Origin of the sequence: Microbacterium sp. LWS13-1.2, assembly GCF_040144835.1 — a bacterium.
Lineage (GTDB): Bacteria > Actinomycetota > Actinomycetes > Actinomycetales > Microbacteriaceae > Microbacterium.
The window spans coordinates 561,999-618,397 of the sequence record NZ_CP151632.1 but is presented as its reverse complement, the minus strand read 5'-3'; the positions used below and the strand labels follow the sequence as shown (position 1 = coordinate 618,397).

The 56,399-nt window shown below is 71.0% G+C and carries 55 protein-coding genes (2 of these 55 cut by a window edge); 5 read left to right on the top strand and 50 right to left on the bottom strand.

Annotated features, from left to right (window positions below; genetic code table 11):
• From lgt to rpe, 12 genes are all read right to left on the bottom strand, one after another.
• Window positions 1-447 carry the 5' portion of a prolipoprotein diacylglyceryl transferase gene (gene lgt, locus MRBLWS13_RS02985; protein ID WP_349427577.1) on the bottom strand. It extends 525 nt beyond the left edge of the window, so only the first 447 of its 972 coding nucleotides appear in the window; the start codon lies at window positions 445-447; the stop codon falls past the left edge of the window.
• Between the two features lie 64 nt (window positions 448-511).
• Window positions 512-1,306: a tryptophan synthase subunit alpha gene (gene trpA / locus MRBLWS13_RS02980; protein ID WP_349427576.1), complete on the bottom strand. Its 795-nt coding sequence runs from the start codon at window positions 1,304-1,306 to the stop codon at window positions 512-514.
• Window positions 1,303-2,577 carry a tryptophan synthase subunit beta gene (trpB, locus tag MRBLWS13_RS02975; protein ID WP_349427575.1) on the bottom strand — a complete coding sequence of 425 codons (1,275 nt, stop codon included), beginning with the start codon at window positions 2,575-2,577 and terminating at the stop codon, window positions 1,303-1,305. Before trpB ends, trpA begins: the two co-directional genes overlap by 4 nt.
• Window positions 2,574-3,383 carry an indole-3-glycerol phosphate synthase TrpC gene (gene trpC, locus MRBLWS13_RS02970; protein ID WP_349427574.1) on the bottom strand — a complete coding sequence of 270 codons (810 nt, stop codon included), beginning with the start codon at window positions 3,381-3,383 and terminating at the stop codon, window positions 2,574-2,576. The genes trpB and trpC overlap by 4 nt, the downstream gene beginning before the upstream one ends.
• Before the next feature lie 2 nt (window positions 3,384-3,385).
• Window positions 3,386-3,616, bottom strand: a complete 231-nt coding sequence (locus tag MRBLWS13_RS02965) for a DUF6704 family protein (protein ID WP_349427573.1) — start codon at window positions 3,614-3,616, stop codon at window positions 3,386-3,388.
• A 51-nt stretch (window positions 3,617-3,667) separates the two neighbouring features.
• Window positions 3,668-4,303, bottom strand: coding sequence for a Trp biosynthesis-associated membrane protein (locus tag MRBLWS13_RS02960; RefSeq protein WP_349427572.1), 636 nt, complete (start codon window positions 4,301-4,303; stop codon window positions 3,668-3,670).
• Entirely contained in the window at window positions 4,300-4,665 is a 366-nt protein-coding gene (gene hisI / locus MRBLWS13_RS02955) for a phosphoribosyl-AMP cyclohydrolase (RefSeq protein WP_349427571.1), read from the bottom strand. The genes MRBLWS13_RS02960 and hisI overlap by 4 nt, the downstream gene beginning before the upstream one ends.
• The gene (gene hisF / locus MRBLWS13_RS02950; protein ID WP_349427570.1) at window positions 4,662-5,450 is read right to left on the bottom strand and encodes an imidazole glycerol phosphate synthase subunit HisF; all 789 of its coding nucleotides are present in this window, start codon (window positions 5,448-5,450) and stop codon (window positions 4,662-4,664) included. Before hisF ends, hisI begins: the two co-directional genes overlap by 4 nt.
• Before the next feature lie 34 nt (window positions 5,451-5,484).
• The gene (gene hisG, locus MRBLWS13_RS02945) at window positions 5,485-6,327 is read right to left on the bottom strand and encodes an ATP phosphoribosyltransferase (protein ID WP_349427569.1); all 843 of its coding nucleotides are present in this window, start codon (window positions 6,325-6,327) and stop codon (window positions 5,485-5,487) included.
• A gap of 43 nt (window positions 6,328-6,370) precedes the next feature.
• A complete protein-coding gene (locus MRBLWS13_RS02940) occupies window positions 6,371-6,634 on the bottom strand; it encodes a phosphoribosyl-ATP diphosphatase (protein WP_045302883.1) in 264 nt (87 codons plus the stop codon).
• Between the two features lie 112 nt (window positions 6,635-6,746).
• A complete protein-coding gene (locus MRBLWS13_RS02935) occupies window positions 6,747-7,274 on the bottom strand; it encodes a hypothetical protein (protein WP_349427568.1) in 528 nt (175 codons plus the stop codon).
• A gap of 38 nt (window positions 7,275-7,312) precedes the next feature.
• Window positions 7,313-7,927 carry a ribulose-phosphate 3-epimerase gene (rpe, locus tag MRBLWS13_RS02930; RefSeq protein WP_349428968.1) on the bottom strand — a complete coding sequence of 205 codons (615 nt, stop codon included), beginning with the start codon at window positions 7,925-7,927 and terminating at the stop codon, window positions 7,313-7,315.
• A gap of 98 nt (window positions 7,928-8,025) precedes the next feature.
• Between rpe and glsA the strand changes: the two genes are divergently transcribed.
• Window positions 8,026-9,198 (top strand): glutaminase A, encoded by a 1,173-nt coding sequence (gene glsA / locus MRBLWS13_RS02925; RefSeq protein ID WP_349427567.1) that lies wholly within the window; start codon window positions 8,026-8,028, stop codon window positions 9,196-9,198.
• Window positions 9,199-9,217: 19 nt separating this feature from the next.
• Here glsA and MRBLWS13_RS02920 read toward each other — a convergent pair whose 3' ends face one another.
• The 17 genes from MRBLWS13_RS02920 to MRBLWS13_RS02840 form a co-directional block, all read right to left on the bottom strand.
• A complete protein-coding gene (locus tag MRBLWS13_RS02920; protein ID WP_349427566.1) occupies window positions 9,218-10,588 on the bottom strand; it encodes a transcription antitermination factor NusB in 1,371 nt (456 codons plus the stop codon).
• Window positions 10,585-11,508, bottom strand: coding sequence for a methionyl-tRNA formyltransferase (gene fmt / locus MRBLWS13_RS02915; RefSeq protein WP_349427565.1), 924 nt, complete (start codon window positions 11,506-11,508; stop codon window positions 10,585-10,587). The genes MRBLWS13_RS02920 and fmt overlap by 4 nt, the downstream gene beginning before the upstream one ends.
• A gap of 22 nt (window positions 11,509-11,530) precedes the next feature.
• On the bottom strand, window positions 11,531-13,552 hold the full coding sequence (locus MRBLWS13_RS02910; RefSeq protein ID WP_349427564.1) for a primosomal protein N': 2,022 nt from the start codon (window positions 13,550-13,552) through the stop codon (window positions 11,531-11,533).
• A 10-nt stretch (window positions 13,553-13,562) separates the two neighbouring features.
• Window positions 13,563-14,756: a methionine adenosyltransferase gene (metK, locus tag MRBLWS13_RS02905; RefSeq protein WP_349427563.1), complete on the bottom strand. Its 1,194-nt coding sequence runs from the start codon at window positions 14,754-14,756 to the stop codon at window positions 13,563-13,565.
• 117 nt (window positions 14,757-14,873) lie between these two features.
• Window positions 14,874-15,128: a DNA-directed RNA polymerase subunit omega gene (rpoZ, locus tag MRBLWS13_RS02900; protein ID WP_018170775.1), complete on the bottom strand. Its 255-nt coding sequence runs from the start codon at window positions 15,126-15,128 to the stop codon at window positions 14,874-14,876.
• A gap of 143 nt (window positions 15,129-15,271) precedes the next feature.
• The gene (gene gmk / locus MRBLWS13_RS02895) at window positions 15,272-16,213 is read right to left on the bottom strand and encodes a guanylate kinase (protein ID WP_349427562.1); all 942 of its coding nucleotides are present in this window, start codon (window positions 16,211-16,213) and stop codon (window positions 15,272-15,274) included.
• Between the two features lies 1 nt (window position 16,214).
• Window positions 16,215-17,048: an orotidine-5'-phosphate decarboxylase gene (gene pyrF, locus MRBLWS13_RS02890; protein WP_349427561.1), complete on the bottom strand. Its 834-nt coding sequence runs from the start codon at window positions 17,046-17,048 to the stop codon at window positions 16,215-16,217.
• Window positions 17,045-20,332 (bottom strand): carbamoyl-phosphate synthase large subunit, encoded by a 3,288-nt coding sequence (gene carB / locus MRBLWS13_RS02885; protein ID WP_349427560.1) that lies wholly within the window; start codon window positions 20,330-20,332, stop codon window positions 17,045-17,047. Before carB ends, pyrF begins: the two co-directional genes overlap by 4 nt.
• A complete protein-coding gene (gene carA, locus MRBLWS13_RS02880; protein WP_349427559.1) occupies window positions 20,332-21,489 on the bottom strand; it encodes a glutamine-hydrolyzing carbamoyl-phosphate synthase small subunit in 1,158 nt (385 codons plus the stop codon). The genes carB and carA overlap by 1 nt, the downstream gene beginning before the upstream one ends.
• Window positions 21,486-21,995: a hypothetical protein gene (locus MRBLWS13_RS02875; protein ID WP_349427558.1), complete on the bottom strand. Its 510-nt coding sequence runs from the start codon at window positions 21,993-21,995 to the stop codon at window positions 21,486-21,488. Before MRBLWS13_RS02875 ends, carA begins: the two co-directional genes overlap by 4 nt.
• Window positions 21,992-23,302: a dihydroorotase gene (locus MRBLWS13_RS02870; protein WP_349427557.1), complete on the bottom strand. Its 1,311-nt coding sequence runs from the start codon at window positions 23,300-23,302 to the stop codon at window positions 21,992-21,994. The genes MRBLWS13_RS02875 and MRBLWS13_RS02870 overlap by 4 nt, the downstream gene beginning before the upstream one ends.
• The gene (locus tag MRBLWS13_RS02865) at window positions 23,299-24,312 is read right to left on the bottom strand and encodes an aspartate carbamoyltransferase catalytic subunit (protein ID WP_349427556.1); all 1,014 of its coding nucleotides are present in this window, start codon (window positions 24,310-24,312) and stop codon (window positions 23,299-23,301) included. Before MRBLWS13_RS02865 ends, MRBLWS13_RS02870 begins: the two co-directional genes overlap by 4 nt.
• A gap of 10 nt (window positions 24,313-24,322) precedes the next feature.
• Window positions 24,323-24,871 carry a bifunctional pyr operon transcriptional regulator/uracil phosphoribosyltransferase PyrR gene (gene pyrR, locus MRBLWS13_RS02860; protein WP_349427555.1) on the bottom strand — a complete coding sequence of 183 codons (549 nt, stop codon included), beginning with the start codon at window positions 24,869-24,871 and terminating at the stop codon, window positions 24,323-24,325.
• A gap of 123 nt (window positions 24,872-24,994) precedes the next feature.
• Window positions 24,995-25,534: a DoxX family protein gene (locus MRBLWS13_RS02855; RefSeq protein ID WP_349427554.1), complete on the bottom strand. Its 540-nt coding sequence runs from the start codon at window positions 25,532-25,534 to the stop codon at window positions 24,995-24,997.
• 175 nt (window positions 25,535-25,709) lie between these two features.
• Entirely contained in the window at window positions 25,710-27,284 is a 1,575-nt protein-coding gene (locus tag MRBLWS13_RS02850) for a Rieske 2Fe-2S domain-containing protein (protein WP_349427553.1), read from the bottom strand.
• Window positions 27,285-27,404: 120 nt separating this feature from the next.
• Window positions 27,405-27,527 (bottom strand): hypothetical protein, encoded by a 123-nt coding sequence (locus MRBLWS13_RS02845; protein ID WP_349427552.1) that lies wholly within the window; start codon window positions 27,525-27,527, stop codon window positions 27,405-27,407.
• A complete protein-coding gene (locus MRBLWS13_RS02840) occupies window positions 27,521-28,312 on the bottom strand; it encodes a sigma-70 family RNA polymerase sigma factor (protein ID WP_349427551.1) in 792 nt (263 codons plus the stop codon). The genes MRBLWS13_RS02845 and MRBLWS13_RS02840 overlap by 7 nt, the downstream gene beginning before the upstream one ends.
• 64 nt (window positions 28,313-28,376) lie before the next feature.
• On the opposite strand from MRBLWS13_RS02840, the gene MRBLWS13_RS02835 reads away from it, so the two are divergent.
• Complete coding sequence (locus tag MRBLWS13_RS02835; protein ID WP_349427550.1) at window positions 28,377-29,336, top strand: NAD(P)-dependent oxidoreductase; 960 nt, start codon at window positions 28,377-28,379, stop codon at window positions 29,334-29,336.
• 37 nt (window positions 29,337-29,373) lie between these two features.
• Here the strand turns inward: MRBLWS13_RS02835 and MRBLWS13_RS02830 are convergent, their stop codons facing one another.
• The 15 genes from MRBLWS13_RS02830 to MRBLWS13_RS02760 all read right to left on the bottom strand — a co-directional run bounded on the left by MRBLWS13_RS02830 (window position 29,374) and on the right by MRBLWS13_RS02760 (window position 46,333).
• On the bottom strand, window positions 29,374-32,646 hold the full coding sequence (locus MRBLWS13_RS02830; RefSeq protein WP_349427549.1) for a DEAD/DEAH box helicase: 3,273 nt from the start codon (window positions 32,644-32,646) through the stop codon (window positions 29,374-29,376).
• Window positions 32,647-32,695: 49 nt separating this feature from the next.
• Entirely contained in the window at window positions 32,696-33,106 is a 411-nt protein-coding gene (gene nusB / locus MRBLWS13_RS02825) for a transcription antitermination factor NusB (protein WP_308867280.1), read from the bottom strand.
• Between the two features lie 19 nt (window positions 33,107-33,125).
• Window positions 33,126-33,686: an elongation factor P gene (efp, locus tag MRBLWS13_RS02820; protein ID WP_349427548.1), complete on the bottom strand. Its 561-nt coding sequence runs from the start codon at window positions 33,684-33,686 to the stop codon at window positions 33,126-33,128.
• Between the two features lie 129 nt (window positions 33,687-33,815).
• On the bottom strand, window positions 33,816-34,274 hold the full coding sequence (aroQ, locus tag MRBLWS13_RS02815) for a type II 3-dehydroquinate dehydratase (protein WP_349427547.1): 459 nt from the start codon (window positions 34,272-34,274) through the stop codon (window positions 33,816-33,818).
• A gap of 37 nt (window positions 34,275-34,311) precedes the next feature.
• Window positions 34,312-34,860 carry a GNAT family N-acetyltransferase gene (locus tag MRBLWS13_RS02810; protein WP_349427546.1) on the bottom strand — a complete coding sequence of 183 codons (549 nt, stop codon included), beginning with the start codon at window positions 34,858-34,860 and terminating at the stop codon, window positions 34,312-34,314.
• Window positions 34,861-34,892: 32 nt separating this feature from the next.
• On the bottom strand, window positions 34,893-35,969 hold the full coding sequence (gene aroB / locus MRBLWS13_RS02805) for a 3-dehydroquinate synthase (protein WP_349427545.1): 1,077 nt from the start codon (window positions 35,967-35,969) through the stop codon (window positions 34,893-34,895).
• Window positions 35,966-36,544: a shikimate kinase gene (locus tag MRBLWS13_RS02800; protein WP_349427544.1), complete on the bottom strand. Its 579-nt coding sequence runs from the start codon at window positions 36,542-36,544 to the stop codon at window positions 35,966-35,968. The genes aroB and MRBLWS13_RS02800 overlap by 4 nt, the downstream gene beginning before the upstream one ends.
• Window positions 36,528-37,757: a chorismate synthase gene (aroC, locus tag MRBLWS13_RS02795; RefSeq protein ID WP_349427543.1), complete on the bottom strand. Its 1,230-nt coding sequence runs from the start codon at window positions 37,755-37,757 to the stop codon at window positions 36,528-36,530. Before aroC ends, MRBLWS13_RS02800 begins: the two co-directional genes overlap by 17 nt.
• 30 nt (window positions 37,758-37,787) lie before the next feature.
• The gene (locus tag MRBLWS13_RS02790) at window positions 37,788-38,663 is read right to left on the bottom strand and encodes a shikimate dehydrogenase (RefSeq protein ID WP_349427542.1); all 876 of its coding nucleotides are present in this window, start codon (window positions 38,661-38,663) and stop codon (window positions 37,788-37,790) included.
• Window positions 38,633-40,366, bottom strand: coding sequence for an endolytic transglycosylase MltG (gene mltG, locus MRBLWS13_RS02785; RefSeq protein WP_349427541.1), 1,734 nt, complete (start codon window positions 40,364-40,366; stop codon window positions 38,633-38,635). Before mltG ends, MRBLWS13_RS02790 begins: the two co-directional genes overlap by 31 nt.
• On the bottom strand, window positions 40,366-40,833 hold the full coding sequence (gene ruvX, locus MRBLWS13_RS02780) for a Holliday junction resolvase RuvX (RefSeq protein WP_349427540.1): 468 nt from the start codon (window positions 40,831-40,833) through the stop codon (window positions 40,366-40,368). Before ruvX ends, mltG begins: the two co-directional genes overlap by 1 nt.
• Before the next feature lie 13 nt (window positions 40,834-40,846).
• The gene (gene alaS, locus MRBLWS13_RS02775; RefSeq protein WP_349427539.1) at window positions 40,847-43,504 is read right to left on the bottom strand and encodes an alanine--tRNA ligase; all 2,658 of its coding nucleotides are present in this window, start codon (window positions 43,502-43,504) and stop codon (window positions 40,847-40,849) included.
• 97 nt (window positions 43,505-43,601) lie between these two features.
• Complete coding sequence (locus tag MRBLWS13_RS02770) at window positions 43,602-43,898, bottom strand: ATPase (protein ID WP_349427538.1); 297 nt, start codon at window positions 43,896-43,898, stop codon at window positions 43,602-43,604.
• A gap of 169 nt (window positions 43,899-44,067) precedes the next feature.
• On the bottom strand, window positions 44,068-44,697 hold the full coding sequence (rpsD, locus tag MRBLWS13_RS02765) for a 30S ribosomal protein S4 (protein ID WP_141894533.1): 630 nt from the start codon (window positions 44,695-44,697) through the stop codon (window positions 44,068-44,070).
• A 253-nt stretch (window positions 44,698-44,950) separates the two neighbouring features.
• On the bottom strand, window positions 44,951-46,333 hold the full coding sequence (locus tag MRBLWS13_RS02760) for a replication-associated recombination protein A (RefSeq protein ID WP_349427537.1): 1,383 nt from the start codon (window positions 46,331-46,333) through the stop codon (window positions 44,951-44,953).
• Window positions 46,334-46,529: 196 nt separating this feature from the next.
• On the opposite strand from MRBLWS13_RS02760, the gene MRBLWS13_RS02755 reads away from it, so the two are divergent.
• From MRBLWS13_RS02755 to MRBLWS13_RS02745, 3 genes are all read left to right on the top strand, one after another.
• Entirely contained in the window at window positions 46,530-46,838 is a 309-nt protein-coding gene (locus tag MRBLWS13_RS02755; protein WP_349427536.1) for a dioxygenase, read from the top strand.
• Between the two features lie 436 nt (window positions 46,839-47,274).
• The gene (locus MRBLWS13_RS02750) at window positions 47,275-48,663 is read left to right on the top strand and encodes a DUF349 domain-containing protein (protein WP_349428967.1); all 1,389 of its coding nucleotides are present in this window, start codon (window positions 47,275-47,277) and stop codon (window positions 48,661-48,663) included.
• Between the two features lie 97 nt (window positions 48,664-48,760).
• Window positions 48,761-49,330 (top strand): hypothetical protein, encoded by a 570-nt coding sequence (locus MRBLWS13_RS02745; protein ID WP_349427535.1) that lies wholly within the window; start codon window positions 48,761-48,763, stop codon window positions 49,328-49,330.
• Here MRBLWS13_RS02745 and MRBLWS13_RS02740 read toward each other — a convergent pair.
• The 6 genes from MRBLWS13_RS02740 to ruvA form a co-directional block, all read right to left on the bottom strand.
• A complete protein-coding gene (locus MRBLWS13_RS02740; RefSeq protein ID WP_349427534.1) occupies window positions 49,300-51,549 on the bottom strand; it encodes a bifunctional (p)ppGpp synthetase/guanosine-3',5'-bis(diphosphate) 3'-pyrophosphohydrolase in 2,250 nt (749 codons plus the stop codon). The two genes, MRBLWS13_RS02745 and MRBLWS13_RS02740, sit on opposite strands and share 31 nt — an antisense overlap.
• A gap of 54 nt (window positions 51,550-51,603) precedes the next feature.
• A complete protein-coding gene (gene secF / locus MRBLWS13_RS02735) occupies window positions 51,604-52,596 on the bottom strand; it encodes a protein translocase subunit SecF (RefSeq protein ID WP_349427533.1) in 993 nt (330 codons plus the stop codon).
• Window positions 52,596-54,320, bottom strand: coding sequence for a protein translocase subunit SecD (secD, locus tag MRBLWS13_RS02730; protein WP_349427532.1), 1,725 nt, complete (start codon window positions 54,318-54,320; stop codon window positions 52,596-52,598). The genes secF and secD overlap by 1 nt, the downstream gene beginning before the upstream one ends.
• A 43-nt stretch (window positions 54,321-54,363) precedes the next feature.
• Window positions 54,364-54,825, bottom strand: coding sequence for a preprotein translocase subunit YajC (locus MRBLWS13_RS02725; RefSeq protein WP_349427531.1), 462 nt, complete (start codon window positions 54,823-54,825; stop codon window positions 54,364-54,366).
• An 84-nt stretch (window positions 54,826-54,909) separates the two neighbouring features.
• Window positions 54,910-55,935, bottom strand: a complete 1,026-nt coding sequence (gene ruvB, locus MRBLWS13_RS02720; RefSeq protein WP_349427530.1) for a Holliday junction branch migration DNA helicase RuvB — start codon at window positions 55,933-55,935, stop codon at window positions 54,910-54,912.
• Window positions 55,928-56,399 carry the 3' portion of a Holliday junction branch migration protein RuvA gene (ruvA, locus tag MRBLWS13_RS02715; protein ID WP_349427529.1) on the bottom strand. Its footprint extends 155 nt past the window's final position, so the window shows 472 of its 627 coding nt (coding positions 156-627); its start codon lies off the right edge, out of view — the gene reads right to left on this strand; the stop codon is at window positions 55,928-55,930. The genes ruvB and ruvA overlap by 8 nt, the downstream gene beginning before the upstream one ends.

The following is a 56,399-nucleotide window of genomic DNA, read 5'->3' as shown; positions in this document are numbered from 1 at the left end:
GCCGAAGCGGCCGATCGCCTGGGCGAGGAGGAGGCCGGGCGCGAGCGCGTCGGCGAAGGTCCAGAAGCGGATGCCGGTCCACCGGCAGCCGAGCCACGCGCCGACGGCGCCGCCGATGAGGGCGCCGTAGATCGCGATGCCGCCCTCCCAGATGTACAGCGCCGACAACGGGTTCGCACCCTCGCCGAAGTAGAAGCTCCAGTGCGTGAGGACGTGGTAGATCCGGGCGGTGATGATCGCGAGCGGCACGGCGAGCAGGGCGATGTCGATGACGACCCACGGCTCGGCCCCCCGCTTGGTGAGGCGGGCGTTCGTCCACAGCACGGCGACGATGATCCCCGTGATGATGCACAGCGCGTAGATGTGGATCCGCAGGGGGCCGATGTCGAAGTAGCTGATCGACGGGCTCGGGATGCTGGCGACGACGCTCGCGGCGGCGGTGATCATGGGAGAACCGTGTCCTTGCTGGATCCGTGCGGGAGGGGCCGGCGCACGCGCCGACCTGAGAAGTCTAGTTCGCGCTGCGCGCGGTGCCGGCGGCGAGGCTGCGCGCGGTCGCGGCGAGGCCGTCGATTCCCCCCTCGCGCAGCGCCCGGACGAGCGCGGTGCCGACGATCGCGCCGTCGGCGTACTCGAGGACGCCCGCCACCTGATCGGCGTTCGAGATGCCGATGCCGACACAGGCGTGCTCGACGCCGTGCTCGCGCAGCCGGGCGACGAGCGTGCGTGCGGCGGCATCCAGCTGCGCCCGTTCGCCGGTGATGCCCATGGTGGAGACCGTGTAGACGAACCCGGTGGACTGCCGGACGATCAGCTCGAGGCGCTCGTCGGTCGATGTCGGCGCGGCGAGGAACACGCGGTCCAGTCCCGTGCGCTCGCTGGCCGCGATCCACTCGGGCGCGGCTTCGGGCGTGATGTCCGGGGTGATGAGGCCCGCTCCCCCGGCGGCGAGGAGATCGTCGGCGTATCGGTCGACCCCGTACTGCAGCACGGGGTTCCAGTACGTCATCACGAGCACCGGAACGTCCACGCGGCGTGTGATCTCGCGCACCGCCGTGAACGTGTCGCGCAGCCGGAAGCCGCCGGCGAGGGCGGCCTGCGTGGCCTCCTGGATGACGGTGCCGTCCATCACCGGGTCGGAGTAGGGCGGGCCGAGCTCGAGGACGTCGGCGCCGTTCTCGGCGAGGGCGACGGCCGCGTCGATGCTCGTGCGCAGGTCGGGGTAGCCGATCGGCAGGTAGCCGACGAACGCGCCTCGACCGGCGGCGTTGGCGGCGTCGATCGCCGCGGCGACGCGGGAGCTCATAGCTTGGTGCCCTCTCCCTTGGCGGCGTCGTCGGACGGTGCGGTCTCGACTGGCCCGGCGCCCTCCGCCGCAGCGGCGGCAGCGTCGTACAGGTGGAAGTAGCGCGCGGCGGTGTCCATGTCCTTGTCGCCGCGGCCCGATAGGCAGACCGCGAGGATCGCGTCCGGGCCGAGCTCCCGCCCGATGCGCAGCGCGCCGGCGAGGGCGTGCGCCGACTCGATCGCCGGAATGATGCCCTCGGTCTCGGAGAGCAGCCGCAGCGCCTGCATCGCCTCGTCGTCGGTCGCGGGGATGTACTCGGCACGCCCGATCGAGGCGAGCCAGGCGTGCTCGGGTCCGACGCCCGGGTAGTCGAGTCCCGCCGAGATGGAGTGCGACTCGACCGTCTGGCCGTCCTCGTCCTGCAGTACGTAGGTCTTCGCGCCGTGCAGCACTCCCGGGCGTCCGCGCTCGATCGATGCGGCGTGGCGAGGAGTGTCCACGCCGTCGCCGGCGGCCTCCACCCCGTAGAGCTTCACGTCGTCGTCGAGGAAGGCGTCGAACATGCCGATGGCGTTCGAGCCGCCGCCGACGCAGGCGATGACGGCATCCGGAAGCCGCCCGGCCTCTTCGAGCAGCTGGGCGCGCGCCTCTTCGGAGATCACCTTCTGGAAGTCGCGCACCATCGCCGGGAACGGATGCGGTCCCGCGGCGGTGCCGAAGATGTAGTTCGTCGTCTCGACGCTGGCGACCCAGTCGCGGTAGGCGTCGTTGATGGCGTCCTTCAGCGTGCGCGAGCCGGTCTTCACCGGCACCACCTCGGCGCCCAAGAGGCGCATGCGGGCGACGTTGAGCGCCTGGCGCTCGGTGTCGACCTCGCCCATGTAGATCGTGCACTCGAAGCCGAACAGCGCCGCGGCGGTCGCGGTCGCGACGCCGTGCTGGCCGGCGCCCGTCTCGGCGATCACGCGGGTCTTGCCGAGGCGCTGGGTGAGCAGCGCCTGGCCGAGCACGTTGTTGATCTTGTGCGAGCCGGTGTGGTTCAGGTCCTCGCGCTTGAGGAACACGCGCGCTCCCCCGGCGTGCTCGGCGAACCGCGCCACCTCGGTGATCGGCGACGGGCGGCCCGCGTACGAGTGGAGCAGGCGGACGAACTCGGACTGGAACGCGGGATCGACCTTGGCGGCCTCGTACTCGGCCGCCAGCTCATCGATGGCGGCGATGAGGGATTCGGGCATGTAGCGCCCGCCGAACTCGCCGAACAGCGGCCCGGGGGCCTCGCGAAGACTCACTGCGTCGCCCTTCCTTCGCTCAGTGCATCGCCCGCGCCTGCCTGCAGGAAGGCGCGCAGGGTGGATACGGGATCGTTGGTGACCAGGGCCTCGCCGACGAGGACGACGTCCGCGCCCGCCGCCCGGTAGTGGGCGACGTCCTCGGGGACGAGCACAGCCGACTCGGCGATCCTCACCGCGCCGGCGGGGATGCGCTCCGCCAGCCGCCCGAACAGGTCGCGGTCGAGCTGGAACGTCGACAGGTCGCGTGCATTGACGCCGATGAGCTGCGCGTCGAGCTCTGCCGCACGGTCGACCTCTGCGGCCGAGTGCGTCTCGACGAGCGCGGTCATGCCCAGCTCGCGGGTGAACGCGTGCAGGCGGGCGAGCACATCCTGCTCGAGCGCGGCGACGATGAGCAGCACGAGGTCCGCACCGGCGGCCCGGGCCTCGAGCACCTGGTACTCGGTGGCGATGAAGTCCTTGCGCAGCACCGGCAGGGTGACCGCGGCCTTCACCGCCTCGAGGTCGGCGAGGCTTCCCTTGAAGCGCCGTCCCTCGGTGAGGACGGAGATCGCGGACGCGCCGCCCTCCTCGTAGCGACGGGCCTGCAACGCGGGGTCGGGGATCGCCGCGAGGTCGCCCCGCGAGGGGCTCGCCCGCTTGACCTCGGCGATGATCTTGACGCGGTCGGAGGGAGCGAGGGCGGCGACGGCGTCGATCGCGGGACGCTGCGCCAGCGCTGCGGCCTCGACTGCCGCCACTGGCCGCAACGAGGCGCGTGCCTCGGCATCCTCAACCGCGCCGGCCGTCAGGTCGGCGAGCACGATCAGTGCTCTTTCGCCACGTACTTCGACCCGTTCACGCCGTAACCGGCGCGCGACATCGCCCAGCCGACGATCGCGCCGACGACGAGGAGACCGGCGGATGCCCACACGAGGGCGGGCATGTCGAGGAAGTAGAAGAGGGTTCCGAGTGCGACCGCCACGAGCATGATCACGACGGCCGTCCAGGCGGCGGGCGAGTGTCCGTGGCCGGGGTCGCCGATGTTGTTGCTCATGGATATCTCCTCGTGAAGCCTGGGAAGCGCGGGATGACGCCAGTCTAGCGGTCAGGCGGTGGGATCCTCGCCACGCGACAGGTCGTCCCAGTCGTCGATGGCCCGGGATCCGGCGGCGTCGTGGGGGCGCGAACCGTCGCCGCCGGGACGGCGGGAACCGGCCCGCAGAGCCGGCTGTGCGGCGTCGTCCGTGCGGTACCGCCGCCCGGTGCGCGACCAGCCGTGTGCGGTGGCGAGGACGAATCCTCCGGCTGCGATGAGCACCACCCAGACGGCGAGGGTCACCCCCGGCCAGAGCGTCGCGTCGATCGACGCGACGAGCGTCGCGACGGACGACTCGCCCGCGATGCCGGTGGATTCGGTGACGACGGAGGCGACGGCCGAGACGGGATGCTCCAGCACGATGCGGGCGGTCAGCCAGGCCAGCACGCCACCGATGAGGACGGCAAGTGCGCCGAAGATGTACCGCAGCGCGAGCCCGACGATCGAGAGGGCCGCGCCGAGAGCGAGCACGGCGAGGCTGAGCGGGGCAAGTACCGGCAGAGCCGAGGCGCCCGGCACCTCGAGCACGTGGCGGGCAGCGTCCTCGAGCACGACGGTGAGCCACGTCTGCGTCGACGAGATCACCCCGATCGCCCCGCACAGCACCGTGACGACGACGGCGAGCAGTCGCGCCCTGTGGATCACGCGACGGCCTCCGGGCCGCGGACGGCCTCGAGGTCGTCCGCGTCGAAGCACGTGCGGGTGCCGGTGTGGCAGGCGGGCCCGATCTGCTCGACCTCGACCAGCACGGCGTCGCCATCGCAGTCCAGGCGCGCCTCGCGCACCAGCTGGATGTTGCCGGACGTGTCGCCCTTGCGCCAGTACTCCTGGCGGGAGCGCGACCAGAAGGTCACGCGGCCCTCGGTGAGGGTGCGGCGGAGGGCTTCGGCATCCATCCAGCCGAGCATGAGGACCTCGCGCGTGTCCCATTGCTGGATGATCGCCGCCACCAGGCCGTCGGGGGTGAACGTCACGCGTGCGATGCGCTCGTCGACACTCTCGCTCATGCCGCCACCTCCCGCACCGCGATGCCGTCGGCGGCCATCGCGGCCTTGACGTCGCCGATGGTGAGCTGGCCGGAGTGGAAGACGGATGCCGCGAGCACGGCGTCGGCGCCCGCGGCGATGGCGGGACCGAAGTCGGCGGCCGAGCCCGCGCCTCCCGAGGCGATCACCGGCACGCTGGCGACCTCGCGCATGAGGGCCACGAGCTCGAGGTCGAACCCCTGCTTCGTGCCGTCGGCGTCGATCGAGTTGACCAGCAGCTCGCCTGCGCCGCGCTCGACCGCTTCGCGCGCCCATTCCAGCGCGTCGAGCTCCGTCTCGGTGCGCCCGCCGTGCGTCGTGACGACGAAGCCGGACGGCACCCGGTCGAGCAGGTCGGGCGAGGCGCGCTTCACGTCGAGCGAGAGCACGAGCACCTGGGCGCCGAACCGGTCGGCGATCTCGTCGAGGAGCGCGGGGCGGGCGATGGCGGCGGAGTTCACGCCGATCTTGTCGGCGCCCACGGCCAGCAGCCGGCCGACGTCGTCGGCCGAGCGGACTCCGCCGCCGACGGTGAGCGGGATGAAGACCTCTTCGGCGGTGCGCCGGACGACGTCGTAGGTCGTGGACCGCTCGTCGACCGTCGCCGTCACGTCGAGGAAGGTGATCTCGTCGGCGCCCTGGTGGAAGTACTCCCGCGCGAGCTCGACGGGATCGCCCATGTCGCGCAGGTTCTGGAAGTTGACGCCCTTCACGACGCGACCCGCGGCGACGTCGAGGCACGGGATGACGCGGCAGACCAGGCTCATGACACGGCTCCGTTCGTCGGTGCTGTCCCGTCCATCAGAGCCTCGCGTTGTGGATCGCTGTCACGAGGATCGCGCGGGCGCCGATCGCGTACAGCGCGTCCATGACCTGGTTGACGCCCTTGCGGGCGACCATCACCCGCACCGCCACCCACGCCGCATCCCGCAGCGGGGAGATGGTCGGCGACTCGATGCCGGGAGCGATCTGGACGGCGGTGTCGACGAGATCCGCCGGCAGGTCGTAGTCGACCATGACGTAGCGCTGAGCCACCATGACGCCCCGCAGGCGCCGGAGCAGCGTCTCGACGCCCTCCGCCTCGGTCGGCGCGCCGATGAGCACGGCCTCGGACTTGAGGATCACCGGCCCGAAGACGTCCAGGCCCGCCTGGCGCAGCGTGGTGCCGGTCTCCACGACGTCGGCGATCGCGTCCGCGACGCCCAGCTCGACGGCCGACTCGACGGCGCCGTCGAGCGGCACGAGGTCCGCGGCGACGCCGTGCTCGTCGAGGAAGCCGTCGACGAGCCCCGGGTACGAGGTCGCGATGCGCGCGCCCTCGAGGTCGGTCACCTCGGAGAAGCGCCCGGCGGGCGCCGCGAAGCGGAAGGTGGAGGCCGCGAACCCGAGCTGCTCGATCTCGCGGGCGCCGGGCATCCGCGCGTCGAGCAGCAGGTCACGGCCGGTGATGCCGACGTCGAGCGCGCCCGAGCCGACGTAGGTGGCGATGTCCTTGGGGCGGAGATAGAAGAACTCGACCTCGTTCTGAGGGTCGATGACGTGGAGGTCCTTCGGGTCGCGGCGCCCGATGTAACCCGCCTCGTGGAGCATCTCGGAGGCGGTCTCGGCGAGCGATCCCTTGTTCGGCACGGCGATTCGCAGCATGGCAGCGTGGCTTTCGGGTTCGAGGACGGATGAGGATCGCGGCTCAGAGATGTCGGTAGACATCCTCGAGGCTCAGCCCCTTCGCGAGCATCAGCACCTGCAGGTGGTACAGCAGCTGAGAGATCTCCTCGGCTGCGGCATCCGTCGACTCGTACTCGGCCGCCATCCACACCTCGGCGGCCTCTTCCACGATCTTCTTGCCGATCGCGTGCACGCCCGCGTCCAGCTGTGCGACGGTTCCCGAACCCTCGGGGCGCTCGGCCGCTTTCGCGGCGAGCTCGGCGTACAGCGTGTCGAACGTCTTCACCATGCCAGGGTATCGCCCTTCGATACACGCGCAGCGCGCGTTACCCGGACCCACCGGACGGATGCCGCGGCGCCGCGTGACGCGAGCCGGGCGGCCCGGCCCGGCGTGGGCTTCAGTGCGCGAGGATGCTCAGCCCGATCACCAGCATGCCGAGCAGTGTCGTCGCCAGGAGGCCGGCGATCCGCCAGGGCCAGGAGCTCCCGTTGCGGGCGGCGTTCGCATAGCCGATCACCGCGAGCAGCACGATGCCGCTGCCGAGCGCTAGGAAGTACGCGGTGTACTCCTCGACCAGGCCGAGCGCGCCCAGCAGCAGCAGCGCAGCCGGAACGAGCATCGCGATCAGCATCCCCGAGGAGTGACGGGCGCCGTCGCCGATCGCCGTCATCAGCGGCTTCGCGGGGCGGACGGCGCGGCTGGCGACCACCGCGGCGTAGATGTGCGCGAGCCAGAAGATGACAACGGTGCCGAAGACGAACAGCAGCACTTCGAAGTCGGTGTCCTCCTCCCAGCCGACCGCGACGAGAGCCGTCACGAGGACGAGGCCGTAGACCGCGTGCTCGCCGCTGTAGGCGTCGAGGAGACGATGGAGGTGACGGCGATGCGCGGGCTGCGGAGGGGACGCCTCGTCGTCGGTGGCCATGCGCTTCCTCTCGAATCGATGACGCGCGGTCCGCGGCGTCAGTGGGCGTGGGCGCGGGCGGATGCCCGGAGCCCGGAGATGGCGTTCGCGGGATCGTCGGCACCGAAGACTGCGGATCCGGCGACGAACGTGTCGGCGCCCGCCTCCGCCGCCTGCGCGATGGTCGACTCGCCGATGCCGCCGTCGACCTGCAGCCAGACCGACGACCCGCGGCGGCGAGCCTCGTCCGCCAGGCGTCGCAGCTTCGGCATCGTCTCGGGCATGAACGACTGACCGCCGAAGCCGGGCTCCACGGTCATCACGAGGATCTGGTCGAAGTCGTCGAGGAGGTCGAAGAGACCCTCCACGGGCGTCGCAGGCTTCACCGCGACACCGGCGCGCGCGCCGATCGCGCGGAGGCGGCGCGCGAGAGCGACCGGCTCCTTCGCCGCCTCGAGATGGAACGTGACCGAGGCGGCGCCGAGTTCCGCATAGCCGGGTGCCCAGCGGTCGGGGTTCGTGATCATGAGGTGGACGTCCAGCGGCACGGGGCTCGTCGCCTGGATGCGCTCGACCATCTGCGGCCCGAACGTCAGGTTCGGCACGAAGTGGTTGTCCATGACGTCGACGTGGACGAAGTCCGCCGTGGCGATGCGCGCGAGCTCCGTCTGCATGTTGACGAAGTCGGCGGCCAGGACGCTGGGATTGATGCGGATGCCGACCTGGCGGCCGCTGTCGTCGATCGGAAGCACGCGTCCATTATGGTCGACCCGTGGATCCCATCACGGCGCTGCTGCACGAGGTTCTCGAAGACATCCGGCCCCACGACGACGGCGCCCCGGCGGGATACATCCCCGAACTCGCCGCCGCCGACCCGGAGCGGCTGGCGCTCGCGGTGGTGGGTCCGCGCGGGCGCGTGCGGGCGGTCGGTGACGTCACTCACGAGTTCACGATCCAGTCGATCTCGAAGCCGTTCGTGCTCGCCCTCGCACTGGCCGACCGGGGGCGCGACGCGGTGCTGCGCAAGGTCGGGGCCGAGCCGAGCGGCGAACCCTTCAACGCGATCAGTCTCGAACCCCTCACCGGGCGACCAGCCAATCCGATGGTCAACGCGGGGGCGATCGCGACCTCGTCGCTGATCCCCGGCGATGTCGTCGACGACCGCACGTCCCGCATCGTCGAGGGTCTCTCCGCCTTCGCGGGACGCTCGCTGTGGGTCGACGAGCAGGTCTACGCCTCGGAGTCGGCGACCGGCGACCGCAACCGCGCGCTGGCACACCTCCTGCACTCGTACGGCATCATCGACGGCTCGGTCGAGATCGCCGTCGAGACCTACTTCCGCCAGTGCTCGCTGCTCGTGACCGTTCGCGACCTCGCCGTGATGTCGGCGACCCTCGCCTTCGGCGGCCTCAATCCGGTCACCGGCGAACGGGTCGTCGCCGAGGCGGTGGCCCGTGACGTGCTGTCGATCATGACGAGCTGCGGCATGTACGACTATTCGGGCGAATGGCTGCTGCGCGTCGGCCTGCCGGCGAAGAGCGGGGTCAGCGGCGGTCTTCTCGCCGTCGCCCCGTCGCAGTTCGGCGTCGCCGCATTCAGTCCCCGCCTCGACGAGCACGGCAACTCCGTACGCGGCATCGCTCTCCTCGAGACGCTCGGCGAGCGGTTCGGCATGCACATGCTCGAGCCGCACGAGAGCGTCGCGGTTCCGGCCTTCACGGTCGAGGACACGGACACGGGACGCGTGCTCCGCCTGGCGGGCGAGCTCGGACTGGCGGGCACAGAGCGTGTCGTCGCCGTGCTGCGCGAGCTCGCCGAGGCGCTGCCGGAGGGCGCCGAAGTCACGGTCGACGCCCGCGACCTGGGCCGCACGCACAGCGCGGCGCTCGTCGCGCTGCGCACGGAGTTCGAGCAGATGCCCCACGGCATTCATCTGCGCGAGTGAGCGCGGCGCCTGAGGCAGCTCAGACGCGGCGCAGGAGCGTCACAGACATCGCATCGGTGTTGTGGCGGTGCGGCCAGAGCTGGGCGCGCCCGCTGCCGTCGGCCTGCGGCGGAAGGCCGGGGTCGGCATCCGACAGCGACGTGATGACGTCGCGCGCGGAGAGCTCTTCGATCGCCCCGTCCCATTCGCGGCGGATGTCGGCCACGACGCCCGCCGTCTCGGCGAGATGGGGCGAGCAGGTCACGTACGCCACCACGCCGCCGGGCTTGAGCGCGCTCACCGCCTCGGTGAGCAGCTCGCGCTGCAGCTGCGTGAGCGCCGGGACGTCGCTCGGCGCCTTGCGCCAGCGCGCTTCGGGCCGGCGGCGCAGCGCGCCGAGTCCGGTGCAGGGCGCGTCGACGAGGATGCGGTCGTAGGTCTCGGGGGCGTCCTGCGCACGCAGCCGGCCGTCCGCCTCCGACACCGGCACTTCGAGGGGCACGCCGGCGAGCGCCTGGCGCACGAGCCCCGCGCGCGCGGGCGAGATCTCGTTGGCCTCGAGGGACGCGCCGTGTGCGAGCGCCTCCGCCGCGAGCACCGCGGTCTTGCCTCCGGGGCCCGCACACAGGTCGAGCCACAGCTCCCCCGGCGTCACAGGAAGGGCGCGCGTCAGTGCCAGAGCCGCGAGCTGTGAACCCTCGTCCTGCACCCGGATGCGGCCGCCCGAACCGCGCACGGTCGAATCCGGGTCGCCGCCGCCGAGACGGAAGCCGATCGGCGAGAACGGGGTGCGGCGCGCGTCCTCGGGCACGTCGGCGAGGTCGGGAAGGGCCGCCATCGTGACGCGCGGCGACGCGTTGTCGGCGGTGAGCAGCGCCTCGAGCTCCTCGGCCCGGCCCTCGGCCGCCAGCGCACGGCGGAAGGCCCGCACCACCCACACCGGATGCGAGAACAGCAGCCCGAGCTGCTCGTCGTCGGAGCGCGCGCTCTCGGCGACGTGCGTCATCCAGTCCCCCGGGGTGTCGCGAGAGACCCGGCGCAGCACGGCGTTGGTGAATCCGGCCGCTCCCCGGCCGCCGGCCGCGCGGGCGAGCTCCACGGACTCGTTGACGGCCGCGTGCGAGGCGACCCGTGTCGACAGCAGCTGGTGGACGCCCAGCCGGAGCGCGTCGAGCACGGCGGGATCGATGTCGGCGACCGGCCGGTCGGCGGCGATCTCGATGACCGCGTCGTACGTGCCCTGGCGACGCAGGGTTCCGTAGGTGAGCTCGGTGGCCAGTGCCGCGTCCTGCGTCGCGAGACCGGCGCGTGCGATGGCGGTCGGCAGGAGCAGGTTCGCGTAGGCGTCCGACTCGTGCACCGCCCGCAGGGTCTCGTAGGCGACGCGTCGCGCCGCGATCGTGCGGCTCACGATCCCGCCACCGGGGTCGCATCGCGCAGACCCCGCCACCAGTCGGCGGCGCGCATGGCGCCCTTGCCCGCCGGCTGAACCGTGTCGAGCACGATCGGCGCGGACGCGGTGCCGGCGACGACCTTGCCGCCGTGCAGCGCGAGGGCGCCTGGCTGCAGGTGCGGAGCGTCCGCTGGCGCAGACGCGACGGCGAGCACCTTGAGCCGCACGCCCGAGATCGTCGTATGGGCGCCCGGTTCGGGTGTGACGCCGCGGATGCGCCCGAGCACGGCGTCCGCGGGCTCGTCCCAGCGCACGCGGCCGTCGTCGTCGCCGAGCTTCGAGGCGTAGGTCGGCTCGCCCACCTGCGGGCGGGAGACCGCGGAGCCGTCGGCGATCGCATCGACGACGTCGGCGAGCAGCCCGGCGCCGTCGTCGGCGAGCGCCGAGAGCAGCGACCCCGCGGTGGCGTCCGCGGGCACGTCGATGGCGAGCTCGCCGAAGACGTCGCCGGCGTCGAGCGCGGGGACCAGTTGGAACACGCTCGCGCCGGTGCGCGCATCGCCCGCGATGAGGGCGTGCTGCACGGGCGCCGCGCCGCGCCAGCGTGGGAGGAGTGAGAAGTGCAGGTTGATCCACCCGTGGACAGGGCTCGACAGCAGCGGCTCGCGTACCAGGCCGCCGTAGGCGACGATCACCCCGAGATCGGGCTGGAGGGCCGCGATCTCGGCCGTGACGGTCGCATCGAGCCGGTCGGCGCGGATCACGGGGATCCCGAGCTCCTCGGCGGCGGTGGCGACGGGAGACGGGGTGAGCACGCGCTTGCGCCCGAGCGGAGCATCCTGGCGGGTGACGACCGCGACGACGTCGTGAGCGGTGGCCGCGAGCCGCCGCAATGACGGCACGGCCGGCTCGGGCGTGCCGGCGAAGACGAGGCGCATGACGGTCCTGAACGATCGAGGGTCAGAGGTCGAGATCGGGCACGTCGACCCGAACCTTCAGTGTATTGGCGGCTCCCGGTGTGCGTCCCTTCGCAGGACGGCGGCCCTTCACGGCCTGGCTCACGACCGAGGCGCGCAGGCTCTCGGTCACGCGGGCGCCCAGGCCGTACTCGAACCTCACGAGCGCGCGGACCGACTCGCCGTGGGCGAGCGGCCCGAGGACCGCCTCGGCGTCGAGCTCGGGCACTGCCTGCCGGAGCTCCGCCAGAGCGGTGTCGACGGCCCGCCGCGGCCCCTCGACCGCCGCCACCCGCACGGTGGGCGGCATCCGCAGCGGCGCCCGGTCGGCGAGCTCCGCACGCGCGTAGGCGGCCTGCATCCACGTCGCGAGCGCCCGGGCGACCTCTCCCCCCACGCCGACCAGGTGCACCGGGGCGCCCGGAGCGGCCAGTGCGGCGGCGTTCGACCACCACCGCAGGCACGACTCGCCGATGCGCAGATCCTCGGCCATCAGCATCCGATCGCCGTCCAGCAGGATCACCGCCCGGTAGCCGCCGATCGCCAGCGGTTCGGCCCCCCGAGTCGCGACCACCAGCGCCGGACGCCCGTCGACCTCGGTGACCGGATGATCGCCGTCGGCGATGATCACGCGGGTGCCGGGAAAGGCCCGCCCGAGCTCGTCGGCGGTCCGCTCGCTGCCCGACGACGCCATGCGCAGCAGGGTCGACGAGCACTCGGGGCATGCCCAGGCATGGGCGGCGCGACCGCACCACGTGCACGTCGGCACCGCGCCCTGCCGAGCGGCGTGCAGCGGCCCACCGCAGTGCGGGCATCGGGCGGGGTGGCGGCACTTCGCGCAGACGAGGACGGGGGCATACCCCGGGCGCGCGACCTGGACGAGGACGGGCCCGTCGGCGAGAGCCTCGCGCGCGGCGGCGAACGCCGACGACGGCACCCGCGCCGCCCGTGACTCGCCCTCACGGTTCGCGCTGAGCACCACGCGAGGGCTCAGCCGGCGCGCGGCCGGAAGATCGCGCACCCAGCCCACGGCGACCAGCCGCTCCACATCGGTGGTGCGCGTGTGCCCCGCGAAGACGAGCGCGCCGCCGTGGAGCTCCTGGCGCAGCAGTGCCGCGTCGCGGGCGTGGACGCCCGGACTGAGCGGTTCGGCGAGGAGCGGATCGCCGTCGTCCCACAGCGCGACGAGCCCGAGGTCGCCGACCGGCGCGTACACGGTGGAGCGGTTGCCGATGACCACGCACGGTGCGTCCGCGAGGGTGCGCAGGAACGCCGCATACCGGGCGGGACCGCTCTGCTTGGCGTCGTCGCGGACGAACGCGTCGGCAGGGATGCGGCTCAGCAGGGCCGCCTCGAGCTGCGCGCGGTCGCGATGGTCGGGGACGGCGATGACGGCGCTGCGCCCGGCGGCGAGCACGCGGGTCGCCGCCGCGGCGAGGAGGATCGCCCATGAACCGACGACGGTGCCGTCCTCGAGCTGCGCAGGCACGGGCGGGGCGTCGAGCGCGAGGCGCTCGCCGCCGTCCAGCGCCTCGGCGAGGCCGGGATACACGGCGAGCACGTCGGCGGCCCACGCGGCGTCCGCCTCCTCCACGCGGGGAGGCGGAGGCGGCTCGGCCGCCAGCCATGCCTTCTCGGCGCGGACCATGCGCTTCGGAATGGCAAGCCGCAGGATGTCGCCGGCTGAGCCGGCCGCCCGATCGGCGGCACGGCGCGCGAGCGCGTAGAGCGCCGGCGTCAGCACCGCCACGGGCGAGACGACGGCCTCGAGCTGAGACAGCGGGCGGTCGGAGGCATCCGGCTCCCCCAACTCGACGAGGAGGCCGTCAACGACGCGTCCGGCGCTGCGCAGCGGCACGCGCACCCGCACGCCGGGCTGCGCGTCGGCCGCGAGCTCGGCGGGGATCTCGTAGTCGAACAGCCGGTCCAGCTGCGGCAGCGGGGAGTCGATGAGCACGCGCGCGACGCGGCGCGCGGGTCGCGCACCCTCGCCGGCGCCGTTCTCGTCGTCGTGCACCGCGGTCACGCGGCCGGCGTCAGAGCCCGGCGGCCGCGCGCAGCGCGTCGGCGCGGTCGGTGCGCTCCCACGTGAAATCGGGCAGCTCGCGACCGAAGTGACCGTATGCCGCGGTCTGCGCGTAGATCGGGCGCAGCAGATCCAGCTGGTCGATGATCGCCTTGGGACGCAGGTCGAAGACGTCGAGGATCGCGGCCGTGATGACATCGTCGGCGACGCGGCCGGTGCCGAAGGTCTCGACATAGAGTCCGACGGGCTTGGCCTTGCCGATCGCGTAGGCGACCTGCACCTCGAGGCGGTCGGCGAGCCCGGCCGCGACCGCGTTCTTGGCGACCCAGCGCATCGCGTACGCCGCCGAGCGGTCGACCTTCGAGGGGTCCTTCCCGCTGAAGGCGCCGCCGCCGTGGCGCGAGGCTCCGCCGTAGGTGTCGATGATGATCTTGCGGCCGGTCAGACCGGCGTCGCCCTTCGGGCCGCCCGTGACGAACGGGCCGGCGGGGTTGATGTAGAACTTCACGTCGGGAAGGTCGAGGCCCGTCGCCTCGAGGACCGGGTCGATGACCTCGGCGCGGACCGCGGCGCGCAGCGCCTTCTGCGAGATGTCGGGCTGGTGCTGCGTCGACAGCACGACAGACTCGATGGTCCGCGGGGTGTCGCCCTCGTAGCCGAGCGTGACCTGGGTCTTGCCGTCGGGTCGCAGGAACGGCAGCTCCCCCGACCGGCGCACCTCGGCGAGACGCTCCGCCATGCGGTGCGCCGTCCAGGCTGCCATCGGCATGAGCTGCGGCGTCTCGGTGGTCGCGTAGCCGAACATGATCCCCTGGTCGCCTGCGCCCTGCAGGTCGTGCGGGTCCTCGGAACCGTCTTCGCGCCGCTCGAACGCCTTGTCGACGCCGGCCGCGATGTCGGAGGACTGCGCCCCGATCGACACGCTGACGCCGCACGAGTCGCCGTCGAAGCCTGTCTCGCTGGAGGTGTACCCGATGCGGTTGACGACGCTGCGCACGATCGCGGGGATCTCGACGTAGGCAGAGGTCGACACCTCGCCCGCGACGTGGACCAGGCCGGTGGTGACGAGCGTCTCCACGGCCACCCGGCCGTTCGGGTCCGCCTCGAGGATCGCGTCGAGGATCGAGTCCGAGATCTGGTCGCAGATCTTGTCGGGATGGCCCTCGGTGACGGATTCGGACGTGAACAGACGCAGGTCGGTCATCGATACTCCAGTTGTCGTGGCGCCGGTCGCCCTGGTGTCCGACGCCGGGGGGCGGACACCAGTATGCCCCCGGAGACGGACATCACCGTCTTCGGGGGCACAGGGTTCGTAACGGGATTACTCCGCGCGGCGCAGGCGCAGCTTGTCCTCGTGGATCTCGTGCATCGCGATCGTGAGGGGCTTGTCCTCGACCGTCGAGTCGACGAGCGGGCCCACGTTGTCGAACAGGTTGCCCTCGTGGAGGTCGGAGTAGTAGTCGTTGATCTGACGCGCGCGCTTGGACGCGAAGATCACGAGCTGGTACTTCGAGTCGACCTTCTCGAGCAGGCTGTCGATGGGGGGCTCGATGATGCCCTGGTTCGTTCCGGCCATGGCGAAACCTCCTGGATCGGATGTCGGAATGGGAGTCTGCGGGCCTCGGGGTGCCGAGGCATCCCACCATTCTACGGGACGGCGGCCGCCGAGCGGACGTGCGGCGGCGCCGCGGCGGGGCGGATCGATCGAATGGGATGCCGTCAGTGCGCGAGGCGGGCGACCTCGTCGGCCGCGCGGGCGACGTCGTCGTTCACGACGCGGTAGTCGAACTCGCCCTGGGAGGCGAGCTCGGTCTTGGCCGTGCGCAGGCGCCGCGTGCGCTCGGCGGCGCCCTCGGTGCCGCGGCCGACGAGCCGCTGCACCAACTCGTCCCAGCTCGGCGGCAGCAGGAACACGAGCGTCGCCGACGTGTCGGCCTCCCGCACCTGGCGGGCGCCCTGGAGGTCGATCTCGAGCAGGACAGTGCGCCCCTCGGTGAGGGCCTTCTCGATCGGCTTGCGCGGGGTGCCGTAGCGATACGCATTGTGGACGGTCGCGTGCTCCAGCAGCTCTCCGTCTTCGATCATCCGGTCGAACTCGGCGTCGTCGACGAAGAAGTAGTGCTCGCCGTCGATCTCGCCGGGGCGCGGGGCGCGCGTGGTCGCCGACACGGAGAGCAGGATCTCGGGGTGGTGCGCCTTGATGTGGGCGGCGACCGTGCCCTTGCCGACCGCCGTGGGGCCCGCGAGCACGACGAGGCGGCTGCGGCCGCCGCGGGGCTCGATCTCGGGCCAGCGGGTGTCGAGGAAGCGGCGGAGGTCCTCGCGCTGGCGCGAGCCGAGTCCGCCGAGCCGCTTGACGGGTGAGATCTCGAGGTCGTGGAGGATGCGGTCGCGCTTGCCTTCGCCGATCGCGGGGATCGCGGTCAGGAACTCCGGCACGCGCATCGCGCCCGCGGGCGAAGTCGGGTCTGCGAGGGCACGCCGCAGCAGCTCCTGGGGCGTGATCACCCGCATCGCGACGTCCTTCTTGAGCGCTGCGCGCTCCCGTCGGGCGGCGACGGCGCGGCGCGAGGCCGCCACGCGGTCGACCTCGGGTGGCCGCGAATGCGCGCCAGAGGGGTGGGGCGGAGCCCCGTCGGGAAGGGTGCGCGAATCGGGCATGTCAATCACCACGGTAGAGAAGGGCGCGCTCGGATATGCGCGCGGCGAGCCGGTCGGGTCCGGCAGCCAGGATGCTGCGGCTCTCCGACGCTATCACCGCTTCCGCCAGCGCGCCGAAGCGCGCGCGGAGCTGATCCGGTTCCGCCCCCTGGTGACCGAAGCCCGGAGCGAGGATCGGGGCGACCGGTGAGAACGCCGCGAGGCCGGCATCCTCCCAGTCCACGGTCCCGCCGATGACCACGCCGAGGCTCCCCCACTGGCCGTCCGGAGTCGAACGGGCGTTGTGCTCCGAGATCTCGCGCATGATCGCGGCCGATACCGTCTCGCCGGTCGGGAGGACCGCCCGCTGCGCGGTGAAGCCATCGGGATTGCTCGTCGCGGCGAGCACGAGCACACCCTTGCCGTTGCGCTCCGCGACGTCGAACGTGCCCTCGAGAGTGCCTACGCCGAGGAAGGGGTTCGCCGTCATCGCGTCGGCCTCCAGCGGAGAGCCCGGCGTGAGCCAGGCCTCTCCGTAGGCATCCATGGTCGATCCGATGTCGCCGCGCTTGGCGTCGGCGATCACCAGCAGAGCGGCGGCGCGCGCGGCGGCGAGGACGTCCTCCAGGGCGGCGAAGCCCGCCGAGCCGTAGACCTCGAAGAACGAGACCTGGGGCTTGACGACGCCGACGCGGCCCGCGGCGGCCTCCACGACGCGCAGGCCGAACTCGCGCGCACCGGCGGCGGAGGCATCCAGTCCCCACTCGGCGAGGAGATGGACGTGCGGATCGATGCCGACGCACAGCTGACCGTGCGCGGCGAAGGCGGCGCGGACCCGCTCGCCGAACGAGATCATGCGCGCGCCCGCCGATCCTCTGCGTACTCCTGGAGACTCCTGACGTCGAAGCCCTCGCGCAGCACCGGCAGCGCGCTGACCGCGGCGCCGAGCACGGCCATCGTGGTGAACAGCGCCTTGTCGCCGGCCACCGCCGCGGCGCGGATCTCGTAGCCGTCGGCGCGGGCCGCGCCGCCGGACGGGGTGTTCACCACGATGTCGATCTCGCCGGCGTTGATCAGGTCCACGATGTTGGCGGCGCCCGACTCCTGGGTCTCGGAGTACTTGCTGACCACGCGCACCTTGATGCCGTTGCGGGCGAGGATCTCGGCGGTGCCCTCGGTCGCGACCAGGTCGAAGCCGAGCTCCTGCAGGCGGTGGGCGGGCAGGATCACGGCCCGCTTGTCACTGTCGGCGACCGAGATGAAGACCGTCCCGGACTGCGGCATGCCGCCGTACGCGGCCTCCTGCGACTTGGCGAAGGCCGTCGGGAAGTCCCGGTCGATGCCCATGACCTCGCCGGTGGAGCGCATCTCGGGGCCGAGGACCGAGTCGACGGTCTGACCGTCGGCCGTGCGGAACCGCTTGAAGGGCAGCACCGCCTCCTTCACCGCGACTGGCGCATCCAGCGGCACGCGCGAGCCGTCCTGCTCGGGCAGCAGCCCTTCCGCCTTGAGGTCGGCGATCGACGTGCCCGCCATGATGCGCGAGGCGGCCTTGGCGAGCGGGATGCCGAGCGCCTTCGAGACGAAGGGCACGGTGCGGCTCGCGCGCGGGTTCGCCTCGATCACGTAGAGCACGCCGGCCGAGATGGCGAACTGCACGTTGAGGAGTCCGCGCACACCGACGCCCTCGGCGATGGCGTGCGTCGCGATGCGGACGCGATCGATGTCGGTGCGGCCGAGGCTGACCGGCGGCAGGGTGCACGACGAGTCGCCGGAGTGGATGCCGGCCTCCTCGAGGTGCTCCATCACGCCGCCGATGTACAGCTCGGTGCCGTCGAACAGCGCGTCGACGTCGATCTCGATCGCGTCGTCGAGGAAGCGGTCCACCAGCAGCGGCAGACCGGGGCCGATGATCGCCGCGTCGGCGATGCGCACGAAGTAGTCGCGCAGCGCCTCGGTCGAGTACACGATCTCCATGCCGCGGCCGCCGAGCACGAAGCTCGGGCGCACGAGCACCGGGTAGCCGATCTCCTCGGCCACCGCGACGGCGCCTTCCACGTCGATCGCGGTGCCGTTGCGCGGCGCGACGAGTCCGGCTTCGTCGAGCAGGCGCGAGAACAGCTCACGCTCCTCGGCGAGGTCGATCGCGGCCGGCTTGGTGCCGAGGATCGTGTAGCCGGCGTCCTCGATGCCCTTGGCGAGGCCCAGGGGCGTCTGGCCGCCGAGCTGGCAGATGACGCCGAGGATCTCACCCGACTGCGCCTCGGCGTGCAGCACCTCGAGGACGTCCTCGAGGGTCAGCGGCTCGAAGTAGAGGCGGTCGGAGGTGTCGTAGTCGGTCGACACGGTCTCGGGGTTGCAGTTGACCATGACCGTCTCGTAGCCGGCGTCGGCCAGCGCGAACGACGCGTGCACGCACGAGTAGTCGAACTCGACCCCCTGGCCGATGCGGTTCGGCCCCGACCCGATGATGACGACCTTCGTGCGCTCCGACGGCGTGACCTCGGTCTCGGCGTCGTAGCTCGAGTAGTGGTACGGCGTGAGCGCGGGGAACTCCCCCGCGCAGGTGTCGACGGTCTTGTAGACCGGACGGATGCCGAGTCCGTGGCGGACGCCGCGCACCTGGGCCTCGGTGTCGGAGCGGAGTTCGGCGATCTGGGCGTCGCTGAGGCCGTGCTCCTTCGCGATGCGCAGGGTGGCGGCATCCAACTCCCCCGCCTGGCGCACGAACTCGGCGACCTCGTTGATGAGGACGATCTGGTCGATGAACCACGGGTCGATCTTGGTGGCCTCGAACGCCTGCTCGACCGTGGCGCCCTTGCGCAGCGCCTGCTGCAGCACGACGATCCTGCCGTCGGTCGGCCGCTTCGCGATCTCGAGCAGCTCGTCGACCGAGCGCGCCTCGTCGCCCCAGTGGAAGCTCGACCCGCGCTTCTCGAGCGAGCGCAGCGCCTTCTGCAGAGCGGTCGCGTAGTTGCGGCCGATCGCCATCGCCTCGCCGACCGACTTCATGGTCGTGGTCAGCGTGGTGTCGGCTGCCGGGAACTTCTCGAAATTGAAGCGGGGCACCTTCACGACCACGTAGTCGAGCGTCGGCTCGAAGCTCGCCGGCGTCACCTTGGTGATGTCGTTGGGGATCTCGTCCAGGCGGTAGCCGATCGCGAGCTTGGCCGCGATCTTGGCGATGGGGAAGCCGGTCGCCTTGGAGGCGAGCGCCGAGGACCGCGAGACGCGGGGGTTCATCTCGATCACGATGATGCGCCCGGTCGCAGGGTCCACGGCGAACTGGATATTGCAGCCGCCGGTGTCGACGCCCACCGCGCGGATGATGTCGATGCCGATGTCGCGCAGCTTCTGGTACTCGCGGTCGGTGAGGGTCAGCGCCGGGGCGACGGTGATCGAGTCGCCCGTGTGCACGCCGACGGGGTCGACGTTCTCGATCGAGCAGACGACGACCGTGTTGTCGGCGGTGTCGCGCATGAGCTCGAGCTCGTACTCTTTCCAGCCGAGGATGGACTCCTCGAGGAGCACCTCGTTGGTCGGCGAGTCGTGCAGGCCCGCACCGGCGATGCGCCGGAGGTCGGCCTCGTCGTACGCGAAGCCCGAGCCGAGGCCCCCCATCGTGAAGGACGGGCGGACGACGAGCGGGTAGCCCAGCTCGTCGGCGGCGGCGAGCACCTCGTCCATGGTGTGGGCGATCCGGGATGCCGCGACGTCGGCGCCCGCGTCGAGCACGAGCTGCTTGAAGATCTGCCGGTCCTCGCCTTTGTTGATCGCCTCGAAGTCGGCGCCGATGAGCTCGACGTCGTACTTCTCGAGGATCCCGTGCTTGTGGAGGTCGATCGCGGCGTTGAGCGCCGTCTGGCCGCCCAGTGTCGGCAGGATCGCGTCGGGCTTCTCCTTCGCGATGATCGTCTCGATCACACGCCAGTTGATCGGCTCGATGTAGGTCGCATCGGCGAAGTCGGGGTCGGTCATGATCGTGGCCGGGTTCGAGTTCACCAGGATGACGCGCACGCCCTCCTCGCGGAGGACGCGGCAGGCCTGTGTGCCCGAGTAGTCGAACTCGCACGCCTGCCCGATGACGATCGGGCCGGAGCCGATGACCAGGACGGAGTTGATGTCGTCGCGCTTGGGCATTACTTCGCGGCCTTCTTCTGGAGGTTCGCGACGACGAGGTCGCGGAAGCGGTCGAACAGGTAGTTGGCGTCGTGCGGGCCGGCGGCCGCCTCGGGGTGGTATTGCACGGAGAACGCGGGGATGTCGAGGGCGCGCAGGCCCTCGACCACCTGATCGTTCAGCCCGACGTGGCTGACCTCGATGCGCCCGTAGCCGTGGGGGCTGTCGAACTCGCCGTCCACCGGCGCGTCCACGGCGAACCCGTGGTTGTGGGCGGTGATCTCGACGCGACCGGTCGACTTGTCGAGCACCGGCTGGTTGATGCCGCGGTGGCCGAACGGCAGCTTGAAGGTGCCCAGGCCGAGCGCGCGGCCGAGCAGCTGGTTGCCGAAGCAGATGCCGAAGAACGGCAGGCCGTCGTCGAGCACGTCGCGCAGGAGGTCGACGTGGTCGCCCGACGCGGCCGGATCGCCGGGGCCGTTGGAGTAGAAGACCGCGACCGGGTCGATCGCGCGGATCTGGTCGATCGTGACGTCCTGCGGCAGCACGTGCACCTCGAACCCGCGGGCGGCGAGGTTGGAGACGGTGGCCTGCTTCACGCCGAGGTCGAGCACCGCGAGGTTGCCGATGCGCTCCCCCGTCGCCTCCGTGACCTCGGCGGCGGTCACCGACACCTGCGCCGAGAGGTTCTGGCCGGCCATCTCGGGCGCCTCGCGCACCAGTCGCAGCTGCTCCTCGGCGTCGATCGCCGCGGCCTCGCCGGAGAAGATCGCGCCGCGCATGCTGCCGGCCGAGCGGATGTGGCGGGTCACGGCGCGCGTGTCGATGCCGCTGATGCCGACGACGCCGTCCTCGACCAGCGCGTCGTCGAGCGACTCGTCGGCGCGCCAGTTGGAGACGACGCGCGAGGGGTCGCGCACGATGTAGCCCGACACCCAGATGCGGCGGGACTCCGGGTCCTCGTCGTTCATGCCGGTGTTGCCGATGTGGGGCGCCGTCTGCAGCACGATCTGGCCGGCGTACGAGGGATCGGTGAGCGTCTCCTGGTAGCCGGTCATGCCGGTGGCGAAGACGACCTCGCCGATCGTGGCGCCGAGGGCGCCGTACGCGCGTCCGACGTGGCGGGTCCCGTCCTCGAGCACGAGGACGGCAGGGTCAGTCTGGAAGAGGGAGGTCATGAATCGGTTCCCGTCTGGGTCGGGGGAAGGATGCCGGCCACAGCGTCCGCGAGGGCGCGGGCCGAGGCATCCTGGGGTCGGAAGTAGGTGTCGACGGTCGAGCCGGCATCGGTGCGCCAGGTCAGCCGGGTGAGGCCGCCGGCTTCGACGACGCGGTCGATCGCGACCGTGGACTGGCCGACGTCGACGATGCGGTCGGGAGTCAGCACGAACGGGTCCTGCCCGGTGAGACCCACGGCGACGCCCTCGTCGGCGACCGTCACGGTCGCCTTCGAGCGGAACGCCATGCCGGGGGCCGCGATACGCTCCAGCGGAGCGTCGCGAGCGGTCGTCGCGACGTACAGTGCGGCGAACGTCGCGCGCACGTGGGCGTCGGCGGGAAGTTCTCCCGGGTGGACCAGGGTCGTCGCATCGCGCCGCGTCCGTCGCCACCACGCCCACACCAGCAGGCCGAGCAGCGCGATCGTGACGAGCACGATGACGCCGAGCGCACCCTCGCGAGTCATGCGCGCACCCCCGGTGCGTCGAGCAGGGTGCCGTCGGCGACCGTGACCGTGCCCCGGTGGAGGGTCCAGCGCACGTCGCCCGGCAGCTCGCGCCCGAGGTACGGCGAGTTCACGCTCCGCCCGCGCAGATCGTCGGTCGTGAAGGTGCGGCGCGGGGCCGGGTCGTAGAAGGCGAGGGATGCCGGCTGCCCCTCGGTGAGGGGGGTGCCGTGACCGGTGAGGCGGCCGATCCGCGCGGGCTCGCGCGACATCACCCGGGCGACGTCGCCCCAGGTGAGCAGCCCGGTGTCGACCATCGCCTGCTGGACCACCCGCAGCGCGCTCTCGAGCCCCACCATGCCGTTGGCGGCAGCGTGCCACTCGCACGCCTTCGCCTCGGTCGGATGCGGGGCGTGATCGGTCGCGACGATGTCGATGGTGCCGTCGGCGAGGCCCTCGCGCACCGCGAGCACGTCCTCCTCGCGCCGCAGCGGCGGGTTCACCTTGAAGCGGGCATCGTAGTCGCGCACCAGCTCCTCGGTGAGCAGCAGGTGGTGCGGCGTCACCTCAGCGGTGACGTCGACGCCGCGGCGCTTGGCCCAGCGGATGATGTCGACCGAGCCTGCCGTCGAGAGGTGGCACACGTGCAGGCGTGAGCCGACGTGCTCCGCGAGCAGCACGTCGCGGGCGATGATCGACTCCTCTGCCACCGCCGGCCAGCCTGCGAGGCCCAGCTCGGCCGAGACCGCGCCCTCGTTCATCTGGGCGCCCTCGGTGAGCCGCAGATCCTGCGCGTGCTGGGCGATCACGCCGTCGAACGCCTTCACGTACTCGAGCGCTCGCCGCATGATGAGCGGGTCCCAGACGCAGAAGCCGTCGTCGCTGAAGACGCGCACGCGCGCCCGGGAATCGGCCATCGCGCCGAGCTCCGCCAGACGCTCGCCCTTCTGGCCGACGGTGACGGCGCCGATCGGCTGCACCGTGACGAAGCCGGCCGCCTCGCCGAGGGCGAGCTCCTGCTCGACGACGCCGGCGGTGTCGGCGACGGGCGAGGTGTTGGGCATTGCGAAGACGGCCGTGTAGCCGCCCGCAGCTGCTGCCCGCGAACCGGTGAGGATCGTCTCGGACGCCTCGTACCCGGGCTCGCGCAGGTGCGTGTGCAGGTCCACCAGGCCGGGCAGCATCACCAGACCGTCGACGTCGACGACGGTCGCCCCGGCGCGGCTGAGACCGGGGCCGATCTCGGCGATGACGCCGTCGTCGACGATCACGTCGGCAGCGGTGGATCCTTCGACGTGTGCCCCGCGGAAGAGAAGGGTCTCGCTCATCGGGTGTTCTCCTTCTCTTCGCCGCCGGTGACCGGGGCGTCCGTCGCGGGTGCGGTCTCGGCCGCTCCGTGCTCCGCTCCTGCCAGCAGCAGGTAGAGCGCGGCCATGCGCACCGAGACGCCGTTCGCGACCTGCTCGAGCACCGTCGAGCGCGGCGAGTCCGCGGCTTCTGCGGAGATCTCCAAACCCCGGTTCATGGGTCCGGGGTGCATGACAATGCTATCCGCTCCGAGTGCCTGAAGACGGCGTGCGTCGAGGCCCCAGCGGCGTGAATACTCCCGTTCAGTCGGGAAATACGCCGCATTCATGCGCTCGAGCTGGATGCGCAGCATCATGAGCGCGTCGGGGCCGGCGGAGATCGCCTCGTCCAGGTCGTACCGCACCTGCACGGGCCACCGCGACATGTCCTGCGGCACGAGGGTCGGCGGAGCGACCAGGGTCACCCGGGCGCCGAGGGTGGTGAGCAGCCACACGTTCGAGCGGGCGACCCGCGAGTGCAGGACGTCCCCGACGATGGTCACCTTCACCCCGGCGAGGTCGCGGCCGCGGCTGTCGTCGCCGAAGCGGCGCTTGCGGATCGTGAACGCGTCGAGGAGCGCCTGCGTGGGGTGCTCGTGGGTGCCGTCGCCGGCGTTGACCACCCCGGCGCTGATCCAGCCGCTGGTGGCGAGGGTGCGCGGCGCGCCGGACGCGCCGTGGCGGATGACGACGGCATCCGCTCCCATCGCCTGGAGGGTCTGCGCGGTGTCCTGCAGCGACTCGCCCTTCGAGACGCTGGAGCCCTTCGCGGAGAAGTTGATCACGTCGGCCGACAGGCGCTTCGCTGCCGCCTCGAACGAGATGCGCGTGCGCGTCGAATCCTCGAAGAAGAGGTTGACGACGGTCTTGCCGCGCAGTGTCGGCAGCTTCTTGACCTCGCGCCGCTGCGTGTCTGCCATGTCTTCGGCCACATCGAGGATGCGCAGAGCATCCGTGCGGGCGAGGGTCTGGGTGTCGAGGAGGTGCCTCATGAGCCGACCGTCACCGCCCCTCGATCGTGACGGACTCCGCGCCGTCGGTCTCTTCGAGGCGCACGTTGACCCGCTCGTCACGGGAGCTCGGCAGGTTCTTGCCGACGAAGTCGGGCCGGATGGGCAGTTCGCGGTGCCCGCGGTCGACGAGGGTCGCGAGTCGCACCGCGGCGGGGCGGCCGATGTCCTGCAGAGCGTCGAGGGCCGCGCGGATGCTGCGCCCGGAGAAGAGCACGTCGTCCACCAGGACGACGACCTTGCCGTCGACGCCGCCCGGCGGGATCTGGGTGCGCTGCGGGGCGCGGGTCGGATTGCGGTGCAGATCGTCACGGTACATCGTGACGTCGAGAGCGCCGATCGGGACCGGGACGCCGCCGAACTGCTCCACCAGCGCACCGATCCGCTGCGCGAGGGTGACGCCGCGAGTGGGGATGCCGAGAAGAACCAGATCGTCGGGGCCCTTGTTGGACTCGAGGATCTCGTGGGAGATCCGAGTCAGGGCCCGGGCGATGTCGGCGCCGGTCATGACGGTGCGAGGCTGCACGGTGGGCGTGCTCATCCGCCGCTCCCTTCTCCGCCTCACGGGACGGGGTTAAAGGTTGCTGTGATCGCCGCCCAGTCTATGTCACCGCGAGGGCCGGCCCCGAATCGGGACCGGCCCTCGCGGCGGAGGTGCCCGTGGTCAGCGTCGCGTCGACGAACCGCGGAGAACCTGGGAGGCGACGACCAGGGCGGCCGCGATCAGCACCACGTTCTTGAAGATGTACTGCCCCGTGAGTGTCGGGCCGACGGGGCTGAAGACCTCGCCGGGCAGCAGCGCGATCGGCGACAGGATGCCGACGAATGCGAGTGCGAGCACCACCAGACCGATGCGGGCGAATGCGCCGCCGGCGATGAGGAGGGCTCCTGCGGCGACCTCGATCACGGCGGTCGCGACGAGCGCGGCCTGTCCGCTCACGAGCCCGAAGGTGAGCTTCTCCCAGGTCTGGCTCACGAGAGCCTCGACCGGGCTGACGCCCGGGAACAGCTTGAGTGCGCCGAAGACGGCGAAGACGGCGCCGAGGGCGACGCGCAGAGCCGCGATGCTCCAGCGCTGCAGCGAGAACTTGACGGCGGCCTCAGCGCGCGACTCCCACGAGAGGAGGGAGCGGATCGGGTGGGGGCGACCGGTGGACGCGGGGGCGACGACGCGGCCGGCGCCGTGTGCGGGAACGGTGGTCATGGCGTGACTCCTTCGGGTTCTGATCGCCCGCGATCGCGGGCACGGTGATCAGGACTCGAGCGGGGGGCGCGATGATACGCGGCTGCACAGATTGACGTCCCGCCTACATGGCAACGGGCACGGAACGGCCGTCTCGTTGTAGATCATCCACAACGAGACGGCGCTTCGAAGTGGATCAGGCCGCGGAGGTCGCCGCTGCGCGGTACAGATCGTCCTCCACCTGGGACGCGCGGATGGGGTGTCCCTGGCTCGTCAGGCACTTGCCGCTGGCGAGATCCCACTTCCAGTCGTGGAGGGAGCAGGTCAGGACGCCGTCCTCGATCTTGCCCGTCTTGGTCAGGTCCGCGCGGAGGTGCGGGCAGCGACGCTGCACGAGCCAGTCGCCGAGCTGGGCGTCCTCGGTCTGATCCGTCTGCTCCGCGTACCAGTTCTCGACGTACTCGATGCGGTCGCGTGACAGGCACTTGAGGAACGTGGTCAGGAACTCGTTGAACTTGCCGCTGCGCCCCACCTCGAACTGCATCGAGAGGAAGATCGAGTTCGACCAGTCGATCTCGTGGTCGGCGATGTTGGTCGACACCAGGTCAGCGGGGATGGTGTACCAGTAGATGCACTCGTCGTCGGCGTACTCGCGGACCTTCGCCTTCGGGAAGTCCACCACCATGTCGAGGTCGCCGATGCGGAAGCGCACGACGCCGCCGACTCCGTTGCGGATCGTGCGGGCGCGCCGCAGCAGCGGCTCCCACCATTCTTTGATTGCGGAGAGCATCTCGTCGGGCGGCAGCACGGCGGCGCGCGACGCCTCTTCCGCGCGGATCTCTTCCTGGCGGGAGTCGCGCTGCTCGGCCAGATACGACCACTTGTCGTCGAAGATGCGGTCGATCTCGGCATCCGTGTACAGGGTCTGCGTGATCGAGATCTCGCCGTCGTTCAGATCGACGACGGTTCCCGGCAGGAACTCGTAGCTCTTCTGGTCGGGACGCCGCTCCTTCATGTGCTGCAGGAACTGCCGCTGGTCGGTGAAGATCGCATCGCCGTCGAGACCGTAGCCGTTGTACTTGAACAGCTCCTCGCGCAGGAACATCGGCGGACCGGCCATCGGGAAGACGTGCTCGGCATCGACCTTCTCGATGTAGTACATCGCGCGCTTGTTCTGCGCGTCGCGCTTGAGCTTCGCGAAGTTCTGCTTGGCGTCCTGGGGCAGGTCGTAGACCATCGGCCACCAGATGGCGCCCGAGACCTGCGTGAAGTACGCCTCGGGCTTGGAGAAGCCCAGCAGCTTCTCGAGGTCGAGCGGATGCGAGTCGTTCTGGTTCAGGATGCTGGCTGTGCCGTCGTCGACGCTCAGGGACGAGTCGCCGATCGGCCCGTCGCTCGGAGCGCGCAGCGGGGTGACCATCACCTTGAGGTCGCCGAAGTCGAGCGGGACGCCCGCCTGGGTGAAGACGATGTTGTCGTAGCCGAGCGCGCGGAGATCCTGCTCGAGGTCGTCGGTGGGGTATTCCGGGAGCAGCACCCTGATGCTCTTCGGAACGAAGCGCTCCATGAGCGCCGGGTCGAAGTGGTCACGGTGTCGGTGCGAGATGTACAGGAAGTCCGCGTTGCCGTACTTCTGCCAGTCGAGTCCCCGGTTGTCGGGGAACGGGAACCACGACCCGAAGAAGGTCGGGCCGATCACCGGGTCGCAGAGGATGCTTCCTCCCGTCGTCTCGATGAACATTCCGGCGTGGCCGAGGCCCGTGATGCGCATGGGACTCCTCCCCTATCCAGCAGTCGAACGAACCAGACGAGTCTAGGCGAGGCTCACCGAGGGTGCCCGACGACCCGGCCGTGGAAAACGTGGTCGGGCGTGAGCTCACCCGGCCGTGCGTCACGGCTCGTCCCGGAGCAGGGCGAACAGGTCGTCGACCGGTGCGAGGTGCTGCAGCTTGTCGGGGTTCAGCTGGTTCGCGAGCGCGTGGATCCGCCCGTCCTCCACGTGGAGCGTCAGCACCGCCAGTGTCGCGCCATCGCCCCCGCGGAAGCGCACCGAGTGCTCCGCGTTCGCGATCGTGGGCTCCACGCCGACCCCGGCAGTGCGCCGCGGCGCATGAGCCCGACGAGGAACCGCGCCACCGCGACATCGCCGGTCAGGGGGTGCTGGATCGCGGGCGCCTTCCCGCCGCCGTCCGCGGTGAACACCACATCGTCCGACAGCACGCGTACGACGCCCTCCACGTCGCCGTCGCGCAGCGCCTGCAGGAACTCGCCGACCAGGCGCGCGGCATCTGCGTCGTCCGCGTCGAATCGCGCGCCACCGGTGGTCACGCGCGCCCGCGCACGGTGCATGATCTGCCGGCACGCCGCAGGATCGCGTTCGACGATCGCGGCGATCCCGGTGTAGTCGAACCCCAGCGCCTCGCGCAGCACGAACACCGCACGCTCCACCGGGCCCAGGCGCTCGAGCATCGTGAGCACCGCGACAGACACCGTCTCGTCCTGCTCGATGCGGTGCGCAGGATCCGCGTCGTCGGCGAGCAGCGGCTCGGGGAGCCAGGGACCGACGTACATCTCACGGGCGCGGTGCGCCGATCGCAGTGCGTCGATCGAGAGCCGCGTGGCCACCGTCGACGCGAACGCATCGGGGCGCTCGATCGGGTCGCCGTCGCGTGTGCGCTCGTGAATCCGCAGCATGCCCGTCTGCACGACATCCTCCGCGTCGGCGACGCTGCCGAGCATGCGGTAGGCGATCGAGAACATGAGCGGACGAAGCGTCGGCGCTTCGACGGCGAGATCCATGACCCGAGCCTGTCACACGGCGGCGCCCTCATCCGTCGAAGGGTGTGGAGAGAGGAGAACGATCATGAGGATCTTCATCGCAGGAGGCACGGGTGCGGTCGGTTCGCGGCTGGTGCCGCTGCTCGCCGCTGCCGGCCACGAGGTGACGGCGACCTCGCGGACCGCGGAGGGAACCCGGCGGATCGACAACACGGGCGGGCGCGGCGTGATCATGGACGGCCGGGACGCGGCATCCATCCGCCGCGCCGTGATCCAGGCGCAGCCTGATGTGCTCGTGCACCAGCTCACGTCGCTGGCAGCCGGCTTCGACTTCAAGCGGTTCGACGACGTGTTCGCCGTCACGAACGAGCTGCGCACGCGCGGGACGGACGCCCTCATCGCCGCGGCGCAGGAGGCGGGCACCAGCCGCATCGTCGTGCAGAGCTACACCGGGTGGACCAACCCGCACTCGGGCCCGGCGGTGAAGACGGAGGACGGCCCGATCGACCCCGACCCGGTTCCTGCGGCGCGGAACACGCTCGCCGCGATCGCGCACGCGGAGCGGGCGACCGTCGCCGCCGGCGGACTCGCGCTGCGCTTCGGCAACTTCTACGGCCCGGGTCAGGCGCTCGGAGCCGGCGGCGAGATGCTGGAGGCGGTGCGCAAGCGCCAGGTCCCCCTCGTCGGTGGCGGGAGCGGGGTGTGGTCGTTCTGCCACATCGACGACGCGGCCGCCGCGACGGTCGCCGCGGTGACGCGGGGTGCGGCGGGGGTGTACAACATCGTGGACGACGATCCCGCACCGGTTGCGGACTGGCTGCCCGAGCTCGCGCGGATGGTCGGCGCCAAGCAGCCGCTGCGGGTGCCGGCCTGGATCGCCCGCATGCTCATCGGCGAGTTCGGGGTGGCATGGATGACCACCGCGCGCGGCTCGTCGAACGCGAAGGCCAGGGACGCGCTGGGCTGGGCGCCGCAGTACGCGAGCTGGCGCGAGGGCTTCCGCACCGGTCTCGGCGTCGGCCCGGCGGGCGGCCCGTCGCGCTGACTCGGCCGCTGACCTGTGCGCGGATGCCGGCGGGCGGCTACTCGTCGAACAGCCCGCGGATGTCGTCGGCGGTGAGCGCCTGGCCGAACAGGGCATCGTCGTCCATCACCGACCGGAACAGTCGCGCCTTGCGTTGCTGCAGCGCCATCACCTTCTCCTCGATGGTGCCGTTGGCGATGAGGCGGTACACCATGACGCTGCGGTGCTGGCCGATGCGGTGCGCGCGGTCGACCGCCTGCGCCTCGGCGGCCGGATTCCACCAGGGGTCGAGCAGGAACACGTAGTCCGCCTCGGTCAGCGTCAGGCCGAAGCCGCCCGCCTTGAGGCTGATGAGGAACACCGGCGCCTCTCCCCCGCGGAAGGCCTCGACGGCGCCATCGCGATCGCGCGTCGACCCGTCGAGGTACGCGTAGGGGATGCCGCGCTCCTCGAGTCGCGCCGACACCAGGCCGAGGAACGACGTGAACTGACTGAACACGAGGGCGCGGTGCCCCTCGGCGAGGGCTTCGTCGAGCTGCTCGAACAGGGCGCCCAGTTTGCTCGGCGCGATATGGGCGTGGGCCGGATCGACGAGCTCGGGGGCGAGGCTGAGCATGCGCAGCAGGGTCAGGGAGCGGAACACGATGAAGCGGTTGCGGTCGAGGTCTTCGAGCAGTCCCAGCACCTTCTGGCGCTCACGCTGCAGGACAGTGTCGTAGAGGGCGCGGTGGGCGGCGCCCAGCTCGATGCGCACCTCCTGCTCCTGCTTCGCCGGCAGGTCGGCGGCGACCAGCTCCTTCGTGCGTCGCAGCACCAGCGGACGGATGCGGCGCCGCAGGCGCGCGAGACGGCCGGCGCGATACGCGCCGCCCTCCTGGTTCTCGGGCACCTTGCCCTTCTCGATCGGACCGACGTACTCCTCGCGGAACCGGCGTGCCGACGGGAACAGGCCGGGCGCCGTGAGCGAGAGCAGCGCCCACAGCTCGGTGAGGCTGTTCTCGAGCGGCGTGCCGGTGACGGCGAAGACGACATCTGCCGGCAAGTCGCGTGCCGCCCGGTAGGCCTTGGTCTGGCTGTTCTTCACGAACTGCGCCTCGTCCAGGATCAGGCCCGCCCACGTGACACGGCCGAACTCGGCCTCATCCAGGCGCAGCAGCGTGTACGAGGTCACGACGATGTCGGCGGCGGCTGCGGCATCCGACACCGTCGTCCCCCGCTTGGCGCGCGTCGCGTCGACGACGGCCACACGCAGATCGGGCACGAACCGCGCCGCCTCGCTGCGCCATGTCGAGAGCACGGATGTGGGCGCCACCACCAGGAAGGGGCGCTCCTCGCCGTGCTCACGCGCGTGCGCGATGAGGGCCAGCAGCTGCAGCGTCTTGCCGAGCCCCATGTCGTCGGCCAGGATGCCGCCGAGCCGGTGCTGCCACAGGAAGGCCAGCCAGTCGTAGCCGACCCGCTGATACGGGCGCAGGTCCGCCTGCAGCGTGGACGGGAGCGGCGTGGCGGGCACCCCGTCGGCGTCACGCAGCGCCTCGACCGTGGCGCGCCAGGAGACCGCGGGTTGCGCTTCATCGGCGAGATCCTCGAAATCCGCCCACAGCGCGGTCTGGTACCGGCTGATGCGCGGCCCGGTCTCCCATTCGTCGAGCTCTCCGGCTTCGTCGATGAGGTCGCGCAACCGGTGCAGTGAGGGATGGGACAAGGAAAAGTAGGCGCCGTCGCTGAGCAGGATCTTCTTGCGGCCGCGAGAGAGAGCGGTGAAGAGGGTTCCGAACGGAATGCGGCGGCCGTCGATCGTCACGACGACGCCCAGGTCGAACCAGTCGGCGTCGGTCGTCTCGACCGAGGTGACGTCGATCCGGGGATCGCCGGAGAGCTCGCGGTACGGCGGACGCTCGCCCGAGATCTCGACGCGGACGTCCTCGTCGGCTTCCAGGAGCGGCAGCAGCTGCGAGGCGAACTCCGCTGCTTCCAGCCCCACGAGCGACCCGGCGGCGGCGAAGTCCACGGGGGCGTGATCTCGCCACAGCGCCTCGACGCGGCCGCGGATCGCCGCTTCTGCCGCCGCGTCGCGGTCGTCGTCGGCCGCGTCGAGCCCCCGCAGCTCGGCGTCGCCATAGCGCCACGACAGCGTGTAGACGAGCCGGTGGCTCGGCTCGAACTTCACCAGCAGCACCAGCTGCGGCCGGGGTGGCGGCGCGAGGTCGAGACCCGGGGCGTCGATCTCCACGCGCCGTGCGATGCGGGGCAGGTGGTCGCGGACGAACTCGTCGGCCTCTTTGGCCGGGACCGTCACCGCCTCGCGCGCGGTGAGGAGCGCGGGTACCGGGTCGGGCAGCGCGACGGCTGCCAGCACCAGATCGATGCGCTCACGCTGCACCGTGAAGCGGTAGACCCCGGTGTGTCCGACCGGGCGCAAGGTGGCGGCATCATCCTGCTCGCCGTCGATTGTGACGACGGGCAGGACCTCGAGGCCGTGTGCGGTTCGCTGCGCCTGCACAGCGACGGTCGCCGTGGACGCCAGTGCGACCGTGCTGCTGCGCTTCGTCGGGACGAACGGGATGCCGTGGCCTGCGGCGGCGGCCAGGTGCGGCCAGAGGAGGCTCGACTCGATGTCGTCGAGCGTCAGCCACTCCGACACGTCGGAGAAGGCGCCGAACGATCGGACGTCGCGGCCGATGCTGTGCAGCTCAGCGAACCAGCGGGCCTGCGCGGGGTCGTACACCGTCGTCGGTCGGCGCAGCGCGTCCCACGACACGCCGCCCTTGATCCAGGCGTCGGAACGGCTGGAGCGCTCGAGTGGACGGAGACCGACGAGCACATCGGCGCCGTGCTGGTGCAGACCGCGGGGCGTCGCCGACTCGACGCGGGCCGGCGCCCAGGCCGATGCGCCGCGACGGACGCGCTGGCGCAGCTCGACGCAGAGGGCGAGCGGCGTGTAGGTCCGCGCCGCCGGGGCCGGCGAGGCGAACACCGCACGCCACGACGATCCGCCGGGTTCGGCCGGTGCGGACGCCGCGAGCCGGTTGGCGGCGAGCAGCGTCGCCACCGTGTGCTTGCAGTCGAACTGCACCGGGCACGTGCACGATGTCGCGGCGATGGGGTGGTCCACCCGCTGCGGGTCGAGCCGCACCCGGCTGCGGTACGTCCTGCCGGCGCTGCCGGCGACGACGGCCTCGATCACCAGAGCGACCGGATCCCACTCGAGCCGCTGCACCGCCCCGTCGGCGAAGTAGGCGGCGCCGCGCTCGTACGAGCCGCTGTCGGTGTGGCGGCGGATGTGCCCGGGGTCGACGAACGGCAGGGGTCCGGTGGACGGCGGGGTCACGGCATCCATCCTGCCAAGGCGCGCCGACAGCGCGGCGAGCGTGCGGTGATCAGCCGGCGCGCGCGATCCGGGCGAGGACGCCGTGGACGAACGGGCCGGACTCGTCGGTCGAGAACTCCTTGACGAGCTCGACCGCCTCGTCGATGGCGACGGCGGTGGGCACCTCGTCGTTGTAGAGGATCTCCCATGCGCCGATCCGCAGCACGGCGCGGTCGACCGCGGGCATGCGCGCGAGCGTCCAGTCCTTGGCGAACGTGGTGATCTGCTCGTCGATGGCGTCCTGGTTGTCGATCACGCCGTCGACGATCTCACGGGCGTACAGCCACGAGGCCTGGCGGGCGGGCTCGTTCGCGGCCCGCTTCGCCTCGGCGGCGAGGACGGTCGCCGGCGCATCGCCGCGGACGTCGGCCTGGAAGAGGATGTCGAGCGCGCGTTTGCGCGCCTTCGTGCGGGCACTCATCGGTCAGCGGCCGCCGACCTCAGTTGACGCGGCCGAGGTAGTCGCCGGTGCGCGTGTCGACCTTGACCTTGGTGCCCGTCTCCACGAACAGCGGGACCTGGATCTCGTAGCCCGTCTCGACCGTCGCCGCCTTGGTGCCCGCCGACGAGCGGTCGCCCTGCAGGCCCGGCTCGGTGTAGGTGATCTCGAGGATGACCGACGCGGGCAGCTCGACGTAGAGCGGGTTGCCGTTGTTGAGCGCGATCTGCACCTGCTGGTTCTCGAGAAGGAAGTTGGCGGCATCGCCGACGGTGGCGGCGCCCACGTTGATCTGGTCGTAGTCGACGACGTCCATGAAGACGAAGTTGTCGCCGTCGTTGTACAGGTACGTGAAGTCGCGGCGGTCGACGTTCTCGATGTCGATCTTCGCGCCCGCGTTGTAGGTGCGGTCGACGACCTTGCCCGAGACGACGTTCTTGAGCTTCGTGCGGACGAATGCGCCACCCTTGCCCGGCTTGACATGCTGGAACTCGATGACGTTCCAGAGCTGACCGTCGATGCTGAGGACGACGCCGTTCTTGATGTCTGCGGTGGATGCCATGAGGGTGCGAATCCGTTTCGTTGTGGTGTGCGCGGCGTGAAGTGAGAGGCGGTCGCTGCCCTTCTCCAAGCACAGGGACCGGCAGCGCCGACGTTCGATTCTACGGGATGCCTGGTCCCGGCCGATTCGTCAGCCCTCGGCCTGCCCGGTGAGGATGTCGATGAGACGCCCGACGGCCGTCGCGTAGCCGGCCACGCCCTCGCCGATCACGTGCACCAGGGCGACGTCGGCGACGTACGAATGATGACGGAATTCTTCCCGTGTCTTCACGTCGGAGATGTGGACCTCGGCGACGGGAAGGCCGACGCCCGAGAGAGCGTCGCGCAGCACGACGGACGTGTGGGTGAGCCCGCCGGGATTGATCACGATGCCGGCGCAGTCGTCGCGTGCCGCGTGGATCGCGTCCAGGAGCACGCCCTCGTGGTTGCTCTGCACCGCCCTCACCTCGAAGCCGCGGCGGGCGGCGGCATCCGTCGTCACCTGCTCCACGTCCGCGAGCGTCGCCGTGCCGTAGATGTCGGGTTCCCGCGCGCCCAGGAGGTTGAGATTGGGTCCGTTGACGAGCAGCAGGCGGCGGGGCGTGGTCATGGTCGCACGATAGCAGCGGCCCGCGATGGCCTGCCGGTCACCGCAGCGGTCGCGCCATGACGATCTCGGGCCCGATGGAGCTGGAGTACGTCTCGCCGGTGGGTGCGAAGCCCGCGCGTCGGTAGGCGCCCTGGGCGCGATGGTTGTCGCGATGGACGTCGAGGGAGATCCGGTCGAGCCCGAGACGCGCCGCCCATCCGGCCGCCGCAGCGAGCAGGGCATCGACCGCACCAGAGCCACGGTGGTCGGGGTTCACATACACGCCCACGACGTCGGCTCTGCGGTCGTCGACGAACCGCCCGAGGTGATCCTTCTGCCCGGTGGCGCGGATCAGCACCGACAGGCTGCCGACCCAGACGCCGTCGACCACCGCGACGAATTGCGCCGCGGTCTCGCTGGTCGCCGCGGTCTGCGTCCGCTCGCGCCAGAAGTCGTCGCTGCGCGCGGCGACCTGCTCGGAGGTCTCGAGGAACGCGATCGCCGCGTCGGGGTCGCTGGTGGACTCGAGCCGGAGCGCGCGTACCGCAGGCCATTCGTCGGAGCGGATGCGGCGCACCGCGAGGCGAGGGTCGGGCGATGCCGTCATCCGAGCACCCTATCGGGGCGATCGGCGCGTCGTCAGCCCGCGACCTCCTGGTACGCGGCGAAGAGCAGGGATTCGTCGGGCGCCTGGAGCACGGTGGGCTTGGCGATGTCGTCGAGCACGATGAAGCGCAGCATGCCGCCGCGGCTCTTCTTGTCGCGCTGCATGGTCGCCAGCAGCGTCGGCCAGCGCCCCGCACCGTACGTCGTCGGCAGGCCGAGAGACTCCAGGATGTCGCGGTGGCGCTGCGCGGCGGCATCCGGGAGCCGGCCCGCCAGCCGTGACAGCTCGGCGGCGAAGACCATGCCGACCGAGATCGCGGCGCCGTGGCGCCAGCGGTAGCGCTCGGCGTGCTCTATGGCGTGGCCGAGGGTGTGGCCGTAGTTGAGGATCTCGCGGAGGCCGGCTTCGCGCAGGTCCTCCCCCACGACGCGCGCCTTCATCTCGATGGCGAGCTCGATGGTGCGACGGAAAGCGGCGCCCTGCGGGTCGACGGCGGTCTCGGGGTCGGCCTCGACGAGGTCGAGGATCTCGGGAGCCCAGATGAAGCCGGCCTTGACGACCTCGGCGTAGCCCGCGACGCGCTCGTTGCGCGACAGCGAGTCGAGCAGGTCGAGGTCGCAGATGACGCGGCGCGGCGCCCAGAAGGCGCCCACGAGGTTCTTGCCCTCGGCGGTGTTGACGCCCGTCTTGCCGCCGACGGCCGCGTCCACCATGCCGAGCACGGTGGTCGGCACCTGCACCACTTCGACGCCGCGCAGCCAGGTGGCCGCGACGAAGCCGGCGAGATCGGTGACCGCTCCCCCGCCGAAGCCTACGACGACGTCGGTGCGGGTGAAGTCGGCCTTGCCCATGACCTGCCAGCAGAACGCGGCGACCTCGATGCGCTTTCCGGCCTCGGCGTCAGGGATCTCGGCCAGCAGCACCTCACGGTCGCCCACCAGTTGCGCGCGCAGGCCCTCCGCCTGGGCGGCGAGGGTCGGCGGGTGGATCACGAGCACCTTGCGAGCGGCCGCGGGCAGCGCTTCGCCGAGGGAGGCCAGGATGCCGTGGCCGACGGTGATGTCGTAGCTCGCGTCCCCGCTCACGGTGATGGTCGTCGCATCGGTCACGCGGTCTGCTCCTTCTCGCGGGGGCTGATGTCGCCCGGCCGTGCGGAGTCGCTGGGCTCGGCGGTCTGGCCGCGTACCCAGGCGACCAGGGCGTCCACGACGTCCTGCAGCGGGCCGGTCGACGTGTCGAACGTCACGTCGGCGAGCTCTTCGTACACTGGGCGGCGCTCTTCGAAGATCGCCGTCCAGCGCTCGATCGCGTCGTCGCCACCCTGCAGCAGCGGCCGGTTCGAGTCGCGTACGCGGCCCGCCACCACGCGCGGCGACACGGTGAGGAGGACGACGCGGTGACCGGCGAGCTCGGCGCGCGTGTCGGGATCCATGACGGCCCCGCCGCCCAGCGAGACGATGCCGCCGGTGGCGAGGCCCTCGCTGACCGCGGCGCGCTCGGCCGCGCGGAAGCGCGCCTCGCCGTGCTCGACGAAGAGCTGCTCGATGGGTCCGTGGTCGCGGACGACCGCCGCGTCGGTGTCGAAGAAGCGCACACCGAGTGCGCGTGCGGCCTTCTTGCCGATGCTGGTCTTGCCGGCCCCCATCGGACCGATCAGCACGACGGCGTCAGAGTGCGAGGTCATGCTCGGCGAGGTCGGCGTCGCTCTCGGCCGCGCTGCGCAGCGCGTCGGGGATGGCGGCGAGGTAGCTCTCGAGGTTGCGGCGCGTCTCGGCGACGCTGTCGCCGCCGAACTTCTCCAGCACGACGTCGGCCAGGACCACCGCGACCATCGCCTCGGCGACGACGCCCGCCGCCGGGACGGCGCACACGTCGGAGCGCTGGTGGTGCGCCGACGCGGCGTCGCCGGTCGCGACATCCACAGTGCGGAGGGCCCGCGGCACGGTCGCGATCGGCTTCATGCCGGCGCGCACGCGCAGCACGGTGCCGGTCGACATGCCGCCCTCCGTGCCGCCCGCCTTGTCGCTCGAGCGCGTGATGCCCTCGCCTGCCACGAACAGCTCGTCGTGGGCGGCGGAGCCGCGGCGGCGGGTCGTCTCGAAGCCGTCACCGACCTCCACGCCCTTGATGGCCTGGATGCTCATGAGCGCCTGCGCGAGCTTGGCGTCGAGGCGGCGGTCCCAGTGGACGTGCGAGCCGAGCCCCGGCGGCAGGCCGTAGGCCAGCACCTCGACGATGCCGCCGAGCGTGTCGCCGTCCTTGCGCGCCTCGTCGACCTCTGCCACCATGGCCGCGCTCGTGGCGGCATCGAAGCAGCGCAGCGGATCCGCGTCGAGCGTCTCGACGTCGTCCGGCGTGGGCAGGGCCGAGCCCGCGGGAACCTGCACCGGGCCGATCGAGAGCGTGTGGCTGACGAGACGGATGCCGAGCTCGGCCAGGAACGCGCGGGCGATGGCGCCGAGCGCGACGCGGGCGGCCGTCTCGCGGGCGCTCGCGCGCTCGAGGATCGGCCGGGCCTCGTCGAAGCCGTACTTCTGCATGCCGACGAGGTCGGCGTGGCCCGGTCGCGGGCGCGTGAGCGCGGCGCCGCGGCCGCGCGACTTCTCGGTGAGCTCGACCGGCTCGGGGCTCATGACCTCGACCCACTTCGGCCATTCGGTGTTGCCGATGCGCAGCGCGATGGGGCTGCCGAGGCTCGTGCCGTGCACGACACCCGACGAGATGGTCAGCTCGTCCTCTTCGAACTTCATGCGCGAGCCGCGGCCGTAGCCCAGCTTGCGGCGCGCGAGATCCGCCTGGATCGCGGCGCGGGAGATGGGGACGCCCGCAGGCAGGCCCTCCATGACGGCGACGAGTTCGGGGCCGTGCGATTCGCCGGCCGTGAGCACGCGGAGCATTGGTCCAGTCTCCCACGCCCGGGGCCGCCGTTACGCCGTCGTCGGCTCCTCGAGCACGCTGCGCATCGCCTCGAGCGACTCCGCCTCGTTCGAGAGCGGCGCGTCCGGGTCGCCGTTCCGGAAGATCCGGACCTGCAGCAGGGCCTGGTGCAGCAGCATCCCGAGCCCCGACCGCGCGACGCGGTCCGCTCGATCCCACGCGGCCGACAGGGCGGTGGGCCAGTGGCCGTAGACGACATCCAGCAGCAGGCCGCCGGAGCGTGCGAGCGCGTCGGCGGCGGCATCCGTCACCGGCGCATCCCCCGGCAGCGTCGCGATGGTGAGCTCCGCGGCGCGGTGATCGGATGCCGTGAATGCGACCGTCCGGACCGCGATGCCGAGCCGACGACCGAGCTCGGCCAGCGGCGCCACCGCCTCGGGCCGGCGTGCGACCACGTCGACCTCTTCGACCCCGAGCTCGGACAGAGCGACGAGGGCGGAGGTCGCCGTGGCACCGGCGCCGACGATGCGGGCGTGCGCGACCGTCGTGATCCCGTCGTCGGCGAGGGCGCGCACGATGCCCCCGACATCGGTGTTGAAACCGCGCGGACCGGCGGGATCGAGCAGCAGCGTGTTGACGGCGCCGGTCAGCTCGGCCCGGCGGTCGCGGGTGGATGCCGCCGCGAAGGCCACGCCCTTCAGCGGCATCGTGAGCGAGAGACCGCGCCAGCTGTCGTCGAGCTCGGTCAGCTCGCGTGCGAACGACGCCTCGTCGACGCGGCGCAGCCCATAGGACCAGTCCAGACCGAGCACCGCGTACGCCGCGGCGTGCAGCTGCGGCGAGCGACTGTGCGCGATCGGATCGCCCCAGACCTCGAGACGCGTCGCCTCGGGGCTCAGCACCCCCGGTCCGGGTTCTCGCTGCACCACTGCTGCCACTGGTCCACGTACTCCAGGTGCTCGCTGTACGTGCTCGTGAAGATCGTCTCGCCCGTGTCGAGGTTGACCGTCACGAAGTACAGCCACGGCCCGTCCGCGGGATGCATGGCCGCGTCGATCGCCACGTCACCCGGGTTAGAGATCGGACCGATCGGCATCCCCGCGTGGTAGTACGTGTTCCACGGGTTCGGGTCGTTCAGCGCCTCTTCGGACGAGCTCACCGTGCCGTCGTGCATCTCGCCGTAGCCGTACTGCGCCGTCGAGTCCATCTGCAGCTTGCCGAAGGTCTCCTGGTTGCTGGGATCGAGGCGGTTCTGGATCACGCGCGAGACCTTCTGCATGTCGACCTCGTAGCGCGCCTCGCGCTGGATGATCGAGGCGACCGTGAGGATGCGCTGGCGGTCCTCGGCGGGAACGCCCGCCGCATCGAGCGACTGCACCGTTCGGTCGACGAGCGTCTGGATCGCGGACTGCGCCGTGACGCTGGGGTCGAACGTGTAGGTCGCCGGGAACAGCCAGCCTTCGAGCGGCTGCCCCCCTGCCGCGACGATGGCCGGATCGACGGGAACACCGTACTGAGACGGGTCGGCGGCGGCAGCCTGGAGGTCGGCGAGCGGGATGCCGGTGCCCTCGGAGATCCGCTCGAGCGTGCCGTCGAGCGTGAAGCCCTCGGGGATCTGCGCGGTGAACTCCTGCTTGTTCGCCGGCTCGAGGAGGGCCGCCAGCGCCGCCTCGCTCGTCATCTGCTTCTGGAGCTTGTACACGCCGGGCTGGAACATCGGGTTCTGCCCGGTCGTGATCAGGTAGTCGTAGAAGGCGTCGGGGGTCTTGGTCACTCCCGCGTCGTACAGCGACTGCGAGATGGGCGATCCGGTGTCGCCCGATGCGATCGTGACGAAAACCTGGCCGTTGGCGAGGCCGGCCTCGTAGTCCTTGGGCTCTTCCCAGCCCATGACCTCGCGGATCTGGTCCTCGTACGTCGTCCACACGTAGTACGCGCCGCCGGCGATGCCGCCGAGGATCACGAGCACGATGCCGAGCGCGATCCAGCCGCCGATGCGCCGGCGCTTCTTGTCGGGAGGTGGGGGCACGCGTCCGATGTCCTCCGTCGAGCCGGAACCGCTGAACAGGTCGTCGAGCGTCGCCGTCGTCCGCATCGGCGGCTCGCCGTCCGTGGCCGGGCGGGAGGCTGCTGCCGCGCGGCCGCCGGTGGGTGCCGCGGAGGCGGACGGAGCGGTGGCACCGCGGCTGTACGGCATGGCCGGCCCGGAGCCGGCGGCCGCGAAGAGCCAGGCATCGTCGTCGGCCGGGGACTCCTCGACCGGGATCGGCTGCGTCGGGCGGGGCGTGCGCAGCGGCACCGGCTGGAAGCCGCTGCCCGGTGCGGGCTCCTCGGTGGCGGCGGGCGCCTCCGAGGACGCGGGCGTGGCCGGCGCGGGCGCGGCGGGCGCGGACGCCGGCGCGGGCGGAGTGGAACCGCTCCCGACGACGGGAGTGGCGCCGGTGATGAGCGATTCCCAGGTGGCTGCGGGCTCCGCGGGTGCCGGAGTCGCCGAGGCGGGCGCTGGTGCGATCCCGGGCGTCATCTCCGGTGTCGTCGGCGTCGCACCCGTCGCGGCTCGCTTCGCCGCCTCACGGGCAGCGCGGCGCGACGGGGGAACTGCTTCGCCGTCGGGCGATGAGTCGGGCATCAGGCGGGCTCCTGGGGGACGGGGATTCCGGGAGGTCGTCCGGTGCTCTTCTCGACGTCGAGCGCTTGCTGGAGCAGGACGACCGCGGCGACCTGGTCAACGATGCTACGCGAAGATCGCTGTGATCTGCCCGAACTGCGCAGCGCCGCGTGCGCCGAGACGGTCGAGAGACGCTCGTCGACGAGCCGCACCGGGAAAGCGGATGCCGCCGCCAGGGCGGCGGCGAAGTCGCGCGCGTCCTGGGTGGAAGCGGTGTCCTCGCCCCGCAGATTCATGGGCAGGCCCACCAGCAGCTCGACCACCGAGTACTCATCGGCCAGCGCCACGATCCGCGCCACCGAGGCGTCGTCGCGTGGGACCGTCTCGACCGGTGTCGCGAGCAGGCCGTCGGGATCGCTCGTGGCGACGCCCACGCGGGCCTTGCCGACGTCGATGCCGAGCCGCCTGCCCCGCCTGAAACCGCTCACCGGCACTTCCCGATCACGCGCCGAGCGCGTCCTTCACGGCGGTCAGCGCCGCGGCAAGGGCCGCGGCATCCGTTCCACCGCCCTGCGCCACATCGTCGCGTCCGCCGCCGCCGCCGCCGAGGACGCCGGCAGCGCTCTTGGCGAGCACGCCGGCCTTGGCCCCGGCGGTGCGCGCGGCCTCGTTGGTGGCCACGATCACGACCGGCCGTTCGTTGACCACGGCGCCGAGCGCGACGACGGCGGCGTCGGAGCCCAGGCGCTCGCGCACCTGCAGCGCCAGCGAGCGGACGTCGTCGGCGGAGGCCGCCGTGCCGAGAGACTCGGCGACGACGAGCGTGTCGCCCACACGGGCCGCGGCCGCCGCGAGGGCGGGCAGCCGGTCGCCGAGCGCCTTGGACTCGAATGCCGCGATCTTCTTCTCCGCGGCCTTGAGACTGGCCTGCAGCTCGGCGATGCGCGCCGGCAGCTGTTCGCGCGGCGCCTTCAGCGACGACGTGAGCTGCGACACGATGGCGCGCTCGGCCGCCAGCGAGCGGAACGCATCGAGGCCGACGAGCGCCTCGACCCGTCGGTTCGACGCTCCGACCGACGACTCGCCGAGCAGGCTGATCAGCCCGATCTCGGCACTCGCCGACACGTGCGTGCCCGCGCACAGCTCGCGCGACCAGGGGCCGCCGATGTCGACCATGCGCACCGTGTCGCCGTACTTCTCGCCGAACAGCGCCATCGCACCGAGAGATTTCGCCTCGTCGAGCGGCAGCACCCGCGTCGTCACCTCGAGGTTGTCGCGCACCGCGTTGTTGGCGATCTCCTCGATCTCGGTCTTGGTCGCGTCGGACAGCGCCTGACCCCACGAGAAGTCGAAGCGCATATAGCCGGCGCGGTTCAGCGAGCCGGCCTGCGTCGCGGTCTTGCCGAGGGTGTCGCGGAGCGCCGCGTGCACCAGGTGCGTGGCCGAGTGCGCCTGTCGGGCGGCGCGGCGGTTCGCGGCATCCACCACCGTCGTCGCGGGCTGACCTACGCCGACCTCGCCCGTCGACACCTCGACGGTGTGGCTGATGAGCCCGGGAACTGGCTTCTGCACGTCGAGCACCTCGAGCTCGTAGCCGGGGCCGACGATGACGCCCTTGTCGGCGACCTGGCCGCCGGACTCGGCGTACAGCGCGGTCTCGGCCAGGATCACCTCGGCGATCTGACCCACGCTCGCGCGGTCGACCGAGATTCCGTCGACGAGGATGCCGAGCACCTGCGACTCCGCCTCGAGATCGGTGTAGCCGGTGAAGACGGTCTCGCCCTGCGCGCGCAGATCGCGATACACGCTGGTGTCGGCGAGCTGGCGCTTGCGCGCCCGGGCGTCGGCCTTGGCGCGGGCGCGCTGCTCCTGCATGAGGCCGTCGAACGCGGCTCGGTCGACGCTGAGGCCGGCCTCCTCGGCGATCTCGAGCGTCAGGTCGATCGGGAAGCCATAGGTGTCGTGCAGCAGGAACGCCTCCGACCCGGTGAGCGTGGTGCCGCCGGTCGCCTTCGTCTCGGCGAGCGACTCGTCGAGGAGGGACTCCCCCGCCGCGAGCGTGCGGAGGAAGGTCGCCTCCTCCGCGAGGGCGTACTGCGAGATGCGCGCCCAGTCGGCATCGACGACCGGGTAGGCGTCCTTCATCGCGTCGCGGGACGCCTCGAACAGCACGCTGAACGTCGGCCCGTCGACGCCCAGCAGACGCATCGAGCGGATCACGCGGCGCATGAGGCGGCGCAGGATGTAGCCGCGGCCGTCGTTGGCGGGAGTGACGCCGTCCGACATCAGCATGAGCGACGAGCGGACGTGATCGGCGACGACGCGGAACCGCACGTCGTCCTCGTGGTCCGCGCCGTACGTGCGGCCCGACAGCTCGACCGCCTTGTCGAGAACCGGACGCACCTGGTCCGTCTCGTACATGTTGTCGACGCCCTGCTTGATGAACGCGATCCGCTCCAGGCCCATGCCGGTGTCGATGTTCTTGTTCGGCAGCTCGCCGACGATGTCGAAGTCGTACTTCGAGCGCACGTTGGTGATCTCGTACTGCATGAACACGAGGTTCCAGATCTCGACGTAGCGGTCGTCGTCGGTGGCGGGGCCGCCGTCGATGCCGTACTCCGGACCGCGGTCGAAGAAGATCTCCGAGCAGGGTCCTGCGGGGCCCGGAAGGCCGGTGCTCCAGTAGTTCGTGTCCTTGCCGAGGCGCTGGATGCGCTCCTCGGGCAGGTCGGTGAGCTTCAGCCAGAGGTCGTGCGCCTCATCGTCCTCCTCGTAGACGGTGACCCACAGGTCCTTCTGGTCGAAGCCGAGCCCGCCGTCGGCCTCGGGGCTCGTCAGCAGATCCCAGGCGTAGCGGATCGCGCCTTCCTTGAAGTAGTCGCCGAACGACCAGTTGCCCAGCATCTGGAAGAAGGTTCCGTGACGCGGGGTCTTGCCGACTTCCTCGATGTCGTTGGTGCGGATGCACTTCTGGTTGTCCGCGGCACGCGCGTACGGCGCGGGGACGTCGCCTGAGAGGTACGGGATGAACGGCACCATGCCGGCCACCGTGAACAGCAGGGCCGGGTCATCGGTCACCAGCGATGCCGAGGGGACGATGGTGTGGCCGTTCTTCTCGAAGTAATCGAGGAAGCGCTGTGCGATCTCGGCGGTCTTCATGCGGGTCCTTGCGTGTGCGTGCGGGCGTGCGTGTGCGGGCGTGTTCGGGCGTCTGACGACGGGCCCGGGGGCGTGCGGGCGGGAGAAGACCCCGCGGTCAGTCGGCGAGCTTGTCGGCGGCGTCTTCGACGGCGTCCGCGACGTTCTCGGCGACACCGGACGCTGCGGCCCGGGCAGAGTTCGCCGCATCGGCGGCGGCATCCCGCACGTCGCCGACCAGACCCGCGAACCGGGCTTCCTGCTCGCGGTACGCGTCGCCCATGCGATCGGTGAACTCCGTGATGCGGGCGTCGACGTCGGCGAGGATCTCGTGGCCGCGCGGGTCCTTGTTCATCATGTGTGCGAGCACGAACCCGCCGGCGATGCCGAACAGGAACCACAGGAGGTTCTTCATGTCACCACTTCCTCGCGGGGCCGCCGGGGCGCGGCATCCCACCATCGTATGCCGAAACGCTCATGGCACGCCCACTGTCCATGACGGTGAGGCGGGGACGACGAAGGGCGCCGGGAAGATCCCGGCGCCCTTCGTTCGTACGACTGCTGTCGCTGGATCTCTCGAAGCGTCAGCGAGCCGCGTAGTACTCGACGACGAGCTGGACGTCGCAGACCACGGGGACCTCGGCGCGCTTGGGGCGACGCACGAGACGGGCCTGCAGCTTGTCGAGCTCGACCTCGAGGTAGCCCGGAACGGGCGGCAGGACCTCGGCGTGACCGCCGAGCGCTGCGACCTGGAAGGGCTCGATGCCCTCGCTCTTGGCCTTGACGTGGATGAGCTGACCCGGCTTCACGCGGAACGACGGGCGGTCGACGAGCTGGCCGTCCACGAGGATGTGGCGGTGCACGACCATCTGACGCGCCTGCGCGGTGGTGCGGGCGAAGCCGGCACGCAGCACGAGGGCGTCCAGACGCATCTCGAGCTGCTCGACGAGGTTCTCACCGGTCAGACCCTGGGTGCGACGGGCCTCGTTGAACTGGATGCGCAGCTGCTTCTCGCGGATGCCGTACTGCTCGCGCAGACGCTGCTTCTCGCGGAGGCGGACGGCGTAGTCGCTGTCCTGCTTGCGCTTGGTGCGGCCGTGCTCACCCGGCGCGTAGGGGCGCTTCTCGAGGTACTTGGCTGCCTTGGGGGTCAGCGCGACGCCGAGGGCGCGGGAGAGACGGACCTTGCGGCGGTCCTGGGACTTCGTTGCCACGAAGTGTTCCTTTCGATGACGCGGCCGTGTCTTTCACGGCCCGCGGACGTATCGCCCTGTCTTCGCCCTGTCCGGACTGCACGCCGGGGCATGCCGGAAGGTAGGTCAGGAAGAGAGGGGATGCCCGAAAACTGCGTTTCGAGCCCCTCAACCTTACCAGACCCGGCGCCTGGCTCTTATGAGTGCCCCGCGGCGACGGCAGCGGCCGCGCGGGGAGCCGCTGCCGGGCGATCCGCCCCGATGCGGAACGCGATCATCGCTCGCCGTCGAGGATGCGGCGGATCTTCTCCAGACGCGCCTGGAGATCGCGTTCGGCACCGAGCGCCTTCGGCTCGTAGTACCGGCGTCCGCGCAGCTCGTCGGGCAGGTACTGCTGCGCGGCGATGCCGATCTCGGCGTCGTGCGGATACACGTACCCCTTGCCGTGCCCGAGTCGCTTCGCACCGGCGTAATGCGCGTCGCGCAGGTGCACCGGCACGCGTCCGAAGCCGCCGGCGCGCACGTCGGCGATCGCTGCGTTGATGGCCAGGTACGCGGCGTTGGACTTGGCGGTCGTCGCCAGATAGGCGGTCGCCTCCGCGAGCGGGATGCGGCCCTCGGGCATGCCGATGAGCTGCACGGCATCGGCTGCCGCCACCGCGATCGGCAGAGCCTGGGGGTCGGCCAGTCCGATGTCTTCCGCGGCCGAGATGATGAGGCGCCGGGCGATGAAGCGCGGGTCCTCCCCCGCCTCGATCATCCGCGCCAGGTAGTGCATCGCGGCATCCACATCAGAGCCGCGGATGGACTTGATGAAGGCGCTGATCACGTCGTAGTGCTCGTCGCCCTGCCGGTCGTAGCGCAGCAGCGCACGGTCGACGGCCTGTGCGACGTGTTCCGGAGTGATCACGGGGACAGCCGCTGCTGCGTCCTCGCCGTCGCCGCCCGCCTCGTCGTCCTCGTCGTCGTCCTCGTCTTGGGGCGGGACGGCGAGCGACGCCGCGGCCTCGAGCGCCGTCAGCGCCCGGCGGGCATCGCCCGAGGCGAGGCGCACGAGCGCGTCGCGGGCCTCGTCGCCGAGCGCGACGGCGCCCGACAGGCCCCGGGGATCGGCGACCGCCCGGTCGACGAGCATGCGGAGGTCGTCGTCGGTCAAGGGCTTGAGCGTGAGCAGGAGCGAGCGCGACAGCAGCGGCGAGATGATCGAGAACGACGGATTCTCGGTGGTCGCTGCGATGAGCACGACCCAGCCGTTCTCGACACCCGGGAGCAGGGCGTCCTGCTGCGCCTTGGTGAACCGATGGATCTCGTCGAGGAACAGGATCGTGGACTGCCCGTAGAGATCGCGCTGGGTGAGCGCCTCCTGCATGACCTCGCGCACGTCGCGCACGCCGGCGGTGACCGCGGACAGCTCGACGAAGCGCCGGCCCGATGAGCGTGCGATGGCCTGCGCGAGCGTGGTCTTGCCGGTTCCCGGCGGCCCCCAGAGGATCACCGACGTCGCGGCGCGGGCCGCGGCCTCGGGATTGGCGAGCGTCACGAGGGGTGAGCCGGGCTGCAGCAGGTGCGACTGCCCTGCCACCTCGTCGAGCGAGGTCGGACGCATGCGCACGGCCAGGGGCGTCAGCCCCTGGAAGAGCGCGGTGGGACTGGTCACGTCACCAGGCTATCCCGCGCCCGCGACACCGGATCGGCGGCGGTTTGGCCGCCGTCGTGCCGCCCCGTAGGATCAAGCCGCCCGGGCGCCGTCCCGAGGGCACACGCCGCACGGCCGGCACGCCGAGAACTTCCTCGGTCGCACCGGGCGAGCGGGCAGGGCGAAGCGCCCGAGACAAGGTGAACGAGGAGGTCACGTGGCGACCGGTGGCAAGAACCGTGATGCGCGGGCTGCGCGGGAGCGCGCGCGTCTGTATGAGGCGCGACGCCAGTTCCACGAGGGGCAGGCGCGCCGCCGCACCCGCGACAATCTGATCGCCGGCATCCTCGGCGGGGTCATCGTCCTCGGCCTCATCGGCGCGCAGACGGCGTACTTCGTCGCCGGTCCGGGTGCCCCGGCTCCGTCACCCTCGTCTACCCCGACTCCCACGGCGACGACGCCGGAGCCGACCCCCTCGCCGACCGCGACGCCGGAGCCGAGCGCGACGCCGGCGCCGACCCCCTGACATCTCCCCTGTCGAGCCGCAACGGCATCGGAGGCGAGGCCTTCCCCGTACTAGGCTGTGAGCCGTCCTACTCCCTACAGACGGTGCGAGCCGCGATGAGGTGCATCCCGTGACTGCCGCAGCAGACTCCCAGCCCGAGACCGACGCCACCGAGCTCCCCGGAGGCGCCGGCAACGAGAACCCGACCAGCGTGGACGACGCCGAGACGGCGGAGAACGCGGATGCCGCAGCCCCCGCCGAGGCGGATGTCGCGGCGCCACCGACAGACGTCGAGGATCCAGCCTCCGCCGGCGAGCCCGCCGCGGCCGATGAACCCGCTGACGCGGTGGAACCGGCTGAGGTGGAAGAGCTCGCCGCCGCCGAGGAATCGGCTGACGCGGTGGAGCCCACTGAGGTGGCGGAGCCTGCCGCAGCTGAGGAATCGGCCCCGAACGAGATGCCCGCAGCCGGCGACGACGCGGCCGAGGGCGAGCCCGAGGTCGTCGACATCGAGGTCGTCGGGGTGGACGTCGTCGAGGTCGTGGACGAGTCCGGTGTGACCGAGGTCGAGGTTGTCGAGGTCATCGTCGAGACGGTCCCGTCCGCCGCTGCCGCGTCTGCGGGTGAACCGTGGGGCCGTGTCGACGACGACGGTACCGTCTCGGTCCGCGAGGCCGACGGGTGGCGGGTCGTGGGACAGTACCCCGACGGCTCGGCCGAAGAGGCGCTCGCCTACTTCCAGCGCAAGTACAACGACCTGGCGAGCGAGGTGACGCTGCTCGAAGTGCGCCACCGCCGCGGCGGGGCATCCGCGTCCGACCTGCGCTCGACCGCCCGCACCATCAACGGCAAGCTGCAGGACGCCGCGGCCGTCGGCGATCTCGCGAGCCTGGTCGCTCGCGTCGCCGCACTCACGAAGACCCTCGCCGCCGAGTCCGAGACCGAGGCCGTCGCCGCCCGCGAGGCCGTCGACGACGCGGTGAAGGCGCGCACCGAACTCGTCGAGAAGGCCGAGGCCCTGGCCACCCGCGACCCGCGCACCGTGCAGTGGAAGCAGGCGACCACCGAGCTGAACGCGCTCTTCGACCAGTGGCAGGCGCAGCAGCAGAACGGACCTCGACTGCCCAAGTCGACCGCCCAGCAGCTGTGGAAGCGATTCCGCGACGCCCGGGCAACGGTGGACAAGCACCGCCGCGCGTTCTACGCCGAGCTGGACGAGGCGCACAAGGGCGTTCGCGACCGCAAGACCCGCCTGGTCGAGAGGGCCGAGGCCCTCGCCCCGAAGGGCGAGGACGGCATCCCCGCCTACCGTGAGCTGCTCGACGAGTGGAAGACGGCCGGTCGTGCCGGCAAGAAGGTGGACGACGCCCTGTGGGCGCGGTTCAAGGCTGCAGGCGATGCGCTGTACGGCGCACGGATCGAGCGGGAGACCGCTGATCTCGAGGCCTCGCGCGAGAAGATCGAGCAGAAGCGGGCGCTTCTCGAGGAGGCGAAGCCCGTCTCCGACGAACGCGACATCGCGAAGGCGCGTGCGACCCTGACGGCCGTGCAGCGGCGCTGGGACGAGGTCGGCCGGATCTTCCCGCGCGACACCGAGCGCTCGCTCGACGACGAGCTGCGTCGCATCGAGAACGCCCTGCGCTCGCGCGAGGAGGCCGACTGGAAGCGCAACGACCCGGAGCAGAAGGCCCGCGCGAACGACATGACCCGCCAGCTGACGGATGCGATCCGCAAGCTGGAGGACGAACTCGAGGCAGCCAAGAAGTCGGGCGACGAGCGGGCGATCGCGAACGCGTCCGACGCGCTGGAGGCGCGGCGTACGTGGCTCAAGGCGCTCGGCGGCTGAGCCGTCGTTCGAGGCGTGACGTCCTCGGCGCCCGGGTTGTCCACAGGCGGCCGGCGGCGGCATCCGTCGTCCGGCGACGGTGCGGCAGACTTCGGACGTGGGATCGCCCTTCCTGTACTTCGCGGATGACCGGCTCTCGAACGCCGAGCTGACGGCCGCCTGCCTCGACGGGCACCTGGTGTCGCTGGGCGACGCCTACATGCCCGCCGATGCGGTCGAGACGCCGGCGCTGCGCGCCGGCTCGCTGGTGCGCACACTCGGTGACACCCTTGCGGCCACGCATCTGACCGCGGCATGGATCCACGGCGGACTGCCCGCGCCGCCTGCGCGTCACACCGTGCAGCGTGCCGTGTCGCGCCGCCTCCACGTCGTGCCCGATCGGCAGCTCGTCTACCGCGACCTCGCCGTCACCGCGGAGGACCTGCACCTGATCGGGGGCGTGCACGTGACCACCCCCGAACGCACGCTCGCGGACCTCGCCCGCGTGGGCGACGCCGAGCACACGCGAGCGGCGCGCCTGCTGGCGGGCTCGGATCCGGGTGCCTCGACCCGCGCGATCGCGCGGCTCGAGGCTGGCACGCTCCCCCACAAGCACGCGGCCCTCGCCTGCCTGCGGGAGATGATGACCGCCGCGCTTCAGGAGGACGTGACGCGGTACACGTCGTAGACGGCGTCGATGCGGCGCACGGCGTTGAGCACCCGGTCGAGGTGGACGATGTCGCCCATCTCGAACACGAAGCGGCTGAGAGCCAGGCGGTCGTTCGACGTCGAGACCGTCGCCGAGAGGATGTTCACGTGGTGCTCGCTGAGCACGCGGGTGACGTCGCTCAACAGGCCCGAGCGGTCGAGCGCCTCGACCTGGATCTGCACGAGGAACACGCTCTTCGTCGTGGGAGCCCACTCGACGTCGATCATGCGCTCCGGGTTGTCCATCAGGGACTTGACGTTGGTGCAGTCCGTCCGGTGCACCGAGACGCCGCTGCCGCGGGTCACGAAGCCGACGACCTCATCGCCCGGCACCGGGGTGCAGCACTTCGCGAGCTTGACCAGGATGTCGGGGGCGCCGCGGACGAGGACTCCCGAGTCGCCGCCGCGCGGTGCGCGGGTCCGTCCGACGACCGGCAGGTCGATCGGACCGGTCGTCGTGTCGTTGGCGGCGACCAGCGCGGTGACCTTCTCGATCACCGACTGGGTCGAGACGTGACCTTCGCCGACCGCGGCGTACAGCGCCGAGACGTCCTCATAGCGCAGCAGGTGGGCGACCTCGGTGAACGAGTCCTGGCTCATGAGCCGCTGCAAGGGGAGGTTCTGCCGGCGCATCGCGCGTGCGATCGACTCCTTGCCCTGCTCGATCGCCTCCTCGCGGCGCTCCTTCGTGAACCAGCCGCGGATCTTGTTGCGCGCGCGGGTGCTCCGGACGAACCCGAGCCAGTCCTGACTCGGTCCGGCATCGGGGTTCTTCGAGGTGAACACCTCGACGACGTCGCCGCTCTTCAACTCGGATTCCAGCGGCACCAGGCGGCCGTTCACCTTCGCGCCCATCGTACGGTGACCCACCTCGGTGTGCACCGCGTAGGCGAAGTCCACGGGGGTCGCACCCGCAGGAAGCCCGATCACGCGGCCCTTGGGCGTGAAGACGTAGACCTCCTTGGCGCCGATCTCGAAGCGCAGCGAGTCGAGGAACTCCCCCGGGTCGGCCGTCTCGGCCTGCCAGTCGGAGATGTGGGCGAGCCAGGCCATGTCGGTGTCGAGGGACTTGGAGTCCGGCTTGGCGCCGTTCATCTGCTCTTTGTACTTCCAGTGGGCGGCGACGCCGTACTCCGCCTGCTGGTGCATCTCGTGCGTGCGGATCTGGATCTCGACGGTGCGGCCGCCGGGACCGATGACCGTGGTGTGCAGCGACTGGTAGAGGTTGAACTTCGGTGTCGCGATGTAGTCCTTGAAGCGCCCCGGAAGCGGCGTCCAGCGTGCGTGGATCGCGCCGAGCACGGCGTAGCAGTCGCGAACGCTGCCCACGAGCACGCGGATGCCGATGAGGTCGTAGATGTCGTCGAACTCGCGGCCGCGCACCACCATCTTCTGATACACGGAGTACAGCTGCTTCGGCCGGCCCATCACGCGACCGCGGATCCGCAGTTCCCGAAGGTCGCTGTCGACGGAGGCGATGACGTTCTGCACGTACTGCTCGCGCTGCGGGGTGCGCTGCTTGACCAGGCTGTCGATCTCGGCGTAGAGCTTCGGGTGCAGCACCGCGAACGAGAGATCCTCGAGCTCGGACTTGATCGCCTGGATGCCGAGCCGGTGCGCGAGGGGCGCGTAGATCTCGAGGGTCTCGGTGGCCTTCTTGCGCGCCTTTTCGGGCGGGACGAATCCCCATGTGCGCGCGTTGTGCAGGCGGTCGGCCAGTTTGATGAGGAGCACGCGGATGTCGCGCGACATCGCGACGATCATCTTGCGGACCGTCTCGGCCTGCGCGCTCTCGCCGTATTTGACCTTGTCGAGCTTGGTCACGCCGTCGACGAGCATGGCGACCTCGTCGCCGAACTCGCTCGTGAGCGTCTCGAGCGAGTAGTCGGTGTCTTCGACGGTGTCGTGGAGGAGCGCGGCGGCGATGGCCCGGGGGCCGAGCCCGAGATCCGCGAGGATCTGCGCCACGGCGAGCGGGTGGGTGATGTACGGCTCGCCGCTCTGGCGAGCCTGCCCGGAGTGCGCCTTCTCGGCGACCGAGTAGGCGCGCTCGACGATCGACAGATCGCCCTTCGGGTGGTGCGTGCGCACCGTTCGCAGGAGCTGCTCGACGTCATCCCGGCGCGCGGAGCGCGAGAAGATCCGCGGCACCAGGCGCCGCAGCGACGAGGACTGGGCGGGGGGAACGGTCTCGGTCATGCGATTCCCTCCCCTCCGCCGGACCTCCCAATCCTACGCCCGAGCGGCGAGGCCTCAGGCCGGGGTGCCCGCCAGCTCGCGCGCCGCCACGACGCGCGTGTCGCGCGTCCTGATCGGCTGCTCGTTCTCACGCAGCAGCGAGTACAGCGGCGCCGCGACGAAGATCGTCGAGTACGCGGCCACGATCGTTCCCACGAAGATCGACAGCGACAGGTCGGTGAGCGTCTGCGCGCCGGCCCAGATGAGACCGATGAACAGGATCGCGCCGGTCGGCAGGATCGCGACGATCGTCGTGTTGATCGAGCGCACGAGGGTCTGGTTCACCGCGAGGTTGACGGACTCGCCAAACGTGCGTCCGGAGACCTCGCCGTCTTCGTCGGTGTTCTCCCTGATCTTGTCGAACACGACGGTCGTGTCGTAGAGGGCGTACGAGAGGATCGTCAGGAAGCCGATGACGGCCGCCGGCGAGATCTCGAAGCCGAACAGGGCGTAGACGCCGATCGTGATGACGAGCACGTCCACCAGGCCGATGATGGCCGAGACCGACATCTTCCAGGTGCGGAAGTACAGCGCCAGGATGATGAACGTCAGGGCGAGGAAGATCGCGAGACCCCAGAGCGACGTTCGCGTCACATCGGCGCCCCAGCTGGGACCGATGAACGCGTAGCTGACTTCGGCTTCGGGCACGTCGTACGCCTCGGCGAGGGCCGTCGAGATCTCGCGGCTCTCGGCATCCGTCACCTGGTCGGTCTGGACGCGCACGGCGTCCTCGCCGATCGTGACGACCTTCGTCGTCGCTTCGGGCACGACTGACAGGACGGCGTCGGTGGCGAGCGACTGATCGACCGGCGATGCCACGCCGCTGACGGTGAATTGGGATCCGCCGGTGAACTCGATCGAGAACTGGATGGGACGGAACAGCGGCACCAGCGCCGAGCCGATCACGAGGATCGCGGCGATGAGGAACCACAGGCGTCGCCGGCCGACGAAGGGGAACGACGTCTTGCCCGTGTAGAGGTCGTTGCCGAGCTGGCTCATGGAGCGCATCAGTCGTCTCCCTCCTTGAGGGTCTTGCCGGGTTTCGCGCTGTCGGCGGCGGCCAGTTCGGCCTGCTTCCGCTCGGCGATGGTCTGGCGGCGGGCGGCTTCGCCACGGGCCTTGACGTTTCGACGTCCTGCCGCTCCGGTGGCGACCACGGGCTCGCGGAACTGCGCGCGGCCGCGGTAGACCGCGCCCAGCGCCGTCGGATCGAGCCCGGACAGCGGATGCCCCGAACCGAAGAACCGTGTGCGTGCCAGCAGCTGCAGCACCGGGTGGGTGAACAGGATGAAGATGAGGACATCGATCGCGGTGGTGAGGCCGAGGGTGAAGGCGAAGCCCTTGACCGTCGAATCCGCGAGGATGTACAGCACGACGGCGGCGAGGATGTTGATCGACTTCGAGATGTAGATGGTCCGCTTCGCGCGGCCCCAGCCGTCCTCCACCGCTGCGGTGATGGACTTGCCGTCGCGCAGCTCGTCGCGGATGCGTTCGAAGTACACGATGAACGAGTCCGCCGTGAACCCGATCGTCACGATCAGGCCCGCGACGCCGGCGAGCGACAGGCGGAAGCCCATGCGCCAGGCGAGGATGCACAGTGTGACGTAGGTGAGCACCGCCATCACCGCCAGTGACGCGATGATGATGAAGCCGAGCGCGCGGTACACGATAAGCGAGTAGATCGCGACGAGCACGAGGCCGATGAGACCCGCGATGAGACCGATCTGCAGCTGCTGGGATCCGAGCGTCGCCGAGATCGAGTTCGAGCTCTCCACGGTGAAGCTCAGCGGCAGTGCGCCGTACTTCAGCTGGTCGGCGAGCACCTTCGCCGACTCCTGGGTGAAGCTGCCCGTGATGCTCGGCTTGCCGTCGAGGATCACGCCGTTCATCGACGGCGCCGAGAGGACGTAGCCGTCGAGCACGAACGCGAACTGGTTGAGCGGCGCCTGCGCGCCGTACAGCCGCTGGCTGATCTCGCCGAACGTCGTCGTGCCCTCACCGTCGAACGAGAGGTTGACGGCCCACTGGTTGTTGGTCTGCTGCAGGCCGAACGTCGCATCGTCGATCGACGAGCCGTCGAGCTCGACCGGACCGAGGATGTACTTCACCGAACCGTCGGCGTCGCAGGTGATGAGCGGCTCGTCGGCGGGCGCGTTCGCAGGATCGTTGTCCGGGTCCGCGCAGTCGTACGCGAGGAACTCGGCCTGCAGCGCGGGGGTGATCCACGCCGTGTCGCTGCCGTCGGTGGGCGCAGTCGTCGGCGTCGCCTGCAGCGTCGGGTCGGGGGTCGGGTACGGCGTGGCGTTGCCGTCTTCGCCCACGAACTCCGTCGCCGGGTCGCCGGCATACAGCACCGCGCGCAGCTGGAGCTGCGCGGAGGCCTCGATGCGGTTACGGGTCTCCTCGTCGGCCTGACCCGGGATCTGCACGACGATCTGGTTTCCGGCCTGGGTGGTCACCTCGGCCTCGCCGACGCCGGATGCGTCGACGCGCTGGCGGATGATCGTGACCGCCTGCTCCATCTGCTCAGCGGAGGGGTCGGCGCCGTCCTCGGTCTGCGCTTCGAGGACGATCTGGGTGCCGCCCTGCAGGTCGAGGGCGAGGGCCGGCGTCCAGGAGCTCTGACCGAACACGTACACGCCGAGCGCGTTGATGCCGAACAGGATCGCGGTGATCGCGAGGAGTCCGGTCAGCGCGCGCCATGCATGCCGGACGGGGGTGGATGTCGCCACGTCTTTGCTTTCTTGAGAGCCCGAACGGGCGAACGGACGTGCTTCAGCCCTGCGGCTTGGTGCCGGGCTCGGCGTCGGGATCGATCTTGTCCTTGCCGCCGGCGGCACTCTGGTCGTCGCTGATCGAGGTGATGTCGCCGTTCGCGACGCCCTCGGCGTACTCAGCGTGGCTCTCTTCGGCGGCGAGGTACTCGTCCTCGGTCACGACGCCGACCTCGGGGGTCACGACGCGCAGGATGGCCTGGCTGTGGACCTTGATCTGCACGCCGGGCGCGAGCTCGACGATCGCGGGCTGGTCGAGATTGTCGGCGTCGTACGAGACGATCGTGCCGTAGAGGCCGCCCTGCAGCAGCACCTCGGAGCCGGGCACCGTCTGGCGGGCCTTCTCCTCCTGCTCCGCCTTCTGCTTCTGCATGCGGCGGCGTGAGCTCCAGAACATGAAGACGAGGAGCACGACCAGCAGGATGATGAGGCCGTAATTGCTCAGGAACGTAGCGAAGTCCATGGGAGCTGGAAGCACCTTTCGGATGAGGCAGTCGCCGCGGGCGGCGTTGCCTTGCAGGCGGGGGTGGGCGGAAGCCTCCAGCGATTATAGGTCATCGAATCCCAGCACCGAGTCGGCCGCCGGCACACCCATGTGGGCGTAGGCCTCGGGCATGGCGATGCGTCCGCGCGGCGTGCGGCCCATGAAGCCGATGCGCACGAGGTACGGCTCGACGACGGACTCGATCGTGTCTGGTTCCTCCCCCACCGCGACGGACAGCGTGCCGAGACCCACCGGGCCGCCGCGGAAGCGGCGCACGAGAGCGTCGAGCACGGCGCGGTCAAGCCGGTCGAGGCCGATCCTGTCGACATCGTAGAGGTCGAGTGCGGCGTCGACGGCGGCGATGTCGGCACCGGTCCGGCCGTGGACGACCAGGTAGTCGCGGACACGACGCAGCAGGCGGTTCGCGATGCGGGGCGTGCCGCGCGAGCGTCGTGCGATCTCGGCGCGAGCAGCCGGCGGCAGCGTGACGCCGAGCATCGCCGCCGAGCGCTCGATCACCCGCTCGAGCTCTTCGGGTTCGTAGTACTCGAGGTGGGCGGTGAAGCCGAAGCGGTCGCGCAGCGGGTTCGGCAGGAGTCCCGACCTCGTCGTCGCGCCGACGAGGGTGAACGGCGCGAGGTCGAGCGGGATGCTCGTCGCCCCCGCGCCTTTGCCGACCATGATGTCGATGCGGAAGTCCTCCATCGCGAGGTACAGCATCTCCTCGGCCGCGCGCGCCATGCGGTGCACCTCGTCGATGAAGAGGACCTCGCCGGGCGTGAGGCTCGACAGCAGCGCCGCGAGGTCGCCCGCGTGCTGGATCGCGGGCCCGCTCGAGAGGCGCAGCGGGCGCCCGCTCTCGTAGGCGACGATCATCGCGAGGGTCGTCTTGCCGAGCCCCGGAGGGCCCGACAGGAGGATGTGATCGGCGGGCCGCTGCTGGATGCGGGCCGCATCGAGCAGCAGCTGCATCTGGCCGCGGACCTTCTGCTGTCCGACGAACTCTGCGAGCGACGAGGGGCGCAGCGCGCCCTCGATGGCGAGCTCCGTCTCGTCGACCGGCTCGTCGGCTTCGCGCACGTCAACCACTCACGGGCTCCTTCCGCGCGGGCCCGAGCGTCGCGAGGGTCCGCCGCAGCAGGGCGGGCACCGATGCCCGATCCGCGTCGGACGCCTCGGCGGCGACCGTGTCGACGGCCTCGATCGCGACACGCTCGGACCAGCCGAGCCCGACCAGCGCCTCCACGACCTGTGACGGGATCGCGGCGGAGGGGGCCGCATCCGTGCCGCCCGGGGCGGCCGGCCGCGTCACGGCGATCTTGCCGGCCAGCTGCACCACGATGAGCTTGGCGGTCTTCGGGCCGATCCCCGAGACGCGGCGGAACGGTGCATCGTCGTCGGCCGAGACGGCGTCGGCGATCTGCGGCACCGTCAGGGTCGCGAGCACACCGAGCGCGGACTTCGGGCCGACGCCGGTGACGCCCAGGAGCAGACCGAACACGGTCAGCTCTTCGCGAGACTCGAAGCCGAACAGCGACAGGGCGTCCTCGCGG

Bases quoted from the DNA above. Each gene is read 5' to 3' on its own strand.
- trpA (WP_349427576.1), bottom strand. From the start codon at position 1,306: ATGAGCTCCCGCGTCGCCGCGGCGATCGACGCCGCCAACGCCGCCGGT.
- MRBLWS13_RS02965 (WP_349427573.1), bottom strand. From the start codon at position 3,616: ATGAGCAACAACATCGGCGACCCCGGCCACGGACACTCGCCCGCCGCC.
- hisI (WP_349427571.1), bottom strand. From the start codon at position 4,665: ATGAGCGAGAGTGTCGACGAGCGCATCGCACGCGTGACGTTCACCCCC.
- hisF (WP_349427570.1), bottom strand. From the start codon at position 5,450: ATGAGCCTGGTCTGCCGCGTCATCCCGTGCCTCGACGTCGCCGCGGGT.
- hisG (WP_349427569.1), bottom strand. From the start codon at position 6,327: ATGCTGCGAATCGCCGTGCCGAACAAGGGATCGCTCGCCGAGACCGCC.
- MRBLWS13_RS02935 (WP_349427568.1), bottom strand. From the start codon at position 7,274: ATGGCCACCGACGACGAGGCGTCCCCTCCGCAGCCCGCGCATCGCCGT.
- rpe (WP_349428968.1), bottom strand. From the start codon at position 7,927: ATGCAGACGGAGCTCGCGCGCATCGCCACGGCGGACTTCGTCCACGTC.
- fmt (WP_349427565.1), bottom strand. From the start codon at position 11,508: ATGCGCCTCGTCTTCGCCGGCACGCCCGAGCCGGCCGTGCCGTCATTG.
- metK (WP_349427563.1), bottom strand. From the start codon at position 14,756: ATGACCGACCTGCGTCTGTTCACGTCCGAATCCGTCACCGAGGGCCAT.
- rpoZ (WP_018170775.1), bottom strand. From the start codon at position 15,128: ATGGCCGGAACGAACCAGGGCATCATCGAGCCCCCCATCGACAGCCTG.
- gmk (WP_349427562.1), bottom strand. From the start codon at position 16,213: ATGCCCGATTCGCGCACCCTTCCCGACGGGGCTCCGCCCCACCCCTCT.
- pyrF (WP_349427561.1), bottom strand. From the start codon at position 17,048: ATGATCTCGTTCGGCGAGCGGGTCCGCGCCGCCTTCGCCGCGCACGGT.
- carB (WP_349427560.1), bottom strand. From the start codon at position 20,332: ATGCCCAAGCGCGACGACATCAACTCCGTCCTGGTCATCGGCTCCGGC.
- carA (WP_349427559.1), bottom strand. From the start codon at position 21,489: ATGACCTCCCTCTTCCAGACTGACCCTGCCGTCCTCGTGCTCGAGGAC.
- MRBLWS13_RS02875 (WP_349427558.1), bottom strand. From the start codon at position 21,995: ATGACTCGCGAGGGTGCGCTCGGCGTCATCGTGCTCGTCACGATCGCG.
- MRBLWS13_RS02870 (WP_349427557.1), bottom strand. From the start codon at position 23,302: ATGAGCGAGACCCTTCTCTTCCGCGGGGCACACGTCGAAGGATCCACC.
- MRBLWS13_RS02865 (WP_349427556.1), bottom strand. From the start codon at position 24,312: ATGAGGCACCTCCTCGACACCCAGACCCTCGCCCGCACGGATGCTCTG.
- pyrR (WP_349427555.1), bottom strand. From the start codon at position 24,871: ATGAGCACGCCCACCGTGCAGCCTCGCACCGTCATGACCGGCGCCGAC.
- MRBLWS13_RS02855 (WP_349427554.1), bottom strand. From the start codon at position 25,534: ATGACCACCGTTCCCGCACACGGCGCCGGCCGCGTCGTCGCCCCCGCG.
- MRBLWS13_RS02850 (WP_349427553.1), bottom strand. From the start codon at position 27,284: ATGCGCATCACGGGCCTCGGCCACGCCGGAATGTTCATCGAGACGACG.
- MRBLWS13_RS02840 (WP_349427551.1), bottom strand. From the start codon at position 28,312: ATGGATCTCGCCGTCGAAGCGCCGACGCTTCGTCCGCTCATGTTCTCG.
- MRBLWS13_RS02835 (WP_349427550.1), top strand. From the start codon at position 28,377: ATGAGGATCTTCATCGCAGGAGGCACGGGTGCGGTCGGTTCGCGGCTG.
- nusB (WP_308867280.1), bottom strand. From the start codon at position 33,106: ATGAGTGCCCGCACGAAGGCGCGCAAACGCGCGCTCGACATCCTCTTC.
- efp (WP_349427548.1), bottom strand. From the start codon at position 33,686: ATGGCATCCACCGCAGACATCAAGAACGGCGTCGTCCTCAGCATCGAC.
- aroQ (WP_349427547.1), bottom strand. From the start codon at position 34,274: ATGACCACGCCCCGCCGCCTGCTGCTCGTCAACGGACCCAATCTCAAC.
- MRBLWS13_RS02810 (WP_349427546.1), bottom strand. From the start codon at position 34,860: ATGACGGCATCGCCCGACCCTCGCCTCGCGGTGCGCCGCATCCGCTCC.
- MRBLWS13_RS02800 (WP_349427544.1), bottom strand. From the start codon at position 36,544: ATGACCTCGCACTCTGACGCCGTCGTGCTGATCGGTCCGATGGGGGCC.
- aroC (WP_349427543.1), bottom strand. From the start codon at position 37,757: ATGCTCCGCGTGCTCACGGCCGGCGAATCGCACGGCCCCGAACTCGTC.
- mltG (WP_349427541.1), bottom strand. From the start codon at position 40,366: ATGCCCGACTCATCGCCCGACGGCGAAGCAGTTCCCCCGTCGCGCCGC.
- alaS (WP_349427539.1), bottom strand. From the start codon at position 43,504: ATGAAGACCGCCGAGATCGCACAGCGCTTCCTCGATTACTTCGAGAAG.
- MRBLWS13_RS02770 (WP_349427538.1), bottom strand. From the start codon at position 43,898: ATGAAGAACCTCCTGTGGTTCCTGTTCGGCATCGCCGGCGGGTTCGTG.
- MRBLWS13_RS02750 (WP_349428967.1), top strand. From the start codon at position 47,275: ATGCCCGCAGCCGGCGACGACGCGGCCGAGGGCGAGCCCGAGGTCGTC.
- MRBLWS13_RS02740 (WP_349427534.1), bottom strand. From the start codon at position 51,549: ATGACCGAGACCGTTCCCCCCGCCCAGTCCTCGTCGCTGCGGCGCCTG.
- secF (WP_349427533.1), bottom strand. From the start codon at position 52,596: ATGCGCTCCATGAGCCAGCTCGGCAACGACCTCTACACGGGCAAGACG.
- MRBLWS13_RS02725 (WP_349427531.1), bottom strand. From the start codon at position 54,825: ATGGACTTCGCTACGTTCCTGAGCAATTACGGCCTCATCATCCTGCTG.